Origin of the sequence: Mycobacterium sp. (assembly GCF_050700595.1) — a bacterium.
Lineage (GTDB): Bacteria > Actinomycetota > Actinomycetes > Mycobacteriales > Mycobacteriaceae > Mycobacterium.
In genome coordinates this window covers 1-52660 of record NZ_JBOHHI010000182.1, presented here as the reverse complement: position 1 = coordinate 52660, position 52660 = coordinate 1, and the positions used below count along the sequence as shown (strand labels likewise).

The window sequence follows — 52660 nt, the reverse complement described above, 5'->3', positions numbered from 1 at the left end:
ACGCCCACAACGCCGATCCCACACCCTACGTATGGACCGCCACCGCCGAATCCATCCTCGCCAAAGTTCAACGCGCACGCACCAAACTCGGACAAGTAGTCAACCAAAACTGAGACGGACCACTAGGTCTTGTCTTCGTTGGCCCGCGGGAAGCCGCCGCCCTGCGGGAACAGCGGGAACACCACGTCGTCGAGTTTGGCCGCGTCGCCGGCCGTCTTGTTGACCGTCGCGCCCCACACGTTCCCGTCCGGCGACATCCGCAACGCCCAGGCATGGGCGTGGGTGTCCTGGCGAACCACGTCTGGTTCCCCGGTGACCGCACCGGTCGCCGGGGCCAGATGGACCGCCACAGTCTGCTTGGTGTTGATCAGGTTGACCAGCACGGTGCCGTCCAACGCCGCACAGCCGGCCCCCCCAGGGCGGTCCGGCCATGTCCACACTGTGGACACCCGCGAATCTTTGGTGATGCGCTGCAACCGATCGGCGGTGGGCGCGCGGTCGATCACGTACAGCGACCCGTCGACCGGGTCGGTGCACATTCCGCCGCCGGAGCCGATGCCGCTCAGCGCGGTGGTCGGCGGTGCCTGGTCGCGGGTGGTCGGCCGCTCAATCCGCAGCACCTTGCCCGCCGACGACGCCGGGTCGGCGGCGAGCGCCGGGTTGCCCGCATCGCCGGTGAGTACGAGCAGCGTGGTCGGGCTGGTGAAGAGCAGCGCGCCGGTGTTGCCGGCGGCGCCCTTCGGGATCCCGGTCAGGATGTCTTTGGGGATGTCGCCGTCGGCGATGCGGATGACCCGGTTGTCGCTGGGGGTGCTGATGTAGGCATACATCAGCCGGTCCTGCGTGTAGGACGGCGACAGCACGATGTCCATCAGCCCGCCATCGCCGGATGGGTCGACCGGAATGACGGTCTTCACCTTTGGTTCGGCGCTCACCGATACCTCTTTGACCGCGCCGGTGATGCGCTCGGCGACCAGCGCCGACTTGCTGTCGGGGAGCATGATCAGGCCGCTGGTGCTCTCCAAGCATCCCTGCATCACCCCGGGCGCGGGACACTCCTTGGGGAAGGGCGTGGCGGGCAGCGGCGGCGGCGGGGGAGGTGTCGACGTCGGCGGCGGGCGCCGTTCCGGCTCGGTGGTGAACGGCTGCGACTGGGCGTCGTTGAACCGCGCACAGCCACTGGAGACGAGCAGCGCCACGCATACCGCAAACAGCGCACGCCGAGTCGACCGCCGCAACTGCATGTCAGCCAGGTTACGGATATTCCGCGCCGGCCCGCTACGACGGGTGTCCCGTGTTTGCCGTCATTCCCGAGGCGGCGTGCATCAGTCTGGTAAAAGCGCCGCTCAAATCCCCAATCTGGGCATAAATGCCCTTACCCTGACACGCGTGACCAGTCAATCGCGTGATGCATCTTGGCGGCGGCCGGACAAATCCGAGGCGCCAAACCCGGGGCGCCCGGCCACAGCAAGCGTGGTCGACCCGGAAGACGACCTGCCGTCGGACACCTATGCAGGCGATTTCGAGACCACCACCATCCCGCACTACGGCTCCGGTGGTGCCGTTGACGGCTCCGACAACCCGCAGATGTCCGGCGCCGGATTCGGCGGCCACGAGCCACTGGGAGCACTGCCCTACGTCCAATCGCAGAACACCGGCCGGCACGCCGCGTTCGGGACCGGCGACATCGACACCGACGAGAACGACGAGCGGGTGCGCGCCGCGCATCGACGCGGTACCCAGGATCTGGGTTTGCTGATCTTTCGGATCGGGTTGGGTGTGGTGCTGGTCGCCCATGGACTGCAGAAACTGTTCGGCTGGTGGGGTGGGCAGGGACTGACCGGTTTCAAAAACTCGCTGTCCGACGTGGGCTACCAGCACGCAGACATCCTCACCTATGTGGCCGCCGGCGGTGAGATCCTGGCCGGGGTGCTGCTGGTGCTGGGCCTGTTCACCCCGTTGGCCGCGGCCGGTGCACTGGCTTACCTGATCAACGGCCTGCTCGCCGGGGTATCGGCCCAGCCCGCCCCGCGGTCCTTCCCGTTCTTTCTGCCGAGCGGGTACGAGTACCAGATCACCCTGATCGTCATGGCCGCCGCCGTCATCCTGATCGGGCCCGGACGGTACGGCTTTGACGCCGGGCGCGGCTGGGCGCGACGGCCGTTCATCGGGTCTTTTACGGCCCTGGTGCTGGGTATCGGCGCCGGCGTCGCCGTGTGGGTGCTGCTCAACGGGGCAAACCCACTGACTTAATCCGCCTAATCCGCGTACGGGTTGGGCACTCGGCCCGCGCTGGCTTCCGCCAGCAACGGCAGGGTCGCGAAAGTGACCGCGGGCAACCGCAGCTCGTCGCCGCCGGACAGGTGTGCGCGCGCCCACGAACCCTTGCTGAACCGCAGCCCGTCGATCTCGTCCCAGCGCACCGTTCGGTTGCCGAGCAGCGTCCGAATGGTCACCCCGTGCTGGTCGGCCACCGTACGTAGCCGAATGATCAACGCAGACAGCATGACCGGGATCACCAGCAGCGGCGCGGTCAGCGGCCAGGTCAGTACCGGTGCCAGCAGACCCAGCGTCAGGAAGCCCACCGCGAAGTGGGCCAACGGCGACATCTTGATCACTACCGGGCAGGTAGCCACCCGTGCATCCTGTCACCCACGTCGAGCAGGCAGCGCGCGTGTTCAGCCCTCGCGGACCGCATCCCGGTCGACGACGAGCGGGTCGGCCATGGCGGGTTCCCGGTGGACGTCCCGCTTGGTCACGGTGAGGTAGGCCACCAGCGCGGCGATGGTCAGCAGGAACGCCGCAGTGGTTGCGGTGGTGCCGACGCCGAGGCCGCCGTCATGACGAGACTGGGAAAGCAAGTCACCCAAGGATGCACCGAGGGGACGGGTGAGGATGTACGCCAGCCAGAAGGCCAGCACTGCATCCAACTTGAAGCCGAGGTGGGCTATCGCCACTACCGCGAATAGTCCGACGAACAGCGCCAGCGAGAGTGGGTAGCCCAACGCGAACTTCTCGGCGATCAGGTCACCGAACGCAGTTCCCAACGCGAACGTGAAAAGAATCGCCAGCCAGTAGAAGCCCTCGCGCTTGCGCGTGTGGATGCTATGAATCGACAACGTCTTCTCATGCACGTACCACACGATGAATGTCACGGTCAGCAGGGCGCTGAACACAGTCGTTGAGACGATCAGCGGTACACCAATGCCGTCGGTCAGATTGTCGGTGATCAACGTGCCCACGATGCTGATGAGCACCACCGCGAGCCAGTACAGCCAGGCCACGTAGTGATCGGCGCGGAATTGGTAATACAGCGTTACCGCCAACGCAATCGCCATCACGATCGACGTGCCCTGAAGCCCGAAACCCAGTGTCAGGTTCAAGTAGTCGGCCGCGGTTTCACCGACGGTGGTGGCGAGGATCTTGATGATCCAGAAGAAAACCGTGACCTCCGGAACCTTGTTGAGCATCCGGCGTGTTCGAGGGGACAAAGACCGTGGTTTCTGCGTATTGCTTGGCATGGCAGCCAAGACTGGCAAATGTCTGCTGAGGCGGCAAACCGACGCGCTGGGCCACAAGAAACGTACGTCTGGCGTTCATCCGCTGTTGACAATGCGCTCATCGCGCCGTCCCGTTGGGCACTCACACGAGCGAACGCCCTTACCTGAATTTGACGGTTGACCTGTGCAGAAGCTACTGTCGAATGCTATGGACAACCGCGAAATGCTCGTAGTACTTGGTCAGCGCGTTGGTGCGTGACTGAGGAGCATCAACGCGCAACCCTCGTGCAGCGGCTGAGCTGGCGGGGGTTTTTTGTTGCCTGACGATCTAAAGAGGACACAGTGAGCGCACCCACCACGCGGCCGGCGACGCAGACCGCTAACGGCGCCAGACCCCGGCCGAGAAATGTTGCACCCCAACAACTTACCGGAGCACAATCGGTGATCCGGTCTTTGGAGGAACTCGATGTCGAGGTGATCTTCGGCATTCCGGGCGGCGCCGTGCTGCCGGTCTATGACCCGCTGTTCGACTCGAAAAAGGTGCGCCACGTGCTGGTCCGCCATGAGCAGGGCGCCGGGCACGCCGCCAGCGGCTATGCGCACGCCACCGGCAAAGTCGGCGTCTGCATGGCCACCTCCGGTCCCGGTGCCACCAACCTGGTGACCCCGCTGGCCGATGCGCAGATGGACTCGATCCCCGTCGTGGCGATCACTGGCCAGGTCGGAAGGTCGCTGATCGGCACCGACGCCTTCCAGGAGGCCGACATCTCCGGGATCACGATGCCGATCACCAAACACAACTTCCTGGTCCGCAGCGGCGACGACATCCCCCGGGTGATCGCCGAGGCGTTCCACATTGCCTCCACCGGGCGCCCCGGCGCGGTGCTCGTCGACATCCCCAAAGACGTGCTGCAGGGCCAGTGCACGTTCAGCTGGCCGCCGCGGCTGGATTTGCCCGGCTACAAGCCCAACACCAAACCGCACAACCGGCAGGTGCGGGAGGCTGCCAAGCTGATCGCGGTCGCACGCAAACCGGTGCTCTATGTCGGCGGCGGCGTCATCCGCGGTGACGCCACCGAGCAGTTGCGTGACCTGGCCGAGCTGACCGGCATCCCGGTGGTGACCACGCTGATGGCCCGTGGCGCGTTCCCGGACAGTCACCGTCAGCATCTGGGCATGCCGGGCATGCACGGCACGGTGGCCGCGGTGGCGGGCCTGCAGCGCAGCGATCTGCTGATCGCGCTGGGCACCCGCTTCGACGATCGGGTGACCGGAAAGCTCGACTCGTTCGCGCCGGAGGCCAAAGTCATCCACGCCGACATCGACCCCGCCGAGATCGGCAAGAACCGCCACGCCGACGTGCCGATCGTCGGTGACGTCAAAGCCGTCATCACCGATCTGATCGCGGCGCTGCGCCACGACGGGGCGCCCGAGAGCATCGACATCGGCGACTGGTGGGAGTACCTGCGCGGCGTGCAGTCCACCTACCCGCTGTCCTACGGGCCGCAAAGTGACGGCAGCCTGAGCCCCGAATACGTGATCTCCACGCTGGGTTCCATCGCCGGACCCGACGCCGTGTACGTCGCCGGCGTCGGCCAGCACCAGATGTGGGCCGCGCAGTTCATCTCGTTTGAGAACCCGCGCACCTGGATCAACTCGGGCGGTCTGGGCACCATGGGGTTCGCCATCCCCGCGGCGATGGGCGCCAAGATCGCCCGCCCGGACGCGGAGGTGTGGGCGGTCGACGGCGACGGCTGTTTCCAGATGACCAGCCAGGAGCTGGCCACCTGCGCGATCGAGGGCGCGCCGATCAAGGTCGCGCTGATCAACAACGGCAGCCTCGGCATGGTGCGGCAATGGCAGTCGCTGTTTTATCAGGAGCGCTATTCGCAGACCGACCTGGCCACCCACTCACACCACATCCCGGACTTCGTCAAGCTGGCCGAAGCGCTGGGCTGCGTCGGATTGCGTTGTGAGCGTGAGGAAGACGTCGTCGACGTCATCAAGGCGGCGCGGGCGATCAACGACCGCCCGGTGGTGATCGACTTCGTCGTCGGCGCCGACGCACAGGTGTGGCCGATGGTTGCCGCCGGCACCAGCAATGACGAAATCCAGGCCGCCTACGGCATTCGCCCGCTGTTCGACGACGACAATGAGGGGCACGCCTGATGAGCCTGACTCATACGCTTTCGGTGCTGGTCGAAGACAAACCGGGCGTGCTGGCCCGGGTGGCGGCGCTGTTTTCGCGGCGCGGCTTCAACATCGAGTCGCTGGCCGTCGGTGCCACCGGGCAAAAGGACATATCCCGGATGACGATCGTCGTTTCGGCCGAGGACACCGTGCTGGAGCAGGTCACCAAGCAGCTCAACAAGCTGATCAACGTCATCAAGATCATCGAGCAGGATGACGACAATTCGGTGGCGCGGGAGTTGGCGCTGATCAAAGTACGGGCCGATGCCGGAACCCGCAGTCAAGTCATCGAAGCAGTAAACCTATTTCGGGCCAAGGTGATTGACGTTTCCCCGGAGTCGTTGACCATCGAGGCCACCGGCGAGGCGGCCAAGCTGGATGCGTTGCTGCGTGTGCTGGAGCCCTTCGGCGTCAATGAAATCGTCCAGTCCGGTCTGGTGTCGCTGTCCCGCGGACCACGCGGCATCGGCACGGGTAAATAACTCATCGAATAGAAGGAAATACGCAGTGACAGTGGAGATGTTCTACGACGACGACGCGGACCTGTCTATCATCCAGGGGCGCAAGGTCGGCATCATCGGATACGGCAGCCAAGGGCACGCGCACGCACTGAGCCTGCGCGACTCCGGCGCCCAGGTGCGCGTCGGGCTGAAAGAGGGCTCGAAGTCGCGGCCCAAGGTCGTCGAGCAGGGCCTCGACGTCGGCACACCCGGGGAGGTGGCCAAGTGGGCCGACGTAATCATGCTGCTCGCCCCCGACACCGCGCAGGCCGACATCTTCACCGGCGACATCGAGCCCAACCTGCAGGCCGGTGACGCACTGTTCTTCGGTCATGGCCTCAACATCCACTACGAGCTGATCAAACCGGCGGCCGAGATCACCGTCGCGATGGTGGCTCCGAAGGGGCCCGGGCACCTCGTGCGCCGCCAGTTCGTCGACGGTAAGGGCGTGCCGTGTTTGGTTGCGGTGGCGCAAGATCCGCGCGGTGACGGCTTGGCGTTGGCGCTGTCCTACGCCAAGGGCATCGGCGGCACTCGCGCCGGTGTCATCAAGACCACTTTCAAAGACGAGACGGAAACCGATCTGTTCGGTGAGCAGACGGTGTTGTGCGGTGGCGTCGAAGAGCTGGTCAAGGCGGGCTTCGAGGTGATGGCCGAAGCCGGCTACCCGGCCGAGTTGGCCTACTTCGAGGTGCTGCACGAGCTGAAGTTGATCGTCGACCTGATGTATGAGGGCGGCATCGGCCGGATGTACTACTCGGTGTCCGACACCGCGGAGTTCGGTGGCTACCTCTCCGGCCCGCGGGTGATCGACGCCGGCACCAAGGACCGGATGCGTGCCATCCTGCGGGACATCCAGGACGGCAGCTTCGTCAAGAAGCTGGTCGCCGACGTGGAGGCCGGCGGTAAGCAGTTGGCCGAACTGCGCAAGCGCAACGCCGAGCATCCGATCGAGGTGACCGGCAAGAAACTGCGCGATTTGATGAGCTGGGTGGACCGTCCGATCACTGAGACGGCCTAGTCCCTTTGCGCGACCGTGCGTGTCCCCGGTCCGACACTCCGTGTCCGTACCGGGGACACGCACGCTCGCCCGGGGGTCGGCTCGCCCGGGGGAGAGTCAATCCCACTTCCACCCGGCCATGGGCGGTGCACACTTGTGGCATGGAAAAACATGAGCTCACCGCGGTCGCGCTGACCACCGCGGCCCGGGCGTCGATGTCAACACGGTTGGCGTGAGCGCGCGCGCCGGCGGGCCCGAGACCGAGCCGCACCGCAAGCTGCACGGCATCTCAGACGTACGCGCGTTCTTTCACACCAACACCGTGCCGCTGTACTTCATCTCGCCGACCCCGTTCAACCTGCTCGGCATCGACCGGTGGGTGCGAAACTTCTTCTACCTGACCTACTTCGACTCTTTCGAGGGCGAACATCCGCGCGTGTTCGTACCCCGGCGGCGCAACCGCATGGACTTCGGGTCCATGGAGGATGTGTGCAATTACCTGCTGCGTGATCCCGAGACACTCGAGTTCATCGCGCGCCGAGGGCCCGGTGGCAAGGCCTGTTTCGTGATGCTTGACGAGGGAACCCAGGCCCTCGCGCACGAGGTCGGACTCGACTTCATCCAGCCGTCGGCGGCACTGCGCCATCGGCTGGGCTCCAAGATCGTCATGACGCGCCTGGCCGAGGAGGTGGGCGTGTCGAGCGTGCCCCACGTGATCGGGCGGGCGGGCACCTACGACGAACTGGTGGCGCTGGCGCACAGTGCCGGGCTGGGTGACAACCTCGTCGTTCAGGCCGCCTATGGCGATGCCGGCACCACGACGTATTTTCTGCGCGGTCAGCGCGACTGGGACCGTCACGGCGGTGAGCTGGTCGGGCAGGACCTCAAAGTGATGAAGCGCATCCGCAATGTCGAGGTGTGCCTGGAGGGCGTCGTGACTCGGCAAGGCACCGTGGTCGGCCCCGCGATGACGAGTCTCGTCGGTTACTCCGAGCTCACCCCGAACAAGGGCGGTTCCTTCGATGGTTCCCGCGTGTTGCATTCCCGGGAGGGGTCAGCTTAGCGACGGAACGAAACTGGTTGTTTTCGTGTTCTTCGTTTGGCCGCCGTTTGTGAGTTGACCTTTGCGCCAAGGCGCTTCGGGGTCGGCGAGGGTGTCGAGCATTAGCTGGCACCAGGTGAGCGCCGCATTGACCGCGAGGTGAGCGTGCCGGGTGCCAAGACCGACCCGCGCGGTTGCCGGACCGTGCCCGGTGCCCAGTCCATCGGTTGCGCAGCTCGGCGAGTCCGTTGGCGATGGTTGTGACCGCGCCGAGGATGCGCCTGACGCCGTCGCTGCCATCTGGTCTGGACCCGGTGGAGGGGTTGAGCCCGAGCGAAAGCTGTGCTGCACGAGCCAGTTTGGGTAGAGACCCCACACCAACCGAACGGAAGGCAGACCGGCGTGGCGCAACCCACCCCCTAATCAGGCCTTTGACCGCTTCAACCACACATCAAGGTGGTATCAGATTCGAGACCCTGGGGCGGCGGCCGGGGTCTTCACGATCGAGGTGCACCCCTGCCGCGGCTTCCCCTGAGACGCGCCGCCCTAACCGCGCTAACGCAGCCCGCCCAAGGAATCTCGGTCGATCAGGCATCCTCGATGACGGTGCAGATGGTGGCCGTCCGGTCATCGGTACAGCAGTCGTCCGCGCGGGCGCGCGTGTCAGCGAGTGTCCGGCGCAGGCTGCGTAGTTCGGCAATCGTGGTGTCAATGTCGGCGATCCGCTCGTCGAGCATGTCGCGGACCGCGGCGCACGGCGGCATACCACCGCCGCGGGTGGCGAGGATCTCGCGGATATCCTCCAGCCGCAGGCCCAGAGTGCGAGCCCGCCGGATGAAGGTCAGCAGCTCGATGTCGTGCTGGTCATAGAGCCGATACCCGGCAGGCGTCCGTTCGGCGCGCGGGAGCAGCCCTTTCGCCTCGTAGACCTTCACCGCCTTACGGGTCACACCGGCGGCTTCGGCGGCAGCTCCGATGGTCAATCCCGGCAGCGCCATAGTGTTCCACCTCCTTCGCTTTCCAGTATTGACCTGCACCCTGGGGCCAGGTCTAGCGTCGAAACCGTCCCTCGACCCCGACGTGAGCGAAGGAGGTGACGACGATGCCATTCCGCGAGGGTGAGGTCTACCGGTGCCCGGAAACCGGCTGCGGATGCGAACTGACGGTGACCAAGGCAGCCCCACCGGATTGTCCCGGCCAACAGGCACCGACATGCTGCTGCGGCAAGACGATGATCAAGAAGACCCCCTGATCACCACAACAGACGGCACACCAGCAATCGCGAAAGCCCCAGCGTGGCTGGGGCTTTTCGTTCACCCAGCACAGGTTCACCGCAAAGCGTGACTTTTCACCATCACTGGACCCCACGTGCCCGCTCCACCGCGCGGCCGCGCGTGCGACCCCTGACCTAGTTGGGGATCACTTTGTGGTGTTTGGCGTGTGGCGCGATCGGTGGGGCAGCAGGGTCGATAGCGACCGCGCGGCTCAGGCGGGCGTCGATGGAGTAGGCGCCAGCACCCACCAGCAGCAGGAACAGGCTGCCACACAGCTGGGCAAGGTCGACGCGGGATTCGTGGATGAAATCCCACCAGCCATGCTCTCCACGAAAGAGCGGACCGTGGCCCCAGAATATGGGCAGTTTGGTGATCAGCACCGCTCCCAGCATGTCGATGATCATGGGTACCACCGCCAACCGGGTCACGAGTCCGCCCAGAATGAGCACGCCGCAGCCGATTTCAAACACTCCATCCAGAGCGGCGAAAAACGCGGGCGCGGGGATGCCGGCCTTATCGAATCTGCCGGTGCCCAGCGAATCGGGTCGCAGAAACTTCAACACGCCCTCGCAGGCGAAGACCAAACCCACGTAGAAGCGGATCAGCAGGACCCCGGCTGGGGCGCGGGTCGCGAGCATTGGGGTCAGCCAAGACACGGCACGATCCATGAAAACCTACTCCTGACTGCCCGTCGGGCGATTCAAATCTGTCTGGCTCGCCGCGTGGTAATGCCGCGGCGTGTCGCATAGATCGCCATACCGATGGTGAGCACGGCGGCGCCGGTGATAACCGAGGTGAGGGGCAGCGCAAAGGCCAAAACCACGCAGCCGATAACCCCGACCACCGGGATTGCGGGATGAGGCCGGCCCTCGTCGCGGCGCAACGTGAAGGCCGAGGCGTTGGCGATCGCGTAATAGATCAACACGCCGAAGGAGGAGAACCCGATCGCGCCCCGCACATCAGCGCTGGCGGCCACGACCGCCACGGCGGTGCCGACCAACAGCTCGGCACGATGGGGCACTTTGTATCGGGGGTGCACCGCCGCGAGCATGCGCGGGAAATGGTGGTCGCGCGCCATCGCGAGGGTAGTGCGCGACACCCCAAGCAACAGCGCCAGCAGCGAGCCCACCGCGGCGACCGCGGCCCCGACTTGGACCACCGGCACCAGCCAACCCACCCCGGCCGCCTTGACGGCCTCCGAGAGCGGTGTCGCGGCGTGGGCGAGCCGCTGGGGACCCAACACGGCAAGTGCCGCCACCGCCACGATCGTGTAGACGCCCAAGGTGATGGCCAGCGCGAGCGGGATCGCACGAGGAATGGTGCGGGCCGGGTCGCGCACCTCCTCACCGAGGGTGGCGATGCGCGCGTAGCCGGCGAAGGCGAAAAACAGCAGGCCCGCCGCCTGCAGCACCCCGCCCAACGGCGCCCCGGCCACCTCGAGCCGGCCGGCGTGCACCGCGCCGGACCACATCGCCACCACCGTCACCGCGGCCAGCACTGCCAGCACGAACGCGACAATCACCCGGTTGAGCCATGCCGATTTTTGCACCCCGAAATAGTTGACGCCGGTCAGTGCCACCACCGCCGCCACCGCCACGGCGTGGGCCTGCGCCGGCCACGCATACGTGCCCACGGCCAGCGCCATCGCCGCACACGAGGCGGTTTTGCCGACCACGAATGCCCACCCGGCCAGATACCCCCAAAAGGCACCCAGCCGCTGACGCCCATACACGTAGGTGCCGCCCGAGGCCGGATACAACGCGGCCAGCCGCGCAGAGGAGGTGGCATTGCAGTAGGCCACCACAGCCGCTAACGCCAGGCCTAGCAGCAGCCCCGAGCCGGCGGCGTGAGCGGCCGGGGCCAGCGCAACGAAAATGCCGGCACCGATCATCGACCCCAGCCCGATCACAACCGCGTCGAACAGCCCCAACCGTCGCCGTAACTCATCGGGCATGCCGGTGGTCGAGATGTTCGCGGAGTTGTTGTCGGACACGCCAGTTCTCCTCAAAAGGCCGGGACCGCAGCACAACATGGCAGCGCATCACTTTCCAACTAAACCCATCAAATGGGTTTGATGTATCGTAGGCCGGGTGGTAATGGCCGATCCAGCGGGGGTTCCGCTGCTGATGCGGATCGCGGCACATCCGCTGCGCTGGGCGCTGCTGACCACGCTCGCTGCCGGTGATCGCCGCGTCCGGGAATTAGTCGCCGTGGTTGACCAGCCGCAGAATCTCGTCTCCTACCACTTAAGGCTGCTGCGCTCGGCACACTTGGTGGATACACGGCGCAGCAGCTTCGATGGCCGCGACAGCTACTACCACCTCAACTTGGCCCAGTGCGCCACCGCGTTCGGCGCGGCCGCCAGCGCACTGCATCCGGCCTTGGCACCCGACGCCGCCGGCAGTCGCGCGCGGGCGGCGGGCCGCTCGGTGCTGTTTTTGTGCACCGGCAATAGCGCCCGTTCACCGATGGCCGAGGCGCTGCTCCGCCAGCGCACCCACGGCCGTGTTCGGGTCGCGAGCGCGGGCAGCCATCCCAAACCGCGCCTGCACCCCAACGCGGTGCAGATCATGCGAGAGCAGTACGGGATTGATCTCGGCCGCCGCCAGCCCAAGCCGCTAGCTGCGGTCGCGCAGCGTCGCTTTGATTACGCGATCACGTTGTGCGACAAGGTCCGCGAATACCCCCGTGACCATGGCTCCGCTGTGGCGATGCACTGGAGTCTGCCCGATCCTGCCGCCGATGCCGGCACCGACCGCGCAAACCATGCCGCATTCCGCTCCGTGGCAAGCGAACTCAACACCCGCATCGAGTTCCTGCTGCCCATGCTCGCACACCTGGATAAACGCTAGTGCCGATCCCCGCGACCGAACTGCTCAGCCCTCGCTACCTCGTCGACAACGTCGACGGTGCTGACGACTTCCATACCACTCGTCTGGGATTAGCCTCGGACACAACACCACCCCGCCTGCGCCGAAGTCTTGCGGGGGCCGCTGCGGTTGCGGCTATCCGGGCCAATGGATAACGGAGCGCCCGTAACACCGTGACGAAACCCGGCAATTGGTCACCACCCTGGACTCGCGCCAGCCGCGGCTCCGCTGGCGATCCCCGATCCAGTGAATGGCCCAACGAAGAAGCGAAGAAAGGCCTGACCATGACAGAACAAATGCCGCCGACCGTGGGCCGACGTCGCCTCCTCGGGGTCTCGATGTCGTCCGCCGGTGTGATCGCCCTGTCGGCGTGCGGCAGCTCGCAGCCCAAGCCCAACCCGGGCCAGCCTGGCGGACTCTCCGAAGACGAAGTGGCGGTCACGCCACCCGAGGACTTGATGCGCGAGCACGGAGTGCTCAAACGCGTCTTGCTCGTCTATCGAGAAGGGATCCGCCGCCTGCAGGCCGGTGAGCAGAGTCCCGCTCAAGCGCTCAACGCGGGCGCGGGGATTATTCGAAGCTTCATCGAGGACTACCACGAACACCTGGAAGAACAGTACGTCTTCCCCAAGCTCGAACAAGCAGGCAAACTCACCGACATCACCAGGGTGTTGCGCACCCAACACCAGCGCGGCCGCGTGCTCACCGACCGGTTGCTCGCCGCCACCACCGGAGCGGCTACACCCGATCAGCCTGCGCGAGACGCACTGGTGCAAGACATGTCGGCGTTCATCCGGATGTATGAGCCGCACGAGGCGCGCGAAGACACCGTCGTTTTCCCCGCGTTGCGTGATGTGCTGCCCGCCAAGGAGTTTCGCGACATGGCTGAAACCTTTGAAGATGAGGAGCACCGGCGGTTCGGCCAGGCCGGCTTTCAAGGGGTTGTCGACAAAGTCGCCGATATCGAAAAAAGCCTCGGCATCTACGACCTAAGTCAATTCACCCCCAACCAATAGCTTCAAGTGGCGAATTTCGCGCACCAAAGCTGGTGCGTCCAGCAATCCTCACCCTCATGCACAACGCGCCACGGGGTCGCCTTAGTAACTCGAACGAACCTGGTTGTTTTCGTAAGCCCGCAAGGGGATCCCTAACCGGGAACACATCGGACACACTCGAATCGAACGCCAGAGAAGACCGGTCAGTAGCGGTTTGGTCTGTCACGTGACAGGGTGCAGGGGCCGAACGTTTGCTTTCGGCGTGGCGGCTTGGCGTTCGCGCTCGAGGGTGAGGACGTGAATGACGCGTTCCAGTCGTTTGACGGTTTCGCGTTCCACCACGAGTTCCGCGGAAAGCCTTGTGATGCGGTCTTGTAGCCCGTCTTTCTCGTCGAGAAGTTTTTGGAGTGCTTCCGGCACCTGGCCGTGTTGATCGACTTTTGCGCGGAACTCGTCCTGCAGATCGGTATGTCGGTGCGTCAGCAGCCAGCGCTTGACCTGGGCTTCGTCGGCTAACGATTTGACGGTCAGCTTGCCGTCGGAGTGCAGCGGTGACCCCTTTAGGAGGCGCTCCATTGCATCGCGGATTCTCCGTCGCTCTGCGTCCTCTGGTGCTGTGGTGCTCACGCCCGCCCCCGATTGGCGTCGTGGATGTGGACTTCGTGTTCGCGGCGGGTGATTCGCGTCAGGAGACGTTCGCGGATCGGTTCGGGTGTCAGCTCGCTGTTGGCCTCATCGCGTAGTTCGGCGATCTCGTGGCGCAGGATCTCGGCGTGGGTGTCGGTGCGGGCGGCGTTGGGGCAGTTGTCCCGGCAGCGAGTCATGTCTGGGGTCTTCGTGTGATCGCCTTGGCTGCTTTGCCTTTCGGGATGGCACAGAGCCTTGGCTTGGTCGTAGACGCACGCCAGTGCCCGGGCGGGGTTGTCGTAGATGCGTAATGCAGGGTTTCGCCGCAGTGCCGCCATCTGCCCTCGGGTCAAGAACGTGCCCTCGAACATCCGTTGGAACGCCCGGGCGCCGCTGATATAGCGCGCTGCCGCAGGGCCGGAAACCTGTTCTCCTGCGTCCAGTCGGCGTGCGCCATCGTGCAGGGTTTCGGCGACAGCCAAGGCCTCCTCCATCGGAAAGACATCCCGGAGGCCACCAGCGATCCGTGAGCCGTAGCCGTCGCTGGTGTAGCCACGCAGGTGGCCGTACTGCAGGCCAAGAGCGATACGGCCGCCGGGGATTCGGTAAATGAACCAGGCGAGTGTGCGCCGGAAACGCACCGGCGCGATAGCGCCCTCGGGATCCTGGGGGATCCTTTCGTGGAGCCGGCCTGTTCTGCTGCAGTGGGCGTTCCACCATTCGACGAACCGCCGAACACTGTCCGCTGCGGCCTCGTTGCTCACCGCACGGGCCGCCTCCCCGCCGCCGCGAGTCTTGAAATGCGCGTCGGTGAACACGTAGGGACCGTCGTGCACCGCCTCGGCCATGGCGATGGCCTGCGCCACGGGTTCCACGACCAACCAAGGCTGTTCGCGTTCTCGTCCACCTGGAATCGTGTTGCCTTCTTCGTCCAGCGCGTCCTTGAAGGATTTCCCGCGGATCTCGTAGTGCGCAGGTGTGCTGGGGTCAGCCTGCACAGGAGTGCAGCACCCTCGCCGCAGGGCGCGGCACTCTTCTGCCCTCATGCCTGACAGGTACGCGGTGACGATGAAGCAGGCACTCATCAAGTAATGGCGCAGAAGGCCGACTTCGTAGAAATCGATTGCCTCACACCATGGTGCGCCGTCGACGTGCCCGTTGATTGTGGTCGGCATCGGTGCGCCGCGCGTCACTGGGCGACCGCTCAACGAGCCGGTGATGCCGATACTCACTCCAAGACGTGCGGCCAGGTACTCGACGGCGAGATCGCTGCCATCAGGTGTTCGGTTTTGGCGGCCGACGGTGCCAGGCAGCGCGCGGCCGGAGGCCTGCAACTCGCGCAGATATGCCTGCACCTTCTCCCGGTGGTCTGGTTGGAACTTCGGCGGTATAGACGCCCGCATCTTGGCTTGGTCGGTGAGGGCGCCAAGGATGTCGGGGCCATAGATTTCGACGAAGCGCTGTGCGGCCAACAGCAGCGCTGACATGGACTGGGGATGCACTGGGGCAGTCCTGTTCCCCGTAATGTGGGTGGGTGGCCCGAGCAGGGCTTCGAGTCGGTCGTCCTCGTCCGACGTTTCTTCCCACGTGGGGCAGGCCAGCTGGTCGTCCTCTGGTAGGTGAGGAGCGATAAGCCAGATACGAGTGACGTTGAACAGCAAGTGCGACTTGAACTCTCGTCCGATATTCTTGCTGGTGACGAGTCTGGCATATGCCCGGAAGTCTTCTGGCATCACGGCGCGGAGCTGTTCGATGCGGCGATCGTGCAACCAGTTGAAGAAGTCGCGGATCAGTGGAAACAGTCCGGCGATTCCACCGGCGGATAGTCGGTCGCGGGTTGAGCTCGGACGGGTCAAGGCATCCAAGGGGGTCCGCTCGTTTATAAGCGACCAGATGATGCGGCGAGCGGTCTCGCGGTAGCAGATCGGGACGGTGGTGAAGTCAATCTTGAGCTTGGTGGTGGTCGTCTTGTTCGCCATCGGCCACAGCAGCCAGATGTCATCGCCGTAACGAGACTGCAAATCCTTGCTGATCTCAACGGAAACCGTGCGGAAGATAGCCTCGTCGGGCCGTGGGTCCGCGAATGCGTCCTGCTTTCGCGCCGCGCAGTGAGTACTCATGCATCCAGTCCTCTCGACAGCAGCCGCATGACAGCCGCTTCGTCGGCATCGGTAACCTGCTGCCTGGCTTGTTCTCGTTCCTGCGGTGTGGTGTTCGATGTCAATAGATCGATGAGTCGTCGGTGGTGGCTCGCATAGTCTTCGTCCCACACTGCGGAACTGACAGCCGAACCGATGCGCTCCAAAGCGTCGCCGAGGGCTACCAACCGAGGCAGATGAGCTGGTGTCGCGACAGCGTTCGAACATCCCAGGCACATCAAAAACGAGGCTCGGCAGGTTCGGTCAGCCCGATCGGCGAACGGACTGTGGGCGAAGTCCAGGCATGCCCCGGTCGCGGTGTTGAGCGCGCCGGAGATCAGGAGACTGATTTTCTCGGGCGGGACACGCAACCGCTCGGCGAGTGGGCCGGGGTCGGATTGTGCGGCTTCGATGTCATGCTCGGTGAGCGTGCGCATCGCAACGGTGACACGCGCATGCTCGATCGCTTCTGTCTGCCCTCGGATGATGACTGCCGCAGCTTCTTTGCGCGTCTGGGGATCGGAGCGCCGGTATATCGACTCGCTGACCGCCGGCGAGTTCTGACGGGGCCGGGTATTCAGCACTTGCTCGGTCAACCTCAGACGTTGATGACTGACTTGCAACGGAGTGCCATCATCGGCGAGTAGCGAGGTCCGGTCTTGCCAGCGACAGATGAAGTGGTACGCATTGGGCAACTTGGTGCGGAACTTCTCAGCGCCACTGTCGCCGCCAGCATTGCTGGTACGAAAGATCAGGAGCGATTCGGTCGGGTTTCCCAGCAGTGCAAGGGTTTTACGGGCTTGATCGGTCATTTCCAAGGCTTGGCCGATCACGCGGCTCGAATCGCCGGTGAGTGTCTCGTCGCTGAATCGTGCAGCCGGCCCCCGGCGCGGTTTGTCGAGATGCAGCACGCGGATCGGGTCCTCATCGAGATGATCGTCGGCGCGATCGACGTCGATCGTGAGGTTGTCGAGCACGGAGCAGTTGTAGCCGCGCTCGCATACCAGCAGGAAACTCAGCGACAGGGTCTCCGCGGAGTTGGGGAACAGGGCCTCGTTGATGGTGGTGGCGCCATCCAGGTTCACCAGCGCCCTTACTCGCGTGCTCAGGGCACCGTTCGCTGACCGCGGTGGTACGCACCCGGTGCGTGCAAGGTGGTCGAGGAACTCACCCGCGGTCCATTTGCGTCCCCGTATTGAGACCGCGGGGGCATCGGTGGGTTCGCCACCGGAATAGTAGGTGTCGAGGGTGGATAGGTTTGCATTGATGCGCCGCAACCCCGTCCGCACGATTAGCGAGGACGCTGATCGGATCCGCTGGAACTCCTCCCGGCTGTAAGCGTCGTAGAGACGAGTTTTCGGCTTGCGGTGACGGGCTCGCAGCGCCTTGCGGGTGGACTCCGCGACCCCGGGCGTGTTGCCGAGTAAACCCGCCATCAGCTGAATGACGCTCGGCCAGCGGTTCGTCGCCTCGACACTTGCGCGCCACGACCACCAGACCTCCGGTCGAAGTTCCTCGATTCGCTTCGGCGGATCAGACTGCTTCGCCATCGCGCGGATAAACGCGCGCAAAGCTGCCGCACCGCTGTTGGCGGAAGCGCTCGCACGCCAACGGCCGCCCTGCCCACACGCCACAGCAAAGCCTTGGACCAAAGACCGCAGAAGATCCGGCGGACACTCGAGACATCGGAAGTCGAATACCGTTGAAGTAGCGCCATCTTCGGTGACGTGCGTAACGATAAGGCCGGAAGGGTCGACCTGCGCCGGCCGGGTGTACCCCGCTGCCGGCATGGTGGCTGCGCGCCCTCGTGGCGGACCCGTCATCGCGGTTCCCCGACATCCTGAACGCGTGCAGACGACTGCGCGATCCGTCCGAGAAGCGCCTGGACTGAATCGTCTTCGGCATCGGCGTTGAGGAACATGTCCACCTGCAGCCCCTGCACTGGTTCGAGATAGCACGACCGTGTCGTCGAAAGTTCGACGTGTCCGAGCATCGTTTGCACCAACACCCACGGGTCGCCGAACAAATGCCGATATTCGAGCCGCTCTTGTTCGCTCAAACCGAGGCGCCTGTCGAACACATGGATCAAGGTGACCAACATGCGTAAAGCGAAGGAGTGTCGCAGCATATGCGGGTGACAGGAAATCGGAACGCCGAGCTTCTTGCATCGCTTGCTGGCGTGTGAAAAGACGGCCTCCCACGTCAGATAAGGCATTGGGTTTCCAGCCTCGGTCAGCCACAGCGCCAGCGGTTCGATCCCCGCCGCAGTCGGCCGGAAGAGGCGCTGTCGTGTTTCGCTGTCAAGGGCATCGAAATGCGTTCTGCCACTGCGGGCGCGCTCATCTTCGTAGGTGATGTCGCCGCGAGCATTGATGGCCGTGACCAGCATTCGCCCGTCCACCTCGTCATATCTGCCGGCCAGCTGAGCCCGGCGGACGGCGTCCGCCCGAGTCGATTTCAGGTAGCCGTCGATCCGCTGCAACGCGCGACGAGAGACCCAGAACTCCCGACCAGACCCCTTTGCGACGGCCTCACCAACGCCCCCGCGTACATATTGCTCCCCGCCCGCGGCTTCCGGCACCTCCGGCAGCAGAAGCGTCCCGGCTTCACGCAAGCGCAGCCCGCTTGCCCACATGAGGTCACTCATCGCGACGTTGCGGCCGTCATTGCGCCCCCGCCACCGCTCCGAGGGCAGGCCGTCGGCGTCGTAACCACCCAGCCCCACGTCACGCCATCGTCGATAGGCGCGAGGCGTCAGCCACTTGACCTTCACCGAGCGGACATTCGTTGGTTGAAGCTGAGGGCGTGTCGACTCCTTGCCGCTACGATTCCGAACCACTACCGACACCACGGGGCTCGACTCGATCGCGCCATCTTCGACCTGCCAGCGGTAGAAGCCGCCGCACGCCGCCAATTCCCGGGCGAACTTTGTCCCACTGACCCGACTCGGATTGTCGTTGTCACGACGACGCCAATACTCATAGTCGAGCACGGTCTCGTGGGTCGCTTGCCGCCAATCAGTCCCGTGGCGCGCAAGGAAAGACAGAAACACCTTGAGATCCTTCGCGTACGAATCTCGTGTATCTCGGGCGAGCCGCTGAAATGTCGGGCTCGCGAAATAGGCGATCACCGCCTGGTCGGCCGTGCCGTCAGGGCGCAGCAGGAATAGCTGGCCAGGCCTGATTCCGAGGCCGCTTTCGATTTCGTCCAGATCGTCCCAGCCCTCAAGCAAAGGCGAACTGAATCCACCCGTCCATTTCGTCCCGCCCGCACGGCAAAACCTCCAGTTGCCTGGCTCGGCCTCCGTCCGCATTACAACAATGTAATTCATAACACCGCGACTTTCTAAAGAACGCCGGCTGGTGCGGCAACGACGTCTGGCGCGGGGCGCTGACGCCCGAACAGACGCACACCGCGCGAGAAATGGTGCAAAAGCTGGGCGACGGTCTCTACCGCGAGGGGTATCGCGGCTACTTCGAGGTGGACCTCTTGCGCGACCTCGACTCGAATGAGCTGTACCTCGGCGAGGTGAACCCGCGCCTGAGCGGCGTAAGCCCGATGACGAACTTGACCACCGAGGCCTACGCCGACATGCCGCTGTTTCTCTTCCACCTGCTCGAGTACATGGACGTGGAGTACGAACTCGACATCGACGAGATCAACGCGCGATGGGAGCGGGGCTATGGCGGGAACGATGTCTGGAGTCAGCTGATGATTTGGGAGACCTCGCCGGGTGTCGAGCTCTTGACCGCGGCCCCACGCACGGGTGTGTGGCGCCTCGAAGATGACGGGCGCGTCTCCTTTGCCCGCTCCGGCAACGACTGGGCTACGCTGACCGACGAGTCCGAGGCCTTCTACATGCGTATCGCGGCGCCCGGCGACGTGCGCTGCAAGGGCGCCGAACTCGGTGTTCTTGTCACCCGGGGGCACCTGCAGACCAAGGACTACCGGCTCACCGAGCGCTGCCGGCACTGGGTCGGGGGCATCAAGGCGCAGTTCGCCTCGACACGCCTGACCCGGGGGGAGCCAACTGTCTCGCGGCTCGTCGCCCGAGCGTGAGGCATGGTCAGGGTGCCAGGTCCGGCATTTCCCGAATCCCGAACTCGTGCTTGAGGACTGAACGCGCCGCGTAGTAGCCGCACATGCCGTGCACGCCCACCCCGGGCGGGGTGGCCGCCGAGCACAGGTACGCCCGCCGAACCGGCGTGCGCCACGGGTCCAGCCGTGGGGTCGGCCCGGCAATCGCCTTCCGCAGGTGGTTGCTGCCGACGGCGATGTCACCGCTGACGTAGTTGGCGTTGTGGTCGGCGATGTGCGCGGCGGGCACGCTGCGGGCGGCCACCACCAGGTCGCGGAACCCCGGAGCGAACCGTTCGATGGCGGCGGTGACGGTCTCGGTCTGGTCCACCGGTGAGCCCGCCGGCACGTGCGCGTAGGTCCACATCGGGCGTCGGCCGGCGGCGTCGATCCGGGATCCGTCGACCAGGTGCGGCAATGCCCCCAACAGCATGGGCCGCTCGGCATGCCGGCCCGCGACCACCTCGGTTTCCGCGTGCGCCACCTGGTCCCGGTCGCCGCCAAGGTGCAACGTCGGCGCCCGCGCCATCCGCGGGTCGCGCCACGGCACCTCGTCGGACAACACGAAGTCGACCTTGGCCACGCCGGCACCGAACCGGTAGCGGCGCAACGCTTTCGCGTACCGCGACGACAACGCGTCACCGTAGATGCCCAGCAGTGCGGTCGGTGCGGTGTCGAAAACCACCACCCCGCTGGGCGGTTCGGTCACCTCGGTGCCGGCAGTCAGCTCGCCGCCGTGCGCGCGCAGGTCTGCGATCAGCGCGTCGGCGATCACCTGGCTGCCGCCCATCGGGATCGGCCAGCCGACCGAATGCGCCAACGGCGCCAGCAACACCGCTGCCCCGGCCGCGGTCAGCGACGGCAAACCCCGAATGGCGTGCGCGGCGACCCCGGTGTACAACGCGCGGGCGTCGACCCCGGTCAACGTCAGGTTCCAGGCATGGCTGCCCTGCGCGGCCACCCGCAGGCCCGCTCGCGCCGCGGTGAGCAGCCCGGACGGCACCGAGCGTTTGTCGCCGAGCACCAGCTCCAGCACGGCGTCGTTGTGACGGACCAGCGGAGCTAGCAGCCGCCGCCATGAGGCGCCGTGCTCCAACTCCGCGCAGGTGCGGTCCAGATCCCGGTAGGCGATCGCGGCCGGCCGACCGTCCAGCGGGTTGGCGTAGGAGATCTCCGGCACCGCCAACCGCACCCCGCGTGCGCCCAGGTCGAACGCGGCGAAGAACGGCGACGCCAACGCCAGCGGATGCACCGCCGAGCACACGTCGTGGCTGACCTCCGCGAATTCCGGGTCGGCGGCGGTGCGCGCCCCGCCGCCAAACGTCGGCTGAGCCTCGATGACCTGCACGCACAGCCCGGCGCGGGCGCAGACGACGGCCGCGCTCAGCCCGTTGGGTCCGCTGCCGACGACGGTGACGTCCATCCCGTGATGGTAGGGACCGCGCGCGGTCAGGTCAGCTCGGGTCGCACGCCGAGCACCGGCTGTCTGACCGCACCGTTGGAGAATTCCGGGCACCACGGTCGGTGGCCGTTGTCATCGGCCCACACCAGTTGCAGTGCCCGCACGTCACTGCCGTAGAACGCCACCGCCACATTCATGTGCGCATCGGGATGTTCCACCTGGACGACGGCCAGCATCGGCCCATTAGGTATCGAGATCCACTCACCGGGCACCGGCCGTCCACCGTCCACGAGATATGCGGCGACACTGTTGAGCACCCGCACCGCCCGTTCCGGCGCCAGACCCGTCACCAACAGCTCGGGCAGTCCGCGCTCATGTAGGCCAACCGTGTAGGCGTACGGCGCGCGATCGCTTTCTACGAATTGCACCGCCCACCCGTGTTTGACCACCAGCTCATGAATGGCATCGAGCCATTCTTCCTCGGTGGCTTCCGGGTGATCGCACTTCCAGCACATAGCTGTTCTCCCTCCGTTCGTCGTACCCGCCACCATGCACACGGGCACCGACAAACCAGCCGTGAGACCAGCCCACTACGCTGTCGGCCGTGAGCCTGCCTGTCGTCTTGATCGCTGACAAACTTGCCGAATCCACCATCGCCGCACTCGGCAACGACGTAGAAGTGCGCCGGGTCGACGGTCCGGACCGGGAGAAACTGCTGGCGGCGGTCCGCGAGGCCGATGCACTGCTGGTGCGCTCGGCTACCACCGTCGACGCCGAAGTACTGGCCGCGGCGCCCAAACTCAAGATCGTCGCCCGCGCCGGCATCGGGCTGGACAACGTCGACGTCGACGCCGCCACCGAACGCGGTGTGATGGTAGTCAACGCGCCGACGTCGAATATCCACAGCGCCGCCGAGCATGCGTTGGCGCTGTTGTTGGCCGCCGCACGCCAGATCGCCCCGGCGGACGCCTCGCTGCGTGCCCACGAATGGAAGCGTTCGTCATTCTCCGGCACCGAGGTCTTCGGCAAGACCGCCGGGGTCGTCGGTTTGGGCCGGATCGGGCAGCTGGTCGCTCAGCGGCTCACCGCGTTCGGTGCCCACGTCGTCGCCTACGACCCATATGTGTCACCGGCGCGGGCCGCGCAGCTGGGCATCGAGCTGCTGGCCCTCGACGAGCTGCTGGCCCGCGCCGATTTCATTTCGGTGCATCTGCCCAAAACAACCGAGACGGCCGGGCTTATCGACAAGGAGGCGCTGGCCAAGACCAAGCCGGGGGTGATCATTGTCAACGCCGCCCGTGGTGGCCTGGTCGACGAGGCGGCGCTGGCCGAGGCCATCACCAGCGGGCATGTCCGGGCAGCCGGCGTCGACGTATTCGCCAGCGAGCCGTGCACCGACAGCCCGCTGTTCGACCTGCCCCAGGTCGTCGTGACCCCGCACCTGGGCGCCTCCACCGCCGAGGCCCAGGACCGGGCCGGCACCGACGTTGCGGAGAGCGTGAAACTGGCGCTGGCCGGCGAATTCGTTCCCGACGCGGTCAATGTCGGGGCCGGGGTGGTCAGCGAGGAGGTGGCGCCGTGGCTCGACCTGGTGCGCAAGCTCGGCGTGTTGGTGGGCGCGCTGTCGGACGAACTGCCGGTATCGCTGTCGGTGCAGGTGCGTGGCGAGCTGGCTTCCGAAGACGTTGGGGTGCTGCGTCTTTCAGTCCTGCGCGGCCTGTTCTCGGCGGTCATCGAGGACCCGGTGACGTTCGTCAACGCCCCGGCGCTGGCCGCCGAACGCGGGGTTGCCGCCGAGATCAGTACGGCCACCGAAAGCCCCAACCATCGCAGCGTCGTCGACGTGCGGGCGGTGGCCGTCGACGGCTCGGTCGTCACCGTCGCCGGCACCTTGTCCGGGCCGCAACTGGTGGAAAAGATCGTGCAGATCAACGGTCGTAACTTCGACCTGCGGGCCGAGGGCATCAACCTGGTGGTCAACTACATCGACCAACTCGGCGCGCTGGGCAAGATCGGTACCCTGCTTGGCGCGGCCGGGGTCAACATTCAGGCCGCCCAGCTGTCCGAGGATGCCGAGGGCCCCGGCGCAACGATCCTGTTGCGCCTGGACCGCGACGTGCCCGCCGATGTGCGGTCGGCGATCGGCGCGGCCGTCGACGCCTACAAGCTCGAGGTGGTCGACCTGTCATGAAGTTGGCGATCATCGGCGGTGACGGCATCGGCCCGGAGGTTGTGACCGAAGCGGTCAAGGTTATCGACGCCGTACTGCCCGGCGTCGATAAGACCGATTACGACTTGGGCGCACGCCGTTTTCACGCCACCGGCGAAGTGCTGCCCGAATCGGTGCTCGGCGAACTACGGGCACACGACGCGATCCTGCTCGGCGCGGTCGGCGATCCGTCGGTGCCCAGTGGCGTGCTGGAACGCGGTCTGCTGTTGCGGCTCCGCTTCGAGCTGGACCACTACGTCAATCTGCGACCGGCTCGGCTGTACCCGGGGGTGCGCAGCCCGCTGGCCGGCGACCCGAAGATCGACTTCGTGGTGGTGCGGGAGGGTACTGAAGGGCCCTACGCCGGCAGTGGCGGCATTATCCGCGCCCGCACTGCGCAGGAGATCGCCACCGAGGTCAGCGTCAACACCGCCTACGGGGTGCGCCGGGTGGTGCGGGATGCGTTCGAACGCGCCCGGCGACGGCGCAAACACCTGACCCTGCTGCACAAGACCAACGTGATCACCTTCGCCGGGGACCTGTGGTGGCGCACCGTGCAGCAGATCGCTGCCGAAGAATACCCCGACGTCGAGATCGCTTACTGCCACACCGACGCCGCGACCATCTACATGGTCACCGACCCCGGACGGTTCGACGTGATCGTCACCGACAACCTGTTCGGCGACATTGTCACCGACCTGGCCGCCGCGGTGTGCGGTGGGATCGGACTGGCCGCCAGCGGCAACATCGACGCGAGCCGCACCAACCCGTCGATGTTCGAGCCGGTACACGGCAGCGCACCCGATATCGCCGGTCAGGGGGTCGCCGATCCGACCGCGGCGATCATGTCGGTGGCGTTACTGCTTTCCCACGTCGGCGAAGACGGCGCGGCGGCGCGGATTGACCGGGCGGTCGAGGCGCATTTGGCGACTCGGGGGACCGATCGGTTTTCGACGCGCCAAGTCGGCGAACGGATCGCCGCTGCGCTCTAGCCTCCAGCCCGGGCGGCAGCACACCGGCGGGCACCACCGGTGTCGCAGCCAGTGGAAACAGCGCGCACGCCGCGAACGCCAGCGGATAACCGGCGGTAGCAATCAGGGCGCCGAACAACGGCGGACCGGCGCCCGCGGCGAGCCGCTGGTAGGTGTTTTGCGCGCCCAGTGCACGCCCACTCCAGTACGGCCCCGCGCACTCGGTGATAGCGGTGGACTCCAATCCGTTGTCCAGCACGGCGATCACCGACGCGGCGACCATGAACGCGACGGCGAATGCCGAGCCGACGTGGTCGGTGAATGCCAACAACAACAAGGTCAACGCTCCGGCGACGGCGATCGTGCGGACCGGCCGCAACCTGGAGCCGACGCGATCGGACCACCGGCCGGCCAGGATGCGGCCCAGCGCGCCGAGCAGCTGTGAGATGGTGACCAGCGCACCGGCCGACGTGATCGACCAACCACGGTTGTTGATCAACCAGACCAGCATGAAGGTCACCGTCACCGTCTGCGGCATCATCAGCAGCGCCGAAGCCGCGTGGATTCGCCGCAGCACGCGCGTTCCGCGATACGGGTTGGCCAACTCCTCGTCGGTGGCAGCCGCTCGTGGTTTGCGCGGCGGGTCGAGTACGCCGATCGCACAGGCGGCGGCCGATACCGTGCACAAGATCGCGGGAAACATCAGCCCGGCAGGTGCGCCGCGTTCGGCCAGCTCTGGAATCACCAGGGCGCCCATGGCAATTCCAAGCGGCTGCGCGGTCTGTCGGATGCCCATCGCCAGGCCACGTTGATGCGGCGGGAACCACCCGGACACCAACCGGCCGCCGGCGCTGTTACAACTGGCCGCCGCCATGCCGCCGACGAACAGAAACGCCCCGATCGCCAGCAGCGAGTGCACCGATGCCGCGCCGTAGGCTGCGGCCGCGGTGAGCGCCGAGCCGATCGTGAGCACGATCCGTTCGCCCACGCGGTCCAGCAGGTAGCCCCAGGCGACGAGGGTGACCACCATGCCCCAACTGGGCATCGACGCCAACAGACCGGCATCGGCCAGCGGAGTTCCGCGTGCATTCTCCAGCGCGGGGATCAGAAAGGCGACACCGTTGATGAGGACAAACGCGCTGGCCGTCGCCCCCAGCGAGATGGCCACCATCGACCAGCGGGTCCCCGCACTGATCGAGGCGTTCGGCATCAACCCATGGTTCCACACGCATTTGGGGCGTGCGGGTGGCGGAACACCAGAACTCAGATCAGATGGAAGCTGCGACTGGCGATGAAGCCGGGCCGAGGAGCGCGGGCACAGAACGGTTCGACCAGTGTGTTTTCGACGCTGTTGTAGACGATGAACACGTTCGAGCGGGGGTAAGGGCTGATGTTGCTGCTCGATCCGTGCATGCAGTTGCTCTCGAAAAACACCGCCGAGCCGGCCGGTCCGGTGAACTGGCGGATACCCCGCTCGGCGGCCAGCCAGGTCAGGCTGGCGACGTCGGGCGTGCCGATCTCCTGACGTCGCAACGACGAGCGGTAGTGGTCCGGCGGAGTCTCGCCCGGGCAGGACACGAACCAGTTATGCGAGCCGGGAATGATCAGCAACGAGCCGTTGCAGTCCAGGTTCTCGGTGAGCGCGACCGACACGCTGACCGCTCGCGGGGCGGGCATACCGTCTTCGGCGTGCCAGGTCTCGAAGTCGGAGTGCCAGTAGAACTCCTGGCCGTTGAACCCCGGCTTGAAGTTGACCCGGCTCTGGTGCACATACACGTCGGAGCCGAGCAACTGGCGTACCGGGCCGAGTATCCGCGGATCGGCAACCACGGCGGCAAATGCCGGGCTCACCTTGTGAACCTCGAAGATCGACCGGATCTCCCCGCTATCGAGCTCGAGCACCGAGCGTTCGTCGTCGGCCAGCACCGGGTCGGTCCGCAGGGTGTCCAGCTCGGCCCGCAGGTCGGTGACAACGTCGGGGTCCAGCAGGGCGTCCACGGACAGGAACCCATCAGCGTCGAAACGGTCGACCGTGTGCGAGTTGAGCGGACCGCTGAACTGATCGCGAGCCCACACCACGGGGTCGTGTCGTGGTTCGACCCCGATCTTGACGTTGTCGCGGGTCGGATAGCGGTCGGTCACCGCAGCGGTCACGAGGCCGCGTCCTCCACGACGAGCGGGTAAGCCCCGGTCTCGTCGTGCACCTCCCGGCCGGTGACCGGCGGGGTGAACACACACACCATGCGCAGCTCGGTGCGGGCCCGCACCCGGTGATGCTCGTGGCCGTCGAGCAGGTACAGAGATCCGTCCCGCAGCGGATGAGTCTCCCCGGTCTCGTCATTGACCAGTTCACCTTCACCGCCGACGCAGTACACCGCCTCGACGTGGTTGGCGTACCACATCTCGGTCTCGGTTCCGGCGTTGAGCACGGTGTCGTGCATCGAGAACGGCTGGCCGTCGCTGGCCAGCAGTAGCCGCCGGCTGCGCCACGTGCGCGCTTCGACGTCACGGTCGGTTCCGTCGATCTCGCTCAGCGTGCGGACGATCATCGAGCGCTCCCTCCGGTCGCGCCGACCAGTTCGCGGGCCGTGACCGCCTCGATCGACTCGGTCATGATCGCCAGGCCGTGATTGAGCTCGGCGTCGTCGATCACCAGCGGCGGCATCAGTTTGACCACCTCGCTCTCGGCACCCGATGTCTCCAGCAGCAGCCCCTTGCCAAAGGCCTCCTGGCACACCGCGCTGGCCAACTCGGGACGATCGAACGCCACGCCCTGGACCAGGCCGCGCCCGCGTACGCAGGCTCCCTCGACCGGCCCGACCACGTCGTCCAGCGTCCGCTCGATCTGCTCGCCCTTGCGCAGGACTTTCTTGGTCAGCTGGTCGTCGGTCCAGAAGTCGAGTGCGGCGGTGGCGGTGACGAACGCCGGGTTGTGGCCGCGGAAGGTGCCGTTGTGCTCCCCGGGCTCCCACTGGTCGAGTTCGGGACGGAACAACGTGAGCGCCATGGGCAGCCCGTACCCGCTGATCGACTTGGACAGGCAGACGATGTCGGGGACGATGCCGGCCGGCTCGAAGCTGAAGAACGGCCCGGTGCGCCCGCAGCCCATCTGCACGTCGTCGACGATCAGCAGCAGTTCGTGGCGACGGCACACCGCGGCCAGCCCGCGCAGCCACTCCAGGCGGGCCACATTGACCCCGCCCTCACCCTGCACGGTTTCGACGATCACCGCGGCCGGACGATTGAGACCACTGCCGCTGTCTTCCAGCAGCCGCTCGAACCACATGAAGTCGGGCATGCTGTCGTCGAGGTAGTGGTCATAGGGCATCGGCGTGGCATGCACCAGCGGAATGCCGGCCCCACCACGCTTCATCGAGTTGCCGGTGACGGACAACGCCCCCAACGTCATGCCGTGAAAGGCCTTGGTGAAGCTGATCACACTTTCCCGGCCGGTGACCTTGCGGGCCAGCTTCAGCGCTGCCTCCACCGAGTTGGCGCCGGTGGGCCCGGGGAACTGGACCTTGTAGTCGAGTCCGCGGGGCCGCAGGATCACCTCGTCGAACCGCTCCAGGAAAGCAGCCTTGGCGACGGTGCCCATATCGAGGCTGTGCACCACCCGGTCGGCGGTCAGGTAGTCGAGCAGAGCAGCCTTCAACTGGGGATGATTGTGGCCGTAGTTGAGGGCGCCCGCGCCGGCGAAAAAGTCCAGATATTGCCGTCCGTCGGTATCCCATAGGTGGCAACCGGACGCCTTGTCGAACACCACCGGCCACGATCGGCAATAACTGCGCACCTCGGATTCAAGTGCTTCGAAAATGGTCAATTTTGTTTACCTTCCGTCCGTGTGTAACACAACGGAACGGAACGACAGGCCGAGTCGGCACGGCAACAGGCACGCGGCCGCAGGAATCCCCGCTCGTCTTGGACGTGGCTTAGACGAAGACTGGTCGCGCTTACGTGCCAGTCGTCGTACTTGGTCGGTCTATCACCCCGCTCGGATGCCCCGCTCGGTCTGCGGGTCTCTCGTCGCGCAATCCACCACTTTACAGAGAACCCGACGGCCGTCTCAAATCCCACCGCCGACGGGAGTGCTCCGTTCAGCGCCGCACGGATACCCGCAGCGGGCCGATCCGAAACAACGTTTCGCTGGCGTGGCCGTCGGGAAACAGGTCGGCGCCGAACAGTTCGCGACGCTCCAGCGGAGCATCCCACCGCCGGGCGAAGGCTTCGAAGAGCCGCTGGCTGGCGACGTTGTCGGGCCCGACCGTGGCCTCCACGTGAGTGACGCCGTCAGCCTGCAGCTGCCGCGCCACGTGATCGAGCATCCGGCCGGCGACGCCGGCACCGCGATGGGCCGCGTCGACCGCAACCTGCCACAGCATCACGGTGGTGGGCTGGCCGGGCCGCAGGTAGCCGGTGAGAAAACCCGCTGGGCGGCCGTCGAGAGATGCGATCACCGAGGTGGCGGCGAAGTCGCGGCACCACAGCAGATATGCGTAGGGCGAGTTGACATCGAGGCTGGCGCTGTCGGCAACTATCCGCCACAACAGCGGCCCGTCGGCCACCGTGGGGGCCCGCAGGTCGAGATGCACATTATCGGTCACCGCGCCGACAGTAGTCCTGGGTTACCAGCGGGCGACGGTCAATTCGCCCGCCGCACGCGTGCGCTCACCGGCACCGCGGGTAGCGCCAGCAGCGGGAATAGCCCGCACACCGCGAATGCCAGCGGATAACCGGTGGTGTCGATCAATTCACCGAAGACCGGTGGGCCGACGCCTGCGGTGAGCCGCTGCGTCGTGTTCTGAGCGCCCATCGCGCGCCCGCTCCAAAATGGCCCGGCGAACTCGGGGATCGCGGTGAACGCCAACCCGTTGTCCATCACCGTGATCCCCGCCGCGGCGACCATCACCACCACGGCAATCGGGGAATCCAGGTGGTCGGTAACCGCCAGCAACATCATGACCACTGCGGCGGTGAAGGCTATGGCGCGTATCGGCCGCATCCGTGAGCCGACGCGATCCGACCACCGGCCGGCGGCGATGCGCCCAAGCGCACCGAGCAGCTGCGACACGCTCACCAGGACACCGGCCGACGCGACCGACCAGCCGTGGCTCCGCATGAGCCAGACGAGCATGAAGGTCAAGACCACCGTCTGCGGCACCATCAGCAGCGCCGACGCGAGATGGATCCGCCAAAGTACCGCGGTGCCACGGTAGGGATTGGCCAGCTCCTCGTCATTGGCTGTCGCCCGTTTCTTGCGCGGTGGGTCGAGCACGCCGACGACGCTGATGACCGCTGCCAGCGCGCATATCACGGCCGGGAACAACAACGCCACCGAGAAGTCGCGTTCGCCGAGTTCGGGGAGGACCAAGGCGGCCAAGGCGACACCCAGCGGCTGCGCGGTCTGCCGGATTCCCATCGCCAGGCCGCGCTGCTCCGGCGGGAACCAACCGGTTACCAACCGGCCGCTGGCGGTGTTGGCGCTGGCTGCCGCCATGCCGCCGGCAAACAGACAAGGGGCCTCCACCAGCATCGACGCGGGCACCCATGCTGCCGCGAAAGCCGCCACCGCGGTCAGCGCCAAGCCGACGGCGAGCACGATCCGCTCGCCGACAATGTCCAACAGATATCCCCAGGGGATCAACGTCAACACCATGCCGAAGCTGGGCATCGACGACAACAGCGCGGCTTCGGCCAGGCTGATACCGCGTTCGGCGTCCAGCGCGGGAATCAGGAAGGCAATACCGTTGATGAAGACGGTTGCGCATAGCGTCGCGTTCAGTGAAATCGCCAGCAGTGACCAGCGTCGTGTCGTGCTGATCGAAGGTGTCGGCACTTCTCCATGATTCCACGGCAAACCCGCCTGGGTTCTCCGCGCTAGGCTTTCACGAATGCGCCTTGGCCGAATTGCCAGCCCCGACGGCGTCGTCTTCGTCAGCATCGAAGGCGATCTGTACGACGCCGGCGGGATGACCGCCCGCGAGATTGCCGAGCACCCGTTCGGCACACCGACGTTCACCGGCCGCTCCTGGCCGCTGACCGATGTGCGACTGCTGGCCCCGATGCTGGCCAGCAAGGTGATCTGCGTCGGCAAGAACTACGCCGCACACGTCGCTGAGATGGGCGGCGCGACCCCGCCCGATCCGGTGATCTTCCTCAAGCCCAATACCGCGATCATCGGACCAAATGTCCCAATTAAGTTGCCCGCCAATGTGTCACCCGTGCACTTCGAGGGCGAGTTGGCGGTAGTCATCAGCCGGCCGTGCAAAGACGTCACGGCCGACCGGGCCGCCGATGCCATCCTGGGTTACACCATCGCCAACGACGTCACCGCCCGGGATCAACAGCAGGCCGACGGACAGTGGACGCGGGCGAAAGGCCACGACACGTTCTGCCCCGTCGGGCCCTGGATCGTCACCGACGTCGACCCGACCGATCTCGAACTGTGCACCGAGGTCAACGGCCAGGTCAAGCAGCGCAGCCGAACCTCGATGATGATCCACGACATCGGCGAAATCGTGGAGTGGATTTCGGCGGTGATGACGCTGCTACCGGGTGACCTCATCTTGACCGGCACGCCCGAAGGTGTCGGCGTCGTCGACGACGACGACACCGTCAGCGTCACGGTTGATGGCATTGGTACATTGGTCAACCCAGTTGTCCGCAAAGGAAAGTCGTGACGTCTAGTGTTCGTGTGCGATTCTGCCCATCGCCCACCGGCGTCCCCCATGTCGGGCTGATTCGTACCGCGCTGTTCAACTGGGCCTATGCCCGCCATACCGGTGGCGCTTTCGTTTTCCGTGTGGAAGATACCGACCCCGAACGCGACACCGAGGAAAGCTATCTGGCGTTATTGGAGGCGCTGCGCTGGTTGGGGCTCAACTGGGACGAGGGACCCGAGGTGAGTGGCCCTTACGGCCCCTACCGGCAGTCGCAGCGCAGCGACATCTACCGCGACGTGGTGGCCCAACTGCTTGCGGCCGGCGAGGCGTACCAGGCTTTTTCGACGCCCGAGGAGGTCGAGGCCCGTCACCGCGCGGCCGGCCGCAGCCCAAAGCTGGGCTACGACAACTTCGACCGTGATCTGACCGACGAGCAGCGAGCCGCATATCTGACCGAGGGCCGTAAACCCGTGGTGCGGTTGCGGATGCCCGACGAGGAACTGGGCTGGGATGACTTGGTGCGCGGACCGACTGCCTTTGCGGCGGGTGTTGTGCCCGATTTCGCGTTGACCCGAGCCAGCGGCCAGCCGTTGTACCCCTTGGTCAACCCGGTCGACGACGCGCTGATGAAGATCACGCATGTGCTGCGCGGTGAGGATCTGCTGCCGTCGACACCGCGACAGATCGCGCTGTATCAGGCGCTGATCCGCATCGGCTTGGCCGATCGGGTACCTCAATTCGCCCATCTGCCAACAGTGTTGGGGGAGGGCACCAGGAAGTTGTCGAAGCGCGACCCGCAGTCGAGCCTGTTCGCCCACCGTGACCGTGGTTTCATCCCCGAGGGTTTGTTGAATTACCTTGCGCTGCTGGGCTGGGCGATCGCAGGTGACCGGGACGTGTTCAGCCTTGATGAGATGGTGTTAGCGTTCGACGTGGCTGACGTCAACGCCAACCCGGCCAGGTTCGACCAGAAGAAGGCGGACGCGATCAACGCCGAGCACATCCGGCTTCTGGACGCCGACGACTTCACCGGCCGGCTCCGCGACTACTTCCAGGTGCACGGCCATCGCACCGGCTTGGACGACGCGGGCTTCGGTGCGGCCGCGCGACTTGTGCAGACCCGCATCGTGGTGCTCGGTGACGCGTGGGAGCTACTGAAGTTTCTCGATGACGACGCGTACGCGATCGACCCCAAGGCCGCGGCCAGGGAGTTGGGTCCAGATGCCGATCCGGTGCTCGATGCCGCGGTGGCAGCGCTGGACGGCGTTCCGGATTGGACCGCCACGCGGATCGAGGCCGCGCTCAAAGGCACCTTGCTGGAGGGCCTCGGGCTCAAACCGCGTAAGGCGTTCGGCCCGATCCGAGTCGCGGTCACCGGTGCGTCGGTCAGCCCACCGCTGTTCGAATCGTTGGAGCTGCTCGGACGGGCCCGCAGCTTGCAGCGGCTGCGCGCAGCCGGTGAGCAGCCAGCGCGTTGAGCACTGCGACCGGATTCTTTGGTAATCTGCACGTCGGTCCAAAACGGTTGGCCGGTAGCGGCCGCATGACACCGGTAATGTCTGTGTAAGTCCTTCTGACCAGCGGTTTTAGGCACCTAAGTGGGGTATGGTGTAATTGGCAACACAGCTGATTCTGGTTCAGCCATTCTAGGTTCGAGTCCTGGTACCCCAGCAATGTTTGCTCGCCGCAAGCAATTAGGTGGGCCTACCGCCGTGAGCTATGCTGGCAGCTCGGATCAGTTCTGGCCCCGTCGTCTAGCGGCCTAGGACGCCGCCCTCTCACGGCGGTAGCGTGGGTTCGAATCCCATCGGGGCTACTCATCGGGGCTACTCATCTGTTCCGCGAGCCGAAACAGCTTCGGCGAGCGGGGGTACTCGCGTTAGACAGTTGCGGGCGCGGTTGAGCCGCCCATCGGCATCGCCGGCAACCCGAGCTTGCGATGATCCCAGGAGCGGGTACGCCGGGCCACGATGCGCACCGCAATTCGCTTGTGCATCATCTGGTCCACCGCCGGTTTCATGTCGTCGGTGTAGGGGCCGGTGTAGCGCTCCCAGACGCTGACCCCGACGCGCAGGATGGCATCGGGATCCTCGACGATCTCGGCGATGCCTTCGAAGGACACCCCACGCAGGGTGTCGTAGGTTTGACCGTCCTCGAGCAGGAAGCTCACCCGCGCATCGCGCGCGAGGTTCACGGCTTTCTGCGACTTGGCCTTGGTTTCCAACCAGATTTCGTCGTCGACCACGCCGTACCACATCGCGGTCAGATGCGGCTGCCCGTCGGGGCCGATGGTGGCCAGCGTGCCGGTGCGGCTGGTGGCGACGAACTCTGCGATTTCCGCCTCGGACATGACGATCTGTGCGCGCTGGTGAGCTGCCATGGGAGTCAGTGTGTCAAAGCTGGCGCGTCAACTCGTCGGCGGACTCCAGCAGGTCGGCCGCCCACCGCGCGCCGGGACGTCGTCCGATGCGATCGATCGGACCCGACACCGAGATCGCGGCGATCACCTCACCGCGGACGTCACGCACCGGCGCGGACACGCTTGCCACCCCGGGCTCCCGTTCGGCCGCACTTTGCGCCCAGCCACGCCGGCGTACTTCGGTCAGCGTTCGATCGGTGAATTTCGCCTCGGCCAGCACGGCTTGCTGGGTCGTGGTATCGCTGTAGGCCAACAGCACCTTGGCGCCCGACCCCGCCGTCATCGGCAGCCGAGCTCCGACCGGCACCGTATCGCGAAGGCCCGCAGGCGGTTCCACTGCGGCCACACAGATCCGCCAGCTGCCCTCGCGGCGGTACAACTGCACGCTTTCGCCGGTGATCTCCCGCAGCCGCGGCAACACCGCCGCGCCGGCGGACAGCAGCGGGTCGTTGACATGTGCCGCCAGTTCGGTTACCGCCGGCCCCAGCTGCCAACGGCCCACACCGTCGCGAGCCAGCAGGCGGTGCACCTCCAAGCCGGCGGCCAACCGGTGCGCGGTGGCTCTTGGCAGGCCGGTGCGATCGCACAATTCGGCCAACCCGCACGGCGATTCCGCGATCATGTACAGCACACCCACAGCTTTGTCGAGTACGCCGATGCCGCTATCCTGTCTCATGAAGAGATACTAACGTCTCAAATAGTGAGAACAAGGAAATCGACATGACGATCTCAGCCGACGTTGATACCCAGCGGCCGCGCACGCTGGCGGAAAAGATTTGGGACGACCACGTGCTGGCGTCCGGCGGTGGTAACGCGCCGGACCTGATCTACATCGATCTACACCTGGTGCACGAGGTCACCAGTCCGCAGGCTTTCGAAGGCCTGAGGCTGGCCGGACGTCGGGTGCGCCGGCCCGACCTGACGCTTGCCACCGAAGACCACAACGTGCCGACGATCGACACCGACAAGCCGATCGCCGACCCGGTGTCGCGCAACCAGGTCGAGACGCTGCGGCGCAACTGCGCCGAATTCGGGGTCCGGCTGTACCCGATGGGTGATATCGAACAGGGCATCGTGCACGTCGTCGGGCCGCAGTTAGGCCTCACCCAGCCCGGTATGACGATCGTCTGCGGCGACAGCCACACCTCGACTCACGGCGCATTCGGTGCATTGGCCATGGGTATTGGAACGTCAGAGGTCGAACATGTGCTGGCCACCCAGACTTTGTCGCTGCGGCCGTTCAAGACGATGGCGGTCAACGTCGACGGGGGATTGCCCGCCGGAGTGAGCGCCAAGGACATCATCCTGTCGCTGATCGCCAAGATCGGCACCGGCGGTGGGCAGGGCCATGTCATCGAATACCGGGGCACGGCCATCGAATCGCTGTCGATGGAAGCCCGAATGACGATCTGCAATATGAGTATCGAAGCCGGTGCCCGCGCCGGAATGGTGGCACCCGACGCCACGACATACGAGTTCTTGCGTGGTCGTGCGCATGCGCCGACCGGCGCCCAGTGGGACGCCGCGCTGGCCTACTGGGACCGGCTGCGCACCGATGACGGTGCGGAATTCGACACCGAGGTCTATGTGGACGCCGCCGCATTGAGCCCGTTTGTCACCTGGGGCACCAATCCCGGCCAGGGGGTGCCACTGGCGGCGGCGGTACCGGATCCCGAGCTGATGACCGACGACGCCGAGCGGCAGGCTGCCGAGAAGGCGTTGGCATACATGGACCTTCGACCCGGGACGCCGATGCGTGAAATCACGGTAGATGCCGTGTTCGTGGGGTCGTGCACCAACGGCCGCATCGAGGATCTGCGTGCGGTGGCCGGTGTGCTGCGTGGCCGGAAAGTCGCCCACGGTGTGCGGATGCTGGTCGTTCCCGGTTCGATGCGGGTACGCGCCCAGGCGGAAGCCGAAGGGCTGGGCGAGATTTTCATGGCCGCAGGCGCCGAGTGGCGGCAGGCGGGTTGTTCGATGTGTCTTGGGATGAACCCCGATCAACTTGCACCGGGAGAGCGGTGCGCGGCGACGTCCAACCGCAACTTCGAAGGGCGGCAGGGTAAGGGTGGCCGCACCCATCTCGTATCACCCGCTGTTGCCGCAGCCACCGCGGTACGCGGGAAACTGTCCGCGCCCGCAGACTTGAACTGACATAACACAAGAGGAGATGGCGATGGAAGCCTTTCGCACCCATACCGGTATCGGGGTGCCGCTGCGGCGGTCCAATGTCGACACCGATCAGATCATTCCCGCAGTCTATTTGAAGCGCGTGACCCGAACGGGTTTTGAAGACGGATTGTTCGCAGCCTGGCGTACGGACCCGTCGTTCATTCTTAATCTCAGCCCATTCGACAGGGGCTCGATACTGGTCGCCGGTCCCGATTTCGGGACCGGATCGTCCCGTGAACACGCCGTGTGGGCGCTGATGGACTACGGATTCCGGGTGGTGATCTCGTCGCGCTTCGGTGACATTTTTCGCGGGAATGCGGGTAAGGCGGGGCTGCTGGCGGCCGAAGTTGCATCCGACGATGTGGAACTGCTGTGGAAGGTCATTGAGGCTAACCCGGGGTTGGAAATCACTGTCAATCTTCAAGATCGGAATGTGGCGACAGGAACGGTGGTGGTGCCGTTCAAGATTGACGACTACACCGCCTGGCGGCTAGCCGAAGGACTCGACGATATAGCCCTTACGCTGCGGAAAGTCAATCAGATCGAGTCTTTCGAGGCGGCTCGTCCGATCTGGAAACCGCGTATTCTGCCCACTCTCTAACCGCTTGTTCGGGGGCCGAATTCCGCCGCCCTATGGGGACTATTTGACGTGCTCGCCACCGGCCAAGGGCGGCAACCGGATTGAAAAAAGTCGCTTGAAATTATGCGTGGCTCTTGGAAATCAGCCGTCTCAGGGTTTACCGTGTCCACTAGTCGGTCCAACGAGGACCACTGATTTCGGAGGGTTTGCATGAACAAAGCAGAGCTCATCGATGTACTCACAGCGAAAATGGGCTCGGATCGTCGGTCGGCTACTGCGGCCGTCGAGAACGTCGTCGACACCATTGTGCGTGCGGTGCACAAGGGCGACAGCGTAACCATTACCGGTTTCGGTGTGTTCGAACAGCGACGTCGCGCAGCACGCGTGGCCCGCAATCCCCGCACCGGCGAGACTGTGAAGGTCAAGCCGACATCAGTGCCGGCGTTTCGGCCGGGTGCTCAATTCAAAGCGGTTGTCTCTGGCGCACAGCGCCTCCCGGCGGAAGGACCGGCTGTGAAACGTGGTGTCGTAGCGAGTGGCGCGAGGAAAGCGGCGAAGAAGTCGCCGGCCAAGAAGGCCACCAAACGGGCGGCGAAGAAGGCGGCGAAGAAGGCGCCGGCTCGCAAATCCGCCGCGAAGAAGGTGGCCAGGAAGTCCGCGACCAAGCGGGCGCCGGCCAAGAAGGCGACCAAGCGGACGCCGGCCAAGAAGGCCACCAAGCGGACGCCGGCCAAGAAGGCCACCAAACGGACGCCGGCCAAGAAGGCCACCAAACGGACGCCGGCTCGTAAGTCCACCAAACGGGCGCCGGCTCGTAAGTCGGCCGCCAGGAAGTCACCAGCCAGGAAGTCACCTGCCAAGAAGGCGACTGCCCGGCGCGGTCGCAGGTAAACACATCCGACACGTGGATTCGCCGCGGGCCCCCAACACTCGCGGCGAATCCACGTGTTACGTCATCGCGGCGTCGGCCAGCGCGCTGCCGATGTGATCGGCCGCCACCAGACGACCGTCCGACAGCGACAGTACCCAGGTGCTGCCCTTACGGTTACGGGACTTGTCCGGGCGAACGCCGTCGCGCTCACACCACCAACCGATCAGGTCAGGAATCACCTTGCCCTGTGTGCAGATCACCGGTACGTGCGGCGGAATCGATTGCCCGGGCGGCATCGGCGATCGGGCAGTGTTCGGATGCCGGGCCGGATCGTCGAGCAGGCCGGCGATTTGCAGAACGCGACGCCGGCCGTGTTTGGGGTTCTCGGCGTACGCCTCCTCGGTCAAGGTGGGCTCGTTGCCGATGACCACGCCCAGCTCCTCCGCCAGCGGTTCCACCGTCTGGTGACAGCGCACCCGATCTGCGGCGTACACGTCGTTCGCGCCGAACGCGAGTAGCTGGCCGACCAGCGCCTCGGCCTGTGCACGTCCTTTCTTGTCCAGCGGCCGCTTGGCGTCATCACCCTTGAACCGGGACTTACTGCCCGCGGTGCCATGTCGCACCACCAGCACGGTTTGGCTGTTCGCCGGGTATTTGGCGAACCGGCGCAAGATCTTTCGATCCGGTGGGTAGGAAAGCTGCTTGATCGCCGCGGGGACCCGCAACCAGATCAGGTCATCTACTTCGTGGTTGGGGGTGAAACTGCCGTCAAGGCTGCGCGCCGCCCAGTACCGCACTTTCTTGGTGCCCTGCTCGATCGGGTAACTCACCGACGTGACTCGTCGGCCCAGATGTACTCCGTGCCCAGTCTCCTCAAAGACCTCACGCACCGCTGTCACCGGTTCCGTCTCACCGGGATCGACTTTGCCCTTGGGTAGCGACCAGTCGTCGTAGCGGGGGCGGTGGATCAATGCCACTTCTACCGCGGGATCGCGCGGGCCGGGCCGCCAGAGCACTGCACCGGCGGCGCGAACAGTCCTGTCCGCCGGACGGTGCGGCGAGGTCTGTGTCGACACCTCAACTCCTGCAGATCACTTCGGTCCACCGCACCCCGTGGACGGACGGTCAAGATGATGGGCCAGTCACGGACTGCGGTGCCGCTCCATCAGCGATACCTGATGATCGCGAACGGTGTGGCCGGCCTGCGGCGAAGCGGTCCACTTTCCGTCCGGTCCCAGCTCCCAGCAGCGGGTGGCCGAGTCCAGCGCCGAATCGAGCACATCCCCGAGCTGTGCGGTCAGCCGCGAATCCTTGACCTGAGCCATCACCTCGACGCGTCGGTCGAGGTTGCGATGCATCATGTCGGCGCTGCCGATCCAGAACTCGTCGATGGCGTGGAAGTAGAAAATGCGCGAGTGCTCCAGGAAGCGGCCGAGAATCGAGCGCGCGACGATGTTTTCGGAGAAGCCCTCCACGCCCGGACGGAGCGCACAAATTCCCCGTACCACGACCTCGACGCGCACCCCGGCCTGCGACGCGCGATACAGCGCGTCGATGACCTGTTCGTCGACCAGCGCATTGAGTTTGAACCGGATTTGTCCGTTGCCGTTTTCACGGTGGGCGGCGACTTCGCGTTCGACACGTTCGATGATGCCGGTGCGGATGCCGTGCGGGGCAACCAAAAGGTTGCGGTAAGACACCTTGCGCGAGTAGCCGGTGAGCGAGTTGAAGAGGTCGGTCAGGTCCGCACCGATGTCAGGGTCCGCGGTGAGCAGGCCGATGTCCTCGTACAGCCGCGCGGTCTTGCTGTTGTAGTTGCCGGTGCCGACGTGGCAGTAGCGCCGGATCGTGGAACCTTCGCGGCGCACCACCAGGCACGTCTTGCAGTGCGTCTTGAGCCCGACCAGCCCGTACACCACGTGCACACCGGCCTGCTCCAGCTGACGAGCCCACTTGATATTGGCTTGTTCGTCGAACCGGGCCTTGATCTCGACAAGTGCGACCACCTGCTTGCCGGCTTCGGCGGCATCGATCAACGCGGTGACGATCGGCGAATCACCCGACGTGCGATACAGCGTTTGTTTGATTGCCAGCACATTGCGGTCGGCGGCGGCCTGCTCGATGAACCGTTGCGCGCTGGTCGAAAACGAATCATAGGGGTGATGCACCAGCACGTCGCCCTCGCGCAGCGTGGCGAAAATGCTCTTGGGCGTTTCCCGCTCGGCGAACGCCGGATGAGTGGCCGGAACGAATGTCCGATCTTTCAGCCCCGGACGGTCGAGGTCGTAGATCTGCCACAGTGACGACAGGTCCAGAAGACCGGGGACATCGATGACGTCGCCGGGATGCACGTCGAGTTCGCGCAGCAGCAACTCCAACATGTTCTCGGTCATGTCGTCGGAGACCTCGAGCCGCACCGGCGTGCCGAACCGCCGGCGGGCCAGTTCCCGCTCGAGCGCTTGCAGCAGGTCCTCGTCGCGATCCTCTTCGACCTCGAAGTCGGCATTGCGGGTAATCCGGAACACGTGATGCTCGGCGATCTCCAAGCCGGGGAACAGCACCGGCAGGAAAGCGGCTATCAGCTCCTCCATAGGCAGGAAACGAACTCCGGCCTTGTCGGCGGACCCCTCGGTGCCTTCGCGGGCAGCCAGTTCGACGAAGCGATCGACGTTGTCGGGCACCTTAACCCGGGCGAAGTGCTGCCCGCCGTCGTCGGGCCGCTTCACCGTGACCGCCAGGTTCAGGCTCAGCCCGCTGACGAATGGGAACGGGTGGGCGGGATCCACGGCCAGCGGTGTCAGGACAGGGAAGACCTGTTCGTGGAAGTACCCGGACAACTCGTTGCGCTCCGCATCGTTCAGATCGGCCCAGGTGACAACGTGGATACCGTGCTCGGCGAGCGCGGGCCGCACCGAGTCGAGGAAGACCCGGGCATGCCGGCTGGCGATCTGCTGGGTTTGTTCGCCGATGCGGCGCAGTTGTTCGCGCGGGGTCAAGCCGTCCGCCGAGCGCACCGACAGGCCCATCTCGTCACGGCGTTTGAGGCCGGCGACGCGGACCATGTAGAACTCGTCGAGGTTGGAGGCGAAGATCGCCAGAAACTTGAGCCGCTCCAGCAATGGCGCCGAGGTGTCGGCGGCCAGCGCGAGCACGCGCGCGTTGAAGTCCAGCCAGCTCAGCTCCCGGTTGAGGTAGCGGTGTTCGGGAAGCTGGTCCTCGACCGTGGCCGCGGTCGCCGCAGGTGGTGCGGCGGGTGCCGACTCACCCGGATGCCACACGGCTCCGTCAGGCCGCAAGTCGGCTGCGGTGGCGACGCCGGCGTCCCTGCCTTCCCTGGCCTCGATTTCGGTCACCCTGCGATCATTACTCATCAGTGGGGGGTGCTGCCACCGACAGAGCTACCTCATTCGTCGTTGGGGTGCTATTCGCCTCATCGTCATCGCGCTGAGCCCGATGCCCGTGCGGTCGCCGCACCCACTCCGAGACGGCGGGCCACCGCTAGATCGTCGGGTGTGTCAATATCGCAGCGCAGCCCGGGCCACGCCCCGGTCAGTTCGATAGCGCCCGAACGCCGATGCCGCGCGGCGGAGTCCGGCCCGAACCGGGGGTCAAGCGCGGTCCCGAATGCACACAGTGCTGCGGTTCCGGTGCCGAGTCGGTCTGCGACGAAGCTGCGCCGATGGTGGCGTGCCGCGGCAATCGCCTCGACGAGTTCCTGTGTTTGCAGTGCGGGTAGATCCCCTTGCAGCACAACGATATTGGGCACCGACTTGACCACCATGCGTTCGGCCTCGGCGATGGCGTTGTTCAGGGGGTCGCGGTGACCTTGCGGGGTGGGATCCGGCAGTACATCGGCTCCGAGGTCGGCCGCCGCGGCCGCCGCGGCATCGTCGGGGGTGATGACGGTAACCGAGCGCAGCGTGGTAACGCGTGTCGCCGCAGCGAGGGTGTCCACCAGCATGGCCAGCACCACACTTTCCCGGGTGCCCGCCGAGAACACCGGGGCCAGTCGAGTCTTGGCGGCGGCCAGCCGCTTCACCGCGATGATCAACCCGACATCACCCGCATCGCCGGCACTGCTCATGGCGGTCATCCTGCCAGCGCAGCTTTTCGCCCATACCGTCTAGGGTGAAGCCGCTGCAGCTGTTGCATCGAAAGAAGGCGGAAGGGGGTGAGATGACCGGCTTGGAGGGCATGGTCGCGGTGATGGGTGCGGGCGCGTGGGGGACAGCGCTGGCCAAGGTGCTGGCCGACGCCGGCAGCGACGTCATGCTGTGGGCGCGGCGCGCCGAGGTCGCCGCCGAGATAAATGCCACCCGACACAACCGCGACTACTTGCCCGGTGTGCAGCTGCCGTCGGGCATCCGCGCGACCACCGATGCCGCTGAGGCGCTGGCTGGCGCGTCGACCGTGCTGCTGGGTGTCCCGGCGCAGACGATGCGCGCGAATTTGGGCCAGTGGGCCGGGCTGTTCAGCCAGGACGCGACCATGGTGAGTTTGGCCAAGGGCATCGAACTGGGGACGCTGATGCGGATGAGCCAGGTCATTGTCGCGGTGACCGGTGTCGACCCGGCCCAGGTCGCGGTGGTCTCCGGACCGAACCTGGCCAACGAGATCGCCGACGAACAGCCCGCCGCCACCGTCGTCGCGTGCAGTGACTCCGGCCGTGCGGTCGCGCTGCAACGCGCGATGAACACCGGGTATTTCCGGCCGTACACCAACGCCGACGTGATCGGCACGGAGATCGGCGGGGCATGCAAGAACGTCATCGCGATGGCGTGCGGGATGGCAGCCGGCGTTGGCCTCGGCGAGAACACCGCTGCGGCGATCATCACCCGCGGGTTGGCCGAGATCATGCGGCTGGGGATAGCAGTCGGGGCCAAAGCGGCGACGCTGGCCGGTCTGGCCGGGGTGGGGGACCTGGTGGCCACCTGCACATCTCCGCGTTCCCGTAACCGGTCCTTCGGCGAATGCCTGGGCCGCGGCGGAACGATGGAGTCGGCGCGGCGGGCGTGCGACAGCCAGGCCGTGGAGGGCGTGACGTCCTGCGAATCGGTGCTGGCGTTGGCCTCCAGTTACGACGTCGAGATGCCGCTCACCGACGCGGTACACCGGGTCTGTCATAAGGGACTTTCCGTTGGCGAGGCCGTGCTTCTGCTGTTGGGCCGCAGCACCAAGCCCGAATGAGCGGCGATTCGACTCGCAGCCTGAAAGCCGTCAGCTCTCAGGTTATTCCAGGCCAGCCGGTGGCACCCTCGCCCGTCCTGGCGTCGACTTACCATTTGTCGGCCGACGATTCCCCGCAGCTCGACAGCTACGGTCGCAATTCGAATCCAGGCTGGCGGCACCTGGAATCAGCGCTGGCGGAGTTGGAAGGCGCCGGCGCGGCGTTGGTGTTCGGCTCCGGCATGGCGGCGATCAGCGCTGCGCTACGGGTGCTGGCCAGGCCGGGTTCGACGCTGGTAGTGCCGGCCGACGGCTATTACCAGGTGCGCCGCTACGTAGCCGAACTTGTCGGCGTGACGGTCATCGAAGCGGACAGTTCGCAGATCTATGAGGCCGCCGGGCGCGCCGACGTGGTACTGGCGGAGACACCGACCAATCCGAGTTTGGATGTGGTGGATCTACACCGGCTGGCGACGCTGTGCCACCGTCGCGGTGCCCGCCTGCTCGTCGACAACACGACCGCTACGCCCTTCGGCCAGCAGCCGCTTTCGCTGGGCGCCGATCTGGTGGTCACCAGCGCCACCAAAGCGTTGTCGGGTCACAGCGACGTCGTCGCCGGATATGTCGCCGGCAGTCAGCCCGAGTTGATCGCCGCGGTGGAACGCGAACGGCTGCTTGCCGGTGCGATCCTGGGCGGGTTCGAGGCGTGGTTGGTGCTGCGCAGCCTGGGCAGTGCCGGCTTGCGATTCGAGCGCCAATGCCAGAACGCGCAGGCGCTGGCCACGATGTTGCGCCACCATCCCGCGGTGCGGGCGGTGCGATATCCGGGGTTGCCCGAGGATCCCGCCCACCCGGCGGCCGGGGCACAGATGCGCAGATTCGGTGGTCTCATGTCGATGGAGCTGGCCGACGCCGCAGCCGTGCATGCGCTGGTCCAGCGCAGCGAGCTGCTGATCGCGGCCACCAGCTTCGGTGGCATCCACACGTCGGTGGATCGCCGGGCCCGCTGGGGCGACCGCGTCTCCGACGGTTTCGCCCGCATTGCGTTGGGCATCGAGGACACCGACGACCTGTTGGCCGACGTGCAACGTGCGCTGACTGGGCTCGAAGCGTCCAACCGGTAGCCTCTTTACATTGTGAGTGCCCGCAAGCTGCCCGGCTCCGGTGGCAGGATCCGCGTCGCCGTCGTGTTCGGTGGACGCAGCAACGAGCACGCCATCTCGTGTGTGTCAGCGGGCAGCATCCTGCGCAATTTGGATCCGCAGCGGTTCGACGTGCTCGCGGTTGGCATCACCCCGGACGGCTCGTGGGTGCTCACCGACGGCGACCCGGACGCGCTGGCGATCACCAACCGGGAGCTTCCGGGGGTGAGCGCGGCATCGGGTGCCGAGTTGGCGTTGTCGGCCGACCCGCAACGAGCCGGCCAGTTGATGTCGCTGGCGCCCGGCGGCGCCGAGGTGCTCGCGTCCGTCGACGTGGTGTTCCCGGTGCTGCACGGGCCGTTCGGCGAGGACGGCACGATTCAAGGGCTGCTGGAAATGGCCGGCGTGCCCTACGTCGGCGCCGGAGTGTTGGCCAGCGCGGTGGGCATGGACAAGGAGTTCACCAAGAAATTGCTGGTGGCCGCCGGACTTCCGGTGGGTGATCATGCGGTGCTGCGGCCGTCGCAGCCGACGCTCGACGCCGCGCAGCGTGAACGACTCGGGCTGCCGGTTTTCGTCAAACCCGCGCGCGGCGGTTCGTCGATCGGTGTCAGTCGGGTGACCGGCTGGGATCAGCTGCCCACCGCGATCGGCCGGGCCCGCCACCACGACCCGAAGGTGATCGTCGAGGCCGCCGTTGCCGGCCGGGAATTGGAGTGCGGTGTGCTCGAATTCCCCGACGGCTCGGTGCAAGCCAGCAGCGTCGGGGAGATCCGGGTGGCCGGGGTGCGCGGGCGCGAAGACCCGTTCTACGACTTCGCCACCAAATATCTCGACGACGCCGCCGAACTCGACGTGCCCGCCAAGATCGACGACGAGGTCAGCGACGCGGTCCGCGAGCTGGCCGTCTCGGCGTTCAAGGCGATCGACTGCCAGGGCCTGGCCCGAGTGGACTTCTTCCTTACCGAGGACGGGCCACTGATCAACGAGGTCAACACGATGCCGGGATTCACCATGATCTCGATGTATCCGCGGATGTGGGCGGCCGGCGGCGTCGACTATCCGACGCTGCTGGCGACGATGGTCCAGACGGCGCTGGCGCGCGGGGTCGGCCTGCGCTGACTCGGCCGAGTGACCATCGAGTGTGCGGTGATGGCGTCGAGAGTGAAGTGAGAGCGAGAAATTCGCGATTTTTCCGCCCTGGACGCACAGTGGAATCCAAGGATGCACACTCGACGACCGAGATGTGTGCCTGGGTTATTCGGCCAGAGCTAGCCGCCGGGCGCCGGGCTGATCGGAACGGCGGCCATGGTGTGGTCGACCAGATCCGACAGCTGCTGGATGGGTGTGGGCCCCGATCCGGGCGGCAGCGTGAGCGCTACATAAACCGGCCGGTCGACGGTGTACCAGGTGGATCGATCATCCTGGCGAACCTGAAACCACTGCACCTTGTCGACGACCTGGATCGGCGAACCCACCATAAAATCGGCTGGACGGTCCACCCCGCACCGCAGCACGACAGGCTCGCCGTCGATTCGCCAGGCGGCCGTGCCGGCCGGCGCCGGCTGCGCGACGGGCGCGCGCCGGTAGTCGCCGAGTCGCTGCGGCAGCGCTCCCAGCAACGCCCCGCAAGCAGGATTTTGTGCCTGCGGCGCCGGAAAGGCGGCGATGGCGACCGGTTGGTGTCGCGGGTGGCGAGTCGCTGCGATCGCCAGGACGGCGCCGATCGCGCCGACGGCCACCACCAGCGCGGCGATCAGCAGCGCGCGCGGCGGGCCGTCGTGGCTGTCCAACATGCTTACACTCCCCGGAGTCGTAGGTGAACGTACCGCCAGGAGGTGGCGTGAGCACGCTGGGCGAGTTGGGCGAGTTTCCCATGATCGACCGGCTGGTGCACGGTCGACGCCAGCCGACGGTGGTCGCGCTGGGTCCCGGTGACGACGCCGCCGTGGTGGTTGCCGGCGACGGTCGCGTCCTGGTGTCGACGGACATGCTGGTCGAGGGCCGGCACTTCCGGCTGGACTGGTCGACGCCGCACGACGTCGGTCGCAAGGCCATCGCGCAGAACGCCGCCGACATCGAGGCGATGGGCGGTCGCCCCACGGGGTTTGTCGTGGGCTTCGGCGCGCCGCCACGAACCCCAACTGAGCAGGTCAGCGCGCTGGTGGACGGCCTGTGGGACGAAGCCGAGCGGTTCGGCGCCGGCATCGTCGGTGGAGATCTGGTCAGTAGCCCGCAGTGGGTGGTGTCGGTGACCGTGCTCGGCGATCTGGCCGGGCGGGCACCGGTACTGAGGTCCGGGGCGCACGCCGGATCGGCAGTTGCCGTCGCCGGCGAGCTGGGCCGCTCCGCGGCCGGGTATGCCTTGTGGCACAACAGTATTGACGACTTCGAGGACTTGCGGCGGTGCCATCTGGTGCCCCAGCCGCCCTACGGCCAAGGTCGGGCAGCCGCGGATGCGGGCGCCCAGGCGATGATCGACGTATCCGACGGCCTGGTGGGCGACCTGCGGCACCTCGCCCGGGCGTCCGGCGTCGGCGTCGACCTGGACACCGACGCGCTGGCGGCCGACCATGGGGCGCTGGTGGCCGCCGCCGAGGTGGTGGGCGCCGACCCATGGTCGTGGGTGCTCGGCGGGGGGGAGGACCATGCGCTGGTCGCCGCCTTCGCAGGCCCGGCCCCGTCTGGCTGGCGCGTCATCGGGCGGGTGCTCGATGGGCCGGCCCGCGTGCTCGTCGACGGAAAAGAGTGGCAGGGATATGCGGGCTGGGAGTCTTTTGGCTCGTTAAGGTGACGCAGTGACCGTCTATGCCATTGCCCAGTTGCGGTTCACCGACCGCGCCGCCTACGACCGGTATCAGGCGAGGTTCATGGAGGTCTTTGATCGCCATCCGGGAACGCTGTTGTCCGCCGACGAGTCGCCCCAAGTGGTAGAAGGACACTGGGATCGGGAGAAGGTGGTGCTGATGTCCTTTCCCGACGAGGCCGCATTCCGAAAGTGGGCCGAATCACCGGAATATCAAGAGATTTCGAAAGACCGTCACGCAGGAGCCGACACCGTGGTGCTGCTGACGAAAGGGCTGGCGTGACCGCGCGGCCGCTGGCGGAACTTGTCGAGGACGGCTGGGCGCGTGCGCTGGGGCCGGTCGGCGAAAAGGTCGCCGAGATGGGCCAATTCCTGCGCGCCGAAATCGCGGCCGGCCGTGGCTACCTGCCGGCAGGTGCGAATGTGTTGCGCGCCTTCACTTTTCCGTTCGACCAGGTGCGGGTGCTGATCGTCGGCCAGGATCCGTATCCGACGCCCGGACATGCGGTCGGGCTGAGCTTCTCGGTGGCCGCGGAGGTGCGGCCGCCGCCGCGCAGCCTGGAGAACATCTTCGCCGAATATGCCAGCGATTTGGGCTACCCCGCGCCGTCGTGCGGTGATCTCACACCGTGGGCGCAGCGCGGGGTGTTGCTGCTCAACAGGGTGCTCACCGTGCAACCGGGCAACCCGGCGTCGCATCGCGGCAAGGGCTGGGAGGTCGTCACCGAGTGCGCTATCCGTGCCCTGGCCGATCGAGGCCTGCCGATGGTGGCGATTCTGTGGGGCCGTGATGCCTCGACACTGAAGCCGATGCTGGCCGGCAACGATTGCGTGGCGATCGAATCACCGCATCCGTCGCCGCTGTCGGCGTCGCGGGGGTTCTTCGGCTCGCGACCGTTCAGCCGCGCCAACGACCTGCTGACCGGAATGGGTGCCGAGACGGTCGACTGGCGCCTGCCGTAGTCCCGGAACTACCCGCGAGCGACCTTGCCGGCTTTGATGCAGGACGTGCAGACGTTGAGCCGTTGCTTGTTGCCGCCGGGCCGGGTGACGGCCCGCACAGTCTGGATGTTGGGGTCCCAGCGACGGTTGGTCCGGCGATGCGAATGCGACACCGACTTGCCGAAGCCGGGACCCTTCCCGCAGATATCGCAGACGGCAGCCATGGCTGAAACTCCTCAAATCCTCCAGAAGGGCCAACGACCAAGCATGGGTGACCCGACAACCTGGCCAGAATAACCGTAGCGGGGCGGAACCGCCAAAACGATCGACAACCGCCGGACGCCGCATGACCTGTGTCGTCGTCGCGAATGGTTACGCTGGCGCCACCGGAGGAGGCGCGAGGAGGTGACGAGGTGGGGTCTGCGCTGGGCACGCCGGATCGCCTGCTGGACGCGGCTGCGCTGCGCGACTGGGCGCATACCGCGGTAAGCGACCTGATCACGCACATCGACGAGATCAATCGGCTCAACGTGTTCCCGGTTGCCGATTCCGACACCGGCACCAACATGCTGTTCACCATGCGCTCGGCGCTGGCCGAGGCCAACGCTGTTGCCAGTTCCACGGACCGCTCCGGCGATGTCGTCCGGGTGGCGGCCGCCCTGTCGGTGGGCGCCCTGAACGGCGCACGCGGCAACTCCGGGGTGATCCTGTCGCAGATCCTGCGCGGTATCGCCGACGTCACCGCCGGTGCGGGCGCCGAAACAAGCGGTGCGTTGCGTGACATCGACGTCGCGATGCTCGGCTCGGCGTTGCGGCACGGCGTGGGGCTGGTCGTCGCCTCGATGGGCGGTCAGGAGGTCGCCGGCACCATCGTCTCGGTGTTGCAGGCGGCCGCCGGTGGCGTCGAACAGAACGCCGGCGAGGGGCTGGTCCCGGCGATCGCCGCCGCCGGCGACGCCGCGGTGATCGCGCTGGAGAAAACCCCCGAGCAGCTCGACGTGCTGGGCGACGCCGGTGTGGTCGACGCCGGCGGCCGCGGTCTGCTGGTCCTTCTCGACGCGCTGCGCAGCACGATCACCGGTCAGGCACCCGCGCGCACCGTCTACGAGCCGTCGCCGCGCCGGCAACCGGCGGAGCCCACCGCTGAACAACCCGCGCCGCAATTCGAGGTGATGTACCTGCTGGGTGGGTGCGACGCCGAGGGCGCCGACACGCTGCGCGACCGGCTGGGCGAGCTCGGTGAGTCGGTGGCCATCGCGACCTCCGGAATCGTCGGCGGTTACTCGGTCCATCTCCACACCGACGACGCCGGGGCCGCTGTCGAGGCGGGTCTGGCGTTCGGCAATCCGCGGCGGATCCAAATCTCGGCGCTGACCGGCGGTGCCAGCGGGCTACCGCCGGGCAGCTGGGCCCGGGAACGGGCCGTGCTGGCGGTCGTGGACGGCGACGGCGCGGCCGAGTTGTTCGCCGGGGAGGGGGCCTGCGTGCTGCGGCCCGACCCGCACGCCGCCGACCCGACCGCCGTGCTGAGCGCCCAGCAGCTGCTGCGCGCGGTGGTCGATACCGGCGCCGCACAGGTGATGGTGCTGCCCAACGGCTACGTGGCCGTCGAGGAACTGGTGGCCGGCTGCACCGCTGCTATCGGCTGGGGCATCGACGTGGTGCCGCTGCCGACCGGGTCGATGGTGCAGGGGCTGGCCGCGCTTGCGGTGCACGAACCGGGCCGGCAGGCCGTCGACGACGGCTACACCATGGCGCGCGCCGCCGGCGCCGCCCGGCACGGGTCGGTGCGCGTCGCCACCGAAAAGGCGCTGACCTGGGCGGGCACCTGCGAGCCCGGCGACGGGCTCGGCATCGCCGGCGACGAGGTGCTGATTGTCGCCAAAGACGTGGCCTCGGCGGCGATCGGGCTGGTCGATCTGATGTTGGCGGCAGGCGGCGAGCTGGTGACGGCACTGGTAGGCGCCGGCGCGGAGGCGGCCGCCGTCGAATCCGAGCTGCAGGCCCATGTGCACGACGCGCACCCGGGTACCGAGCTGGTGACCTACCGCACCGGGCATCGCGGCGACGTGCTGTTGATCGGGGTGGAGTAGCCATGGTGGCGCTGAGCGACCGGCTGGATTGCGTCCTGGGCGCCAAGTCCGCCGACCCGCTCGACGAGGTGTTCGGTATCCGCACCGTCGACGACCTGCTGCGGCACTACCCGCGCAGCTACGTCGAGGGCGCGATGGTGCGCGGTGCCGGCCAAGAGCGGCCGCCGGCGGGTGAGCACGTCACGCTCGTCGACGAAATCACCGGCAGGTTGTCACGGCCCATGAAACGCCGGCAGCAAAAGCAGGACCGGGACAAGAAGCGACAGAACGACGAATACCTGGTCATCACCATCGGCTCTGGGCGCAACAAGGTGACCGCCACGTTCTTCCACGCCAAGAAGTGGATCAAGGAGCAGCTCGCCGAAGGAGCCCGGGTGATGCTGTCCGGGGAGGTGGGGTATTTCCGGGGCACCATGCAACTCACCCATCCCGACTTCCTTGTTCTGGACTCCCCGGACGGCAAGGACCACGGCAGCAGATCGCTGCGCATGATCGCCAAGGCATCTCAGGCGGTCAGCGGCGAGGTGCTGCAGTCGGCGTTCGAACGGGCGTTTTACCCGATCTATCCGGCCAGCACGAAAGTGCAGAGCTGGGACATCTACGCCTGCGTGCGCCAGGTACTCGCGGTGCTCGACCCGATACCCGAGCCGTTGCCCGACGCGGTGGTCACCGAGCACGGCCTGATCTCCGAAGACCGGGCGCTGCGAGCGATCCATCTCGCCGAAGACGAGGCCGAGCGGCGGCGCGCCCGGGAACGGCTGACCTTCGACGAGGCGGTGGGCTTGCAATGGGCGCTTGTGACGCGTCGGCACGGCGAACTGTCGGAGTCCGGGCCGGCGGCACCGCCACGCTCGGACGGGTTGGCGCAAGAACTGTTGCGGCGGTTGCCGTTCAAGCTGACCGCCGGCCAGCATGATGTGCTCGACACGCTGGGGTACGAAATCGCCGCGACCCGCCCGATGAACCGGATGCTGCAAGGTGAGGTCGGCTCGGGCAAGACGATCGTCGCGGTGCTCGTGATGCTGCAGATGGTCGATGCCGGCTACCAATGCGCGCTGTTAGCACCGACGGAAGTTCTTGCCGCACAGCATATCCGATCAATCCACGACGTGCTGGGCCCGCTGGCGATGGGTGGTCAACTTGGCGGCGCCGACGACGCCACCCGGGTAGCGCTGCTCACCGGCTCGATGTCAGCGGCGCAGAAGGACCAGGTGCGCGGTGAGATCACCAGCGGTCTGGCCGGTATCGTCATCGGCACCCACGCCCTGCTGCAGGACTCGGTCGAGTTTTACCGGCTGGGCATGGTGGTCGTCGACGAGCAACACCGGTTCGGTGTCGAGCAGCGAGACCAGTTGCGGGCCAAGGCTCCTGCTGGTATCACACCGCACCTGCTGGTGATGACTGCGACGCCGATACCGCGTACGGTCGCGCTGACCGTCTATGGTGACCTGGAGACGGCGACACTGCGCGAACTTCCGCGCGGACGACAGCCGATCAGCACCAACACCATCTTCATCAAAGACCAGCCGACATGGTTGGACCGCGGGTGGCAGCGCATCATCGAGGAGGTCTCCGCGGGGCGGCAAGCCTATGTGGTGGCGCCCCGGATCGACGAGACCGATGACAGCGGCCAGACCGAGGAGGGTGGAAGACCTTCGGCGACAGCGGTAGAGCTGTTCAACCGGTTACGCAGTCATCAGCTGGCCGGCCTGCGGCTGGGCCTTATGCATGGTCGGTTGCCCGCCGAGGAGAAGGACGCCGTGATGACGGCGTTTCGGGCCGGCCAGATCGATGTGCTGGTGTGCACCACCGTGATCGAGGTCGGTGTCGATGTCGCCAACGCGACCGTGATGTTGATCATGGACGCTGACCGGTTCGGCATCAGCCAGTTGCATCAGCTGCGCGGCCGCATCGGCCGCGGCGCACATGCCAGCCTGTGCCTGCTGGTGAGCTGGACCGCGCCGGATTCGGGAGCCGGCCGCCGACTGCGCGCAGTGGCGAGCACCCTGGACGGCTTCGCGCTGGCCGATCTTGATCTCAAAGAGCGTCATGAAGGAGATATCCTGGGCCGCAGTCAATCCGGGCACCCCATCACCCTACGGCTGCTGTCGCTGGCCAAGCACCGCCAAGTCATTGAGATCGCGCGCGAGATTTGCGAACGGATCTATGCGGAGAACCCGTCAGATGTCGGCATGGCGTTGCTGGCGGCACCGTTCAGCGGGACCGAGCGCATCGAGTACCTGGACAAATCATGACCCGCAAAACGCTGCTGTCGTTGTCGGTGACCGCCGTGCTCGCGGTGGTGGTCGCCTACCAGGTGCTGACATCGACCGAGGTGGACCGCGCGGACGAGTTCGCCGCGCGCGCTGACATTCCGACGGTGGCGCCCGGCACCGACGTGCTGGCCGGAATCGTGGTGGTGCCGGCGAGGATTCATCGCTACGACTACCGCCGTGCCGCGTTCGGTGACGCCTGGACCGATGACAACGACGCGCCCGGCGGGCACAACGGCTGCGACACCCGCGACGACATCCTCAACCGTGATCTCGTCGACAAGACATACGTGTCGATCAAACGCTGCCCCGATGCCGTCGCGACCGGCACGTTGCACGACCCGTACACCAACGCCACCATCGACTTTCAGCGCGGTGCCCGAGTCGGCGCGTCGGTGCAGATCGACCACATCGTCCCTCTGGCGCTTGCCTGGGACATGGGTGCCTACGACTGGCCGTTCCCCGAACGGGTGCGCTTCGCCAACGATCCGGCCAACCTGCTGGCCGTGGGCGGACAACCCAACGAGGACAAGAGTGATTCGCAGCCGGCGCGGTGGATGCCACCCAACCAAGCATTCTGGTGCCAGTACGGCATGCAGTTCATCGACGTCTTGCGCGGCTACGCGCTGCCCGTCGACCAGCCGTCGGCGGATGTATTGCGTCAGGCGGCCGCCACCTGTCCAACGGGATAAGTTCCGGGCGGTGGACAGATAGAAGCTATGCCCCCGTGTAGGTCAGC

Annotated in this window: 48 protein-coding genes, 2 tRNA genes and 5 pseudogenes; 28 read left to right on the top strand and 27 right to left on the bottom strand. The window is 66.1% G+C overall.

The annotated features are described in order from the left end of the window. Positions 1–113 (top strand): annotated as a pseudogene (locus tag ACRDTL_RS17225) (IS630 family transposase); the annotation flags it as partial. Between the two features lie 9 nt (positions 114–122). Here the strand turns inward: ACRDTL_RS17225 and ACRDTL_RS17220 are convergent. Then, the gene (locus ACRDTL_RS17220) at positions 123–1244 is read right to left on the bottom strand and encodes a PQQ-dependent sugar dehydrogenase (RefSeq protein ID WP_431507908.1); all 1122 of its coding nucleotides are present in this window, start codon (positions 1242–1244) and stop codon (positions 123–125) included. A 145-nt stretch (positions 1245–1389) separates the two neighbouring features. Between ACRDTL_RS17220 and ACRDTL_RS17215 the strand changes: the two genes are divergently transcribed. After that, positions 1390–2253, top strand: coding sequence for a DoxX family protein (locus ACRDTL_RS17215; RefSeq protein ID WP_431507907.1), 864 nt, complete (start codon positions 1390–1392; stop codon positions 2251–2253). 5 nt (positions 2254–2258) lie between these two features. On the opposite strand, the gene ACRDTL_RS17210 is transcribed toward ACRDTL_RS17215, so the two are convergent. Together ACRDTL_RS17210 and ACRDTL_RS17205 are read right to left on the bottom strand one after the other, a co-directional pair. Further along, positions 2259–2609 carry a PH domain-containing protein gene (locus ACRDTL_RS17210; RefSeq protein ID WP_431507915.1) on the bottom strand — a complete coding sequence of 117 codons (351 nt, stop codon included), beginning with the start codon at positions 2607–2609 and terminating at the stop codon, positions 2259–2261. Between the two features lie 69 nt (positions 2610–2678). Then, positions 2679–3470, bottom strand: a complete 792-nt coding sequence (locus tag ACRDTL_RS17205) for a COG4705 family protein (RefSeq protein ID WP_431507906.1) — start codon at positions 3468–3470, stop codon at positions 2679–2681. A 372-nt stretch (positions 3471–3842) separates the two neighbouring features. On the opposite strand from ACRDTL_RS17205, the gene ACRDTL_RS17200 reads away from it, so the two are divergent. The 4 genes and pseudogenes from ACRDTL_RS17200 to ACRDTL_RS17185 all read left to right on the top strand — a co-directional run. Beyond that, entirely contained in the window at positions 3843–5669 is a 1827-nt protein-coding gene (locus ACRDTL_RS17200) for an acetolactate synthase large subunit (protein WP_431507905.1), read from the top strand. Then, entirely contained in the window at positions 5666–6172 is a 507-nt protein-coding gene (gene ilvN, locus ACRDTL_RS17195; RefSeq protein WP_431507914.1) for an acetolactate synthase small subunit, read from the top strand. The genes ACRDTL_RS17200 and ilvN overlap by 4 nt, the downstream gene beginning before the upstream one ends. 37 nt (positions 6173–6209) lie before the next feature. Further along, entirely contained in the window at positions 6210–7211 is a 1002-nt protein-coding gene (ilvC, locus tag ACRDTL_RS17190; RefSeq protein ID WP_431507913.1) for a ketol-acid reductoisomerase, read from the top strand. A 211-nt stretch (positions 7212–7422) separates the two neighbouring features. Continuing rightward, a pseudogene (locus ACRDTL_RS17185) lies at positions 7423–8202 on the top strand (biotin carboxylase); the annotation flags it as partial. A 42-nt stretch (positions 8203–8244) separates the two neighbouring features. Here the strand turns inward: ACRDTL_RS17185 and ACRDTL_RS17180 are convergent. The 3 genes and pseudogenes from ACRDTL_RS17180 to ACRDTL_RS17170 all read right to left on the bottom strand — a co-directional run bounded on the left by ACRDTL_RS17180 (position 8245) and on the right by ACRDTL_RS17170 (position 9230). Continuing rightward, complete coding sequence (locus ACRDTL_RS17180; RefSeq protein WP_431507904.1) at positions 8245–8532, bottom strand: abortive infection family protein; 288 nt, start codon at positions 8530–8532, stop codon at positions 8245–8247. Further along, positions 8468–8608 (bottom strand): annotated as a pseudogene (locus ACRDTL_RS17175) (hypothetical protein); the annotation flags it as partial. The gene ACRDTL_RS17180 and the pseudogene ACRDTL_RS17175, both read right to left, overlap by 65 nt. Positions 8609–8819: 211 nt before the next feature. Next, positions 8820–9230, bottom strand: a complete 411-nt coding sequence (locus ACRDTL_RS17170; protein WP_431507903.1) for a heavy metal-responsive transcriptional regulator — start codon at positions 9228–9230, stop codon at positions 8820–8822. Between the two features lie 104 nt (positions 9231–9334). Between ACRDTL_RS17170 and ACRDTL_RS17165 the strand changes: the two genes are divergently transcribed. Next, positions 9335–9484, top strand: a complete 150-nt coding sequence (locus ACRDTL_RS17165) for a hypothetical protein (protein WP_431507902.1) — start codon at positions 9335–9337, stop codon at positions 9482–9484. Between the two features lie 156 nt (positions 9485–9640). On the opposite strand, the gene ACRDTL_RS17160 is transcribed toward ACRDTL_RS17165, so the two are convergent. Both ACRDTL_RS17160 and ACRDTL_RS17155 read right to left on the bottom strand, forming a co-directional pair. Further along, positions 9641–10174 carry a DoxX family protein gene (locus ACRDTL_RS17160; RefSeq protein WP_431507901.1) on the bottom strand — a complete coding sequence of 178 codons (534 nt, stop codon included), beginning with the start codon at positions 10172–10174 and terminating at the stop codon, positions 9641–9643. Between the two features lie 32 nt (positions 10175–10206). Continuing rightward, entirely contained in the window at positions 10207–11460 is a 1254-nt protein-coding gene (locus ACRDTL_RS17155; RefSeq protein ID WP_431507912.1) for an APC family permease, read from the bottom strand. Between the two features lie 142 nt (positions 11461–11602). On the opposite strand from ACRDTL_RS17155, the gene ACRDTL_RS17150 reads away from it, so the two are divergent. After that, on the top strand, positions 11603–12358 hold the full coding sequence (locus ACRDTL_RS17150) for an ArsR family transcriptional regulator (protein ID WP_431507900.1): 756 nt from the start codon (positions 11603–11605) through the stop codon (positions 12356–12358). 302 nt (positions 12359–12660) lie between these two features. Further along, positions 12661–13392, top strand: a complete 732-nt coding sequence (locus ACRDTL_RS17145; RefSeq protein ID WP_431507899.1) for a hemerythrin domain-containing protein — start codon at positions 12661–12663, stop codon at positions 13390–13392. Positions 13393–13593: 201 nt separating this feature from the next. Here ACRDTL_RS17145 and ACRDTL_RS17140 read toward each other — a convergent pair whose 3' ends face one another. The 4 genes from ACRDTL_RS17140 to ACRDTL_RS17125 are packed head-to-tail and all read right to left on the bottom strand — an operon-like array spanning position 13594 to position 19449. Continuing rightward, positions 13594–13998 carry a hypothetical protein gene (locus ACRDTL_RS17140; RefSeq protein ID WP_431507898.1) on the bottom strand — a complete coding sequence of 135 codons (405 nt, stop codon included), beginning with the start codon at positions 13996–13998 and terminating at the stop codon, positions 13594–13596. Then, complete coding sequence (locus ACRDTL_RS17135; RefSeq protein ID WP_431507897.1) at positions 13995–16118, bottom strand: hypothetical protein; 2124 nt, start codon at positions 16116–16118, stop codon at positions 13995–13997. The genes ACRDTL_RS17140 and ACRDTL_RS17135 overlap by 4 nt, the downstream gene beginning before the upstream one ends. After that, positions 16115–17926 carry a hypothetical protein gene (locus ACRDTL_RS17130; RefSeq protein WP_431507896.1) on the bottom strand — a complete coding sequence of 604 codons (1812 nt, stop codon included), beginning with the start codon at positions 17924–17926 and terminating at the stop codon, positions 16115–16117. Before ACRDTL_RS17130 ends, ACRDTL_RS17135 begins: the two co-directional genes overlap by 4 nt. Positions 17927–17955: 29 nt before the next feature. Then, complete coding sequence (locus ACRDTL_RS17125; protein ID WP_431507895.1) at positions 17956–19449, bottom strand: site-specific integrase; 1494 nt, start codon at positions 19447–19449, stop codon at positions 17956–17958. A 47-nt stretch (positions 19450–19496) separates the two neighbouring features. Here ACRDTL_RS17125 and ACRDTL_RS17120 point away from each other — a divergent pair. After that, positions 19497–20195: pseudogene (locus tag ACRDTL_RS17120) on the top strand (biotin carboxylase); the annotation flags it as partial. Positions 20196–20202: 7 nt separating this feature from the next. Here the strand turns inward: ACRDTL_RS17120 and ACRDTL_RS17115 are convergent. Together ACRDTL_RS17115 and ACRDTL_RS17110 are read right to left on the bottom strand one after the other, a co-directional pair. Further along, positions 20203–21636 (bottom strand): phytoene desaturase family protein, encoded by a 1434-nt coding sequence (locus ACRDTL_RS17115; RefSeq protein ID WP_431507894.1) that lies wholly within the window; start codon positions 21634–21636, stop codon positions 20203–20205. Between the two features lie 26 nt (positions 21637–21662). Continuing rightward, a complete protein-coding gene (locus ACRDTL_RS17110) occupies positions 21663–22130 on the bottom strand; it encodes a DUF4262 domain-containing protein (RefSeq protein ID WP_431507893.1) in 468 nt (155 codons plus the stop codon). An 89-nt stretch (positions 22131–22219) separates the two neighbouring features. On the opposite strand from ACRDTL_RS17110, the gene serA reads away from it, so the two are divergent. Continuing rightward, positions 22220–23806, top strand: coding sequence for a phosphoglycerate dehydrogenase (serA, locus tag ACRDTL_RS17105; protein ID WP_431507892.1), 1587 nt, complete (start codon positions 22220–22222; stop codon positions 23804–23806). Next, on the top strand, positions 23803–24816 hold the full coding sequence (locus ACRDTL_RS17100) for a 3-isopropylmalate dehydrogenase (RefSeq protein ID WP_431507891.1): 1014 nt from the start codon (positions 23803–23805) through the stop codon (positions 24814–24816). Before serA ends, ACRDTL_RS17100 begins: the two co-directional genes overlap by 4 nt. Before the next feature lie 133 nt (positions 24817–24949). Here the strand turns inward: ACRDTL_RS17100 and ACRDTL_RS17095 are convergent. From ACRDTL_RS17095 to ACRDTL_RS17070, 6 genes and pseudogenes are all read right to left on the bottom strand, one after another. Beyond that, positions 24950–25966, bottom strand: a pseudogene (locus ACRDTL_RS17095) (MFS transporter); the annotation flags it as partial. A 92-nt stretch (positions 25967–26058) separates the two neighbouring features. Continuing rightward, a complete protein-coding gene (gene thpD / locus ACRDTL_RS17090) occupies positions 26059–26949 on the bottom strand; it encodes an ectoine hydroxylase (RefSeq protein WP_431507890.1) in 891 nt (296 codons plus the stop codon). After that, entirely contained in the window at positions 26946–27344 is a 399-nt protein-coding gene (locus tag ACRDTL_RS17085) for an ectoine synthase (RefSeq protein WP_431507889.1), read from the bottom strand. The genes thpD and ACRDTL_RS17085 overlap by 4 nt, the downstream gene beginning before the upstream one ends. Next, complete coding sequence (gene ectB / locus ACRDTL_RS17080) at positions 27341–28618, bottom strand: diaminobutyrate--2-oxoglutarate transaminase (RefSeq protein ID WP_431507888.1); 1278 nt, start codon at positions 28616–28618, stop codon at positions 27341–27343. Before ectB ends, ACRDTL_RS17085 begins: the two co-directional genes overlap by 4 nt. Positions 28619–28892: 274 nt before the next feature. Further along, positions 28893–29399, bottom strand: coding sequence for a diaminobutyrate acetyltransferase (ectA, locus tag ACRDTL_RS17075; RefSeq protein WP_431507887.1), 507 nt, complete (start codon positions 29397–29399; stop codon positions 28893–28895). 38 nt (positions 29400–29437) lie between these two features. Next, positions 29438–30631: an MFS transporter gene (locus ACRDTL_RS17070; RefSeq protein ID WP_431507886.1), complete on the bottom strand. Its 1194-nt coding sequence runs from the start codon at positions 30629–30631 to the stop codon at positions 29438–29440. A gap of 55 nt (positions 30632–30686) precedes the next feature. On the opposite strand from ACRDTL_RS17070, the gene ACRDTL_RS17065 reads away from it, so the two are divergent. From ACRDTL_RS17065 to ACRDTL_RS17050, 4 genes are all read left to right on the top strand, one after another. After that, complete coding sequence (locus tag ACRDTL_RS17065) at positions 30687–31475, top strand: fumarylacetoacetate hydrolase family protein (protein WP_431507885.1); 789 nt, start codon at positions 30687–30689, stop codon at positions 31473–31475. Then, positions 31472–32935: a glutamate--tRNA ligase gene (gene gltX, locus ACRDTL_RS17060; protein ID WP_431507884.1), complete on the top strand. Its 1464-nt coding sequence runs from the start codon at positions 31472–31474 to the stop codon at positions 32933–32935. The genes ACRDTL_RS17065 and gltX overlap by 4 nt, the downstream gene beginning before the upstream one ends. Before the next feature lie 121 nt (positions 32936–33056). Continuing rightward, positions 33057–33128, top strand: a tRNA-Gln gene (locus ACRDTL_RS17055). A 72-nt stretch (positions 33129–33200) separates the two neighbouring features. After that, a tRNA-Glu gene (locus ACRDTL_RS17050) sits at positions 33201–33273 on the top strand. 63 nt (positions 33274–33336) lie between these two features. Here the strand turns inward: ACRDTL_RS17050 and ACRDTL_RS17045 are convergent. Further along, positions 33337–33837: a PPOX class F420-dependent oxidoreductase gene (locus tag ACRDTL_RS17045; protein ID WP_431507883.1), complete on the bottom strand. Its 501-nt coding sequence runs from the start codon at positions 33835–33837 to the stop codon at positions 33337–33339. A gap of 13 nt (positions 33838–33850) precedes the next feature. Continuing rightward, positions 33851–34552 carry an IclR family transcriptional regulator gene (locus tag ACRDTL_RS17040; RefSeq protein WP_431507882.1) on the bottom strand — a complete coding sequence of 234 codons (702 nt, stop codon included), beginning with the start codon at positions 34550–34552 and terminating at the stop codon, positions 33851–33853. 44 nt (positions 34553–34596) lie between these two features. Between ACRDTL_RS17040 and leuC the strand changes: the two genes are divergently transcribed. From leuC to ACRDTL_RS17025, 3 genes are all read left to right on the top strand, one after another. Continuing rightward, positions 34597–36030, top strand: coding sequence for a 3-isopropylmalate dehydratase large subunit (gene leuC, locus ACRDTL_RS17035; RefSeq protein WP_431507881.1), 1434 nt, complete (start codon positions 34597–34599; stop codon positions 36028–36030). 22 nt (positions 36031–36052) lie between these two features. Beyond that, positions 36053–36649 (top strand): 3-isopropylmalate dehydratase small subunit, encoded by a 597-nt coding sequence (gene leuD, locus ACRDTL_RS17030; RefSeq protein WP_431507880.1) that lies wholly within the window; start codon positions 36053–36055, stop codon positions 36647–36649. 189 nt (positions 36650–36838) lie between these two features. Then, positions 36839–37519: an HU family DNA-binding protein gene (locus tag ACRDTL_RS17025; protein WP_431507879.1), complete on the top strand. Its 681-nt coding sequence runs from the start codon at positions 36839–36841 to the stop codon at positions 37517–37519. Positions 37520–37576: 57 nt separating this feature from the next. On the opposite strand, the gene ACRDTL_RS17020 is transcribed toward ACRDTL_RS17025, so the two are convergent. The 3 genes from ACRDTL_RS17020 to cofC form a co-directional block, all read right to left on the bottom strand. Then, complete coding sequence (locus ACRDTL_RS17020; protein WP_431507878.1) at positions 37577–38575, bottom strand: NUDIX hydrolase; 999 nt, start codon at positions 38573–38575, stop codon at positions 37577–37579. A gap of 66 nt (positions 38576–38641) precedes the next feature. Beyond that, positions 38642–40873: an RNA degradosome polyphosphate kinase gene (locus ACRDTL_RS17015; RefSeq protein WP_431507911.1), complete on the bottom strand. Its 2232-nt coding sequence runs from the start codon at positions 40871–40873 to the stop codon at positions 38642–38644. A 62-nt stretch (positions 40874–40935) separates the two neighbouring features. Further along, positions 40936–41583 (bottom strand): 2-phospho-L-lactate guanylyltransferase, encoded by a 648-nt coding sequence (gene cofC, locus ACRDTL_RS17010; RefSeq protein ID WP_431507877.1) that lies wholly within the window; start codon positions 41581–41583, stop codon positions 40936–40938. A gap of 92 nt (positions 41584–41675) precedes the next feature. Between cofC and ACRDTL_RS17005 the strand changes: the two genes are divergently transcribed. From ACRDTL_RS17005 to ACRDTL_RS16995, 3 genes are read left to right on the top strand one after another with little or no spacing between them, the layout of a single operon-like run. Further along, positions 41676–42686 (top strand): NAD(P)H-dependent glycerol-3-phosphate dehydrogenase, encoded by a 1011-nt coding sequence (locus ACRDTL_RS17005; RefSeq protein ID WP_431507910.1) that lies wholly within the window; start codon positions 41676–41678, stop codon positions 42684–42686. Beyond that, a complete protein-coding gene (locus ACRDTL_RS17000; RefSeq protein ID WP_431507876.1) occupies positions 42683–43789 on the top strand; it encodes a cystathionine gamma-lyase in 1107 nt (368 codons plus the stop codon). The genes ACRDTL_RS17005 and ACRDTL_RS17000 overlap by 4 nt, the downstream gene beginning before the upstream one ends. A 27-nt stretch (positions 43790–43816) precedes the next feature. Next, a complete protein-coding gene (locus ACRDTL_RS16995) occupies positions 43817–44929 on the top strand; it encodes a D-alanine--D-alanine ligase family protein (protein WP_431507909.1) in 1113 nt (370 codons plus the stop codon). 149 nt (positions 44930–45078) lie between these two features. On the opposite strand, the gene ACRDTL_RS16990 is transcribed toward ACRDTL_RS16995, so the two are convergent. Beyond that, positions 45079–45603: a DUF3515 domain-containing protein gene (locus tag ACRDTL_RS16990; protein ID WP_431507875.1), complete on the bottom strand. Its 525-nt coding sequence runs from the start codon at positions 45601–45603 to the stop codon at positions 45079–45081. 23 nt (positions 45604–45626) lie between these two features. Between ACRDTL_RS16990 and ACRDTL_RS16985 the strand changes: the two genes are divergently transcribed. From ACRDTL_RS16985 to ACRDTL_RS16975, 3 genes are read left to right on the top strand one after another with little or no spacing between them, the layout of a single operon-like run. Next, a complete protein-coding gene (locus ACRDTL_RS16985; protein WP_431507874.1) occupies positions 45627–46601 on the top strand; it encodes a thiamine-phosphate kinase in 975 nt (324 codons plus the stop codon). 4 nt (positions 46602–46605) lie between these two features. Next, the gene (locus ACRDTL_RS16980; protein WP_431507873.1) at positions 46606–46896 is read left to right on the top strand and encodes a DUF1330 domain-containing protein; all 291 of its coding nucleotides are present in this window, start codon (positions 46606–46608) and stop codon (positions 46894–46896) included. After that, complete coding sequence (locus ACRDTL_RS16975; RefSeq protein ID WP_431507872.1) at positions 46893–47576, top strand: uracil-DNA glycosylase; 684 nt, start codon at positions 46893–46895, stop codon at positions 47574–47576. The genes ACRDTL_RS16980 and ACRDTL_RS16975 overlap by 4 nt, the downstream gene beginning before the upstream one ends. A gap of 8 nt (positions 47577–47584) precedes the next feature. Here the strand turns inward: ACRDTL_RS16975 and rpmB are convergent, their stop codons facing one another. Next, entirely contained in the window at positions 47585–47779 is a 195-nt protein-coding gene (gene rpmB, locus ACRDTL_RS16970) for a 50S ribosomal protein L28 (protein ID WP_431507871.1), read from the bottom strand. Between the two features lie 144 nt (positions 47780–47923). On the opposite strand from rpmB, the gene ACRDTL_RS16965 reads away from it, so the two are divergent. Genes ACRDTL_RS16965 through ACRDTL_RS16955 form a run of 3 tightly spaced genes read left to right on the top strand, consistent with a single transcriptional unit; the run spans position 47924 to position 52613 of the window. After that, positions 47924–49648, top strand: a complete 1725-nt coding sequence (locus ACRDTL_RS16965; RefSeq protein WP_431507870.1) for a DAK2 domain-containing protein — start codon at positions 47924–47926, stop codon at positions 49646–49648. A 2-nt stretch (positions 49649–49650) separates the two neighbouring features. After that, on the top strand, positions 49651–51903 hold the full coding sequence (gene recG / locus ACRDTL_RS16960; RefSeq protein WP_431507869.1) for an ATP-dependent DNA helicase RecG: 2253 nt from the start codon (positions 49651–49653) through the stop codon (positions 51901–51903). Further along, positions 51900–52613, top strand: coding sequence for an HNH endonuclease family protein (locus ACRDTL_RS16955; protein ID WP_431507868.1), 714 nt, complete (start codon positions 51900–51902; stop codon positions 52611–52613). The genes recG and ACRDTL_RS16955 overlap by 4 nt, the downstream gene beginning before the upstream one ends. Positions 52614–52660 lie beyond the last annotated feature (47 nt).

Bases quoted from the DNA above. Each gene is read 5' to 3' on its own strand.
- ACRDTL_RS17220 (WP_431507908.1), bottom strand. From the start codon at position 1,244: ATGCAGTTGCGGCGGTCGACTCGGCGTGCGCTGTTTGCGGTATGCGTG.
- ACRDTL_RS17210 (WP_431507915.1), bottom strand. From the start codon at position 2,609: ATGTCGCCGTTGGCCCACTTCGCGGTGGGCTTCCTGACGCTGGGTCTG.
- ACRDTL_RS17205 (WP_431507906.1), bottom strand. From the start codon at position 3,470: ATGCTCAACAAGGTTCCGGAGGTCACGGTTTTCTTCTGGATCATCAAG.
- ilvC (WP_431507913.1), top strand. From the start codon at position 6,210: ATGTTCTACGACGACGACGCGGACCTGTCTATCATCCAGGGGCGCAAG.
- ACRDTL_RS17180 (WP_431507904.1), bottom strand. From the start codon at position 8,532: ATGGCAGCGACGGCGTCAGGCGCATCCTCGGCGCGGTCACAACCATCG.
- ACRDTL_RS17170 (WP_431507903.1), bottom strand. From the start codon at position 9,230: ATGGCGCTGCCGGGATTGACCATCGGAGCTGCCGCCGAAGCCGCCGGT.
- ACRDTL_RS17165 (WP_431507902.1), top strand. From the start codon at position 9,335: ATGCCATTCCGCGAGGGTGAGGTCTACCGGTGCCCGGAAACCGGCTGC.
- ACRDTL_RS17160 (WP_431507901.1), bottom strand. From the start codon at position 10,174: ATGGATCGTGCCGTGTCTTGGCTGACCCCAATGCTCGCGACCCGCGCC.
- ACRDTL_RS17155 (WP_431507912.1), bottom strand. From the start codon at position 11,460: ATGCCCGATGAGTTACGGCGACGGTTGGGGCTGTTCGACGCGGTTGTG.
- ACRDTL_RS17150 (WP_431507900.1), top strand. From the start codon at position 11,603: ATGGCCGATCCAGCGGGGGTTCCGCTGCTGATGCGGATCGCGGCACAT.
- ACRDTL_RS17145 (WP_431507899.1), top strand. From the start codon at position 12,661: ATGACAGAACAAATGCCGCCGACCGTGGGCCGACGTCGCCTCCTCGGG.
- ACRDTL_RS17135 (WP_431507897.1), bottom strand. From the start codon at position 16,118: ATGAGTACTCACTGCGCGGCGCGAAAGCAGGACGCATTCGCGGACCCA.
- ACRDTL_RS17130 (WP_431507896.1), bottom strand. From the start codon at position 17,926: ATGCCGGCAGCGGGGTACACCCGGCCGGCGCAGGTCGACCCTTCCGGC.
- ACRDTL_RS17125 (WP_431507895.1), bottom strand. From the start codon at position 19,449: ATGCGGACGGAGGCCGAGCCAGGCAACTGGAGGTTTTGCCGTGCGGGC.
- ACRDTL_RS17115 (WP_431507894.1), bottom strand. From the start codon at position 21,636: ATGGACGTCACCGTCGTCGGCAGCGGACCCAACGGGCTGAGCGCGGCC.
- ACRDTL_RS17110 (WP_431507893.1), bottom strand. From the start codon at position 22,130: ATGTGCTGGAAGTGCGATCACCCGGAAGCCACCGAGGAAGAATGGCTC.
- ACRDTL_RS17100 (WP_431507891.1), top strand. From the start codon at position 23,803: ATGAAGTTGGCGATCATCGGCGGTGACGGCATCGGCCCGGAGGTTGTG.
- ACRDTL_RS17085 (WP_431507889.1), bottom strand. From the start codon at position 27,344: ATGATCGTCCGCACGCTGAGCGAGATCGACGGAACCGACCGTGACGTC.
- ACRDTL_RS17065 (WP_431507885.1), top strand. From the start codon at position 30,687: ATGCGCCTTGGCCGAATTGCCAGCCCCGACGGCGTCGTCTTCGTCAGC.
- ACRDTL_RS17045 (WP_431507883.1), bottom strand. From the start codon at position 33,837: ATGGCAGCTCACCAGCGCGCACAGATCGTCATGTCCGAGGCGGAAATC.
- ACRDTL_RS17040 (WP_431507882.1), bottom strand. From the start codon at position 34,552: ATGAGACAGGATAGCGGCATCGGCGTACTCGACAAAGCTGTGGGTGTG.
- leuC (WP_431507881.1), top strand. From the start codon at position 34,597: ATGACGATCTCAGCCGACGTTGATACCCAGCGGCCGCGCACGCTGGCG.
- leuD (WP_431507880.1), top strand. From the start codon at position 36,053: ATGGAAGCCTTTCGCACCCATACCGGTATCGGGGTGCCGCTGCGGCGG.
- ACRDTL_RS17025 (WP_431507879.1), top strand. From the start codon at position 36,839: ATGAACAAAGCAGAGCTCATCGATGTACTCACAGCGAAAATGGGCTCG.
- cofC (WP_431507877.1), bottom strand. From the start codon at position 41,583: ATGAGCAGTGCCGGCGATGCGGGTGATGTCGGGTTGATCATCGCGGTG.
- ACRDTL_RS17005 (WP_431507910.1), top strand. From the start codon at position 41,676: ATGACCGGCTTGGAGGGCATGGTCGCGGTGATGGGTGCGGGCGCGTGG.
- ACRDTL_RS17000 (WP_431507876.1), top strand. From the start codon at position 42,683: ATGAGCGGCGATTCGACTCGCAGCCTGAAAGCCGTCAGCTCTCAGGTT.
- ACRDTL_RS16990 (WP_431507875.1), bottom strand. From the start codon at position 45,603: ATGTTGGACAGCCACGACGGCCCGCCGCGCGCGCTGCTGATCGCCGCG.
- rpmB (WP_431507871.1), bottom strand. From the start codon at position 47,779: ATGGCTGCCGTCTGCGATATCTGCGGGAAGGGTCCCGGCTTCGGCAAG.
- ACRDTL_RS16965 (WP_431507870.1), top strand. From the start codon at position 47,924: ATGGTTACGCTGGCGCCACCGGAGGAGGCGCGAGGAGGTGACGAGGTG.
- recG (WP_431507869.1), top strand. From the start codon at position 49,651: ATGGTGGCGCTGAGCGACCGGCTGGATTGCGTCCTGGGCGCCAAGTCC.
- ACRDTL_RS16955 (WP_431507868.1), top strand. From the start codon at position 51,900: ATGACCCGCAAAACGCTGCTGTCGTTGTCGGTGACCGCCGTGCTCGCG.